Origin of the sequence: Exiguobacterium sp. LL15 (assembly GCF_024436095.1) — a bacterium.
GTDB lineage: Bacteria > Bacillota > Bacilli > Exiguobacteriales > Exiguobacteriaceae > Exiguobacterium_A > Exiguobacterium_A indicum.
This window is the reverse complement of sequence record NZ_JANFNX010000005.1, coordinates 1-54497: the sequence shown is the minus strand read 5'-3', so window position 1 is coordinate 54497 and position 54497 is coordinate 1. Positions and strand designations below refer to the sequence as shown.

General features: G+C 48.0%; 70 protein-coding genes and 2 other annotated features. Of the genes, 69 read left to right on the top strand and 1 reads right to left on the bottom strand.

Annotated elements, in window-relative coordinates; genetic code table 11:
• Window positions 1-207: 207 nt before the first annotated feature.
• The 66 genes from NOM72_RS15755 to rpsI all read left to right on the top strand — a co-directional run bounded on the left by NOM72_RS15755 (window position 208) and on the right by rpsI (window position 51187).
• Window positions 208-663 (top strand): CtsR family transcriptional regulator, encoded by a 456-nt coding sequence (locus NOM72_RS15755; protein ID WP_023466578.1) that lies wholly within the window; start codon window positions 208-210, stop codon window positions 661-663.
• A 25-nt stretch (window positions 664-688) separates the two neighbouring features.
• The gene (locus NOM72_RS15750; protein ID WP_023466580.1) at window positions 689-1117 is read left to right on the top strand and encodes a hypothetical protein; all 429 of its coding nucleotides are present in this window, start codon (window positions 689-691) and stop codon (window positions 1115-1117) included.
• Window positions 1110-2183: an ATP--guanido phosphotransferase gene (locus NOM72_RS15745; protein WP_023466586.1), complete on the top strand. Its 1074-nt coding sequence runs from the start codon at window positions 1110-1112 to the stop codon at window positions 2181-2183. Before NOM72_RS15750 ends, NOM72_RS15745 begins: the two co-directional genes overlap by 8 nt.
• Entirely contained in the window at window positions 2183-4630 is a 2448-nt protein-coding gene (gene clpC, locus NOM72_RS15740) for an ATP-dependent protease ATP-binding subunit ClpC (RefSeq protein ID WP_023466588.1), read from the top strand. The genes NOM72_RS15745 and clpC overlap by 1 nt, the downstream gene beginning before the upstream one ends.
• 76 nt (window positions 4631-4706) lie before the next feature.
• A complete protein-coding gene (gene radA / locus NOM72_RS15735; RefSeq protein WP_029343076.1) occupies window positions 4707-6083 on the top strand; it encodes a DNA repair protein RadA in 1377 nt (458 codons plus the stop codon).
• 127 nt (window positions 6084-6210) lie between these two features.
• Window positions 6211-7296: a PIN/TRAM domain-containing protein gene (locus NOM72_RS15730; RefSeq protein ID WP_023466590.1), complete on the top strand. Its 1086-nt coding sequence runs from the start codon at window positions 6211-6213 to the stop codon at window positions 7294-7296.
• Between the two features lie 132 nt (window positions 7297-7428).
• The gene (ispD, locus tag NOM72_RS15725) at window positions 7429-8112 is read left to right on the top strand and encodes a 2-C-methyl-D-erythritol 4-phosphate cytidylyltransferase (RefSeq protein ID WP_023466592.1); all 684 of its coding nucleotides are present in this window, start codon (window positions 7429-7431) and stop codon (window positions 8110-8112) included.
• Window positions 8113-8114: 2 nt separating this feature from the next.
• Window positions 8115-8597, top strand: coding sequence for a 2-C-methyl-D-erythritol 2,4-cyclodiphosphate synthase (gene ispF, locus NOM72_RS15720; protein ID WP_029343079.1), 483 nt, complete (start codon window positions 8115-8117; stop codon window positions 8595-8597).
• 43 nt (window positions 8598-8640) lie between these two features.
• Window positions 8641-10089 (top strand): glutamate--tRNA ligase, encoded by a 1449-nt coding sequence (gene gltX / locus NOM72_RS15715; protein WP_023466595.1) that lies wholly within the window; start codon window positions 8641-8643, stop codon window positions 10087-10089.
• Window positions 10089-10307, top strand: a binding site (T-box leader). (Overlaps the previous gene by 1 nt.)
• 9 nt (window positions 10308-10316) lie before the next feature.
• Window positions 10317-11036 carry a serine O-acetyltransferase EpsC gene (gene epsC / locus NOM72_RS15710; protein WP_255343794.1) on the top strand — a complete coding sequence of 240 codons (720 nt, stop codon included), beginning with the start codon at window positions 10317-10319 and terminating at the stop codon, window positions 11034-11036.
• Window positions 10990-12387 carry a cysteine--tRNA ligase gene (cysS, locus tag NOM72_RS15705; protein WP_055966755.1) on the top strand — a complete coding sequence of 466 codons (1398 nt, stop codon included), beginning with the start codon at window positions 10990-10992 and terminating at the stop codon, window positions 12385-12387. Before epsC ends, cysS begins: the two co-directional genes overlap by 47 nt.
• On the top strand, window positions 12384-12788 hold the full coding sequence (locus NOM72_RS15700) for a Mini-ribonuclease 3 (protein ID WP_023466600.1): 405 nt from the start codon (window positions 12384-12386) through the stop codon (window positions 12786-12788). Before cysS ends, NOM72_RS15700 begins: the two co-directional genes overlap by 4 nt.
• Window positions 12789-12873: 85 nt before the next feature.
• Complete coding sequence (gene rlmB, locus NOM72_RS15695; RefSeq protein ID WP_035399377.1) at window positions 12874-13638, top strand: 23S rRNA (guanosine(2251)-2'-O)-methyltransferase RlmB; 765 nt, start codon at window positions 12874-12876, stop codon at window positions 13636-13638.
• Window positions 13635-14165: an NYN domain-containing protein gene (locus tag NOM72_RS15690; RefSeq protein ID WP_035399363.1), complete on the top strand. Its 531-nt coding sequence runs from the start codon at window positions 13635-13637 to the stop codon at window positions 14163-14165. Before rlmB ends, NOM72_RS15690 begins: the two co-directional genes overlap by 4 nt.
• Window positions 14166-14352: 187 nt before the next feature.
• Window positions 14353-14994 (top strand): RNA polymerase sporulation sigma factor SigH, encoded by a 642-nt coding sequence (gene sigH, locus NOM72_RS15685; RefSeq protein WP_023469884.1) that lies wholly within the window; start codon window positions 14353-14355, stop codon window positions 14992-14994.
• A 156-nt stretch (window positions 14995-15150) separates the two neighbouring features.
• On the top strand, window positions 15151-15297 hold the full coding sequence (gene rpmG, locus NOM72_RS15680) for a 50S ribosomal protein L33 (protein ID WP_023466603.1): 147 nt from the start codon (window positions 15151-15153) through the stop codon (window positions 15295-15297).
• A 44-nt stretch (window positions 15298-15341) separates the two neighbouring features.
• Window positions 15342-15512 (top strand): preprotein translocase subunit SecE, encoded by a 171-nt coding sequence (gene secE / locus NOM72_RS15675; protein ID WP_023466605.1) that lies wholly within the window; start codon window positions 15342-15344, stop codon window positions 15510-15512.
• A gap of 19 nt (window positions 15513-15531) precedes the next feature.
• Window positions 15532-16083 (top strand): transcription termination/antitermination protein NusG, encoded by a 552-nt coding sequence (gene nusG / locus NOM72_RS15670; RefSeq protein WP_023466607.1) that lies wholly within the window; start codon window positions 15532-15534, stop codon window positions 16081-16083.
• 149 nt (window positions 16084-16232) lie between these two features.
• Window positions 16233-16658 (top strand): 50S ribosomal protein L11, encoded by a 426-nt coding sequence (gene rplK / locus NOM72_RS15665; RefSeq protein WP_023466609.1) that lies wholly within the window; start codon window positions 16233-16235, stop codon window positions 16656-16658.
• A 117-nt stretch (window positions 16659-16775) separates the two neighbouring features.
• Window positions 16776-17462, top strand: coding sequence for a 50S ribosomal protein L1 (gene rplA / locus NOM72_RS15660; protein ID WP_023466610.1), 687 nt, complete (start codon window positions 16776-16778; stop codon window positions 17460-17462).
• 55 nt (window positions 17463-17517) lie between these two features.
• Window positions 17518-17669: a sequence feature (ribosomal protein L10 leader region), on the top strand.
• Window positions 17670-17719: 50 nt separating this feature from the next.
• Window positions 17720-18226, top strand: coding sequence for a 50S ribosomal protein L10 (gene rplJ, locus NOM72_RS15655; protein ID WP_023466611.1), 507 nt, complete (start codon window positions 17720-17722; stop codon window positions 18224-18226).
• Window positions 18227-18302: 76 nt separating this feature from the next.
• The gene (rplL, locus tag NOM72_RS15650) at window positions 18303-18671 is read left to right on the top strand and encodes a 50S ribosomal protein L7/L12 (protein ID WP_023466613.1); all 369 of its coding nucleotides are present in this window, start codon (window positions 18303-18305) and stop codon (window positions 18669-18671) included.
• 82 nt (window positions 18672-18753) lie between these two features.
• Window positions 18754-19350 (top strand): class I SAM-dependent methyltransferase, encoded by a 597-nt coding sequence (locus tag NOM72_RS15645; RefSeq protein WP_255999449.1) that lies wholly within the window; start codon window positions 18754-18756, stop codon window positions 19348-19350.
• 231 nt (window positions 19351-19581) lie between these two features.
• Window positions 19582-23139 carry a DNA-directed RNA polymerase subunit beta gene (gene rpoB / locus NOM72_RS15640; protein ID WP_035399374.1) on the top strand — a complete coding sequence of 1186 codons (3558 nt, stop codon included), beginning with the start codon at window positions 19582-19584 and terminating at the stop codon, window positions 23137-23139.
• A gap of 20 nt (window positions 23140-23159) precedes the next feature.
• Window positions 23160-26759 carry a DNA-directed RNA polymerase subunit beta' gene (gene rpoC, locus NOM72_RS15635; protein ID WP_023466618.1) on the top strand — a complete coding sequence of 1200 codons (3600 nt, stop codon included), beginning with the start codon at window positions 23160-23162 and terminating at the stop codon, window positions 26757-26759.
• 80 nt (window positions 26760-26839) lie between these two features.
• The gene (locus tag NOM72_RS15630) at window positions 26840-27091 is read left to right on the top strand and encodes a ribosomal L7Ae/L30e/S12e/Gadd45 family protein (protein ID WP_023466620.1); all 252 of its coding nucleotides are present in this window, start codon (window positions 26840-26842) and stop codon (window positions 27089-27091) included.
• Between the two features lie 125 nt (window positions 27092-27216).
• Entirely contained in the window at window positions 27217-27636 is a 420-nt protein-coding gene (gene rpsL, locus NOM72_RS15625) for a 30S ribosomal protein S12 (protein ID WP_023466621.1), read from the top strand.
• A gap of 49 nt (window positions 27637-27685) precedes the next feature.
• Entirely contained in the window at window positions 27686-28156 is a 471-nt protein-coding gene (gene rpsG, locus NOM72_RS15620; protein WP_023466623.1) for a 30S ribosomal protein S7, read from the top strand.
• A 124-nt stretch (window positions 28157-28280) separates the two neighbouring features.
• A complete protein-coding gene (fusA, locus tag NOM72_RS15615; RefSeq protein ID WP_029343088.1) occupies window positions 28281-30359 on the top strand; it encodes an elongation factor G in 2079 nt (692 codons plus the stop codon).
• A 117-nt stretch (window positions 30360-30476) separates the two neighbouring features.
• The gene (gene tuf / locus NOM72_RS15610; protein ID WP_023466627.1) at window positions 30477-31664 is read left to right on the top strand and encodes an elongation factor Tu; all 1188 of its coding nucleotides are present in this window, start codon (window positions 30477-30479) and stop codon (window positions 31662-31664) included.
• 316 nt (window positions 31665-31980) lie between these two features.
• Complete coding sequence (rpsJ, locus tag NOM72_RS15605) at window positions 31981-32289, top strand: 30S ribosomal protein S10 (protein WP_029343090.1); 309 nt, start codon at window positions 31981-31983, stop codon at window positions 32287-32289.
• A 68-nt stretch (window positions 32290-32357) separates the two neighbouring features.
• Complete coding sequence (rplC, locus tag NOM72_RS15600) at window positions 32358-32984, top strand: 50S ribosomal protein L3 (protein ID WP_023466629.1); 627 nt, start codon at window positions 32358-32360, stop codon at window positions 32982-32984.
• Window positions 32985-33013: 29 nt separating this feature from the next.
• Entirely contained in the window at window positions 33014-33637 is a 624-nt protein-coding gene (rplD, locus tag NOM72_RS15595) for a 50S ribosomal protein L4 (RefSeq protein WP_023466630.1), read from the top strand.
• A complete protein-coding gene (rplW, locus tag NOM72_RS15590) occupies window positions 33637-33921 on the top strand; it encodes a 50S ribosomal protein L23 (RefSeq protein ID WP_023466631.1) in 285 nt (94 codons plus the stop codon). Before rplD ends, rplW begins: the two co-directional genes overlap by 1 nt.
• Window positions 33922-33953: 32 nt before the next feature.
• Window positions 33954-34784, top strand: coding sequence for a 50S ribosomal protein L2 (gene rplB / locus NOM72_RS15585; protein WP_023466632.1), 831 nt, complete (start codon window positions 33954-33956; stop codon window positions 34782-34784).
• A 63-nt stretch (window positions 34785-34847) separates the two neighbouring features.
• The gene (rpsS, locus tag NOM72_RS15580) at window positions 34848-35126 is read left to right on the top strand and encodes a 30S ribosomal protein S19 (RefSeq protein WP_012369013.1); all 279 of its coding nucleotides are present in this window, start codon (window positions 34848-34850) and stop codon (window positions 35124-35126) included.
• 20 nt (window positions 35127-35146) lie between these two features.
• On the top strand, window positions 35147-35479 hold the full coding sequence (rplV, locus tag NOM72_RS15575; protein ID WP_012369014.1) for a 50S ribosomal protein L22: 333 nt from the start codon (window positions 35147-35149) through the stop codon (window positions 35477-35479).
• A gap of 12 nt (window positions 35480-35491) precedes the next feature.
• On the top strand, window positions 35492-36148 hold the full coding sequence (rpsC, locus tag NOM72_RS15570; RefSeq protein WP_023466633.1) for a 30S ribosomal protein S3: 657 nt from the start codon (window positions 35492-35494) through the stop codon (window positions 36146-36148).
• 33 nt (window positions 36149-36181) lie between these two features.
• The gene (gene rplP / locus NOM72_RS15565) at window positions 36182-36619 is read left to right on the top strand and encodes a 50S ribosomal protein L16 (protein WP_012369016.1); all 438 of its coding nucleotides are present in this window, start codon (window positions 36182-36184) and stop codon (window positions 36617-36619) included.
• Entirely contained in the window at window positions 36606-36809 is a 204-nt protein-coding gene (gene rpmC / locus NOM72_RS15560) for a 50S ribosomal protein L29 (protein ID WP_012369017.1), read from the top strand. The genes rplP and rpmC overlap by 14 nt, the downstream gene beginning before the upstream one ends.
• 31 nt (window positions 36810-36840) lie before the next feature.
• On the top strand, window positions 36841-37104 hold the full coding sequence (gene rpsQ, locus NOM72_RS15555; protein ID WP_023466634.1) for a 30S ribosomal protein S17: 264 nt from the start codon (window positions 36841-36843) through the stop codon (window positions 37102-37104).
• A gap of 48 nt (window positions 37105-37152) precedes the next feature.
• A complete protein-coding gene (gene rplN / locus NOM72_RS15550; protein WP_012369019.1) occupies window positions 37153-37521 on the top strand; it encodes a 50S ribosomal protein L14 in 369 nt (122 codons plus the stop codon).
• A gap of 34 nt (window positions 37522-37555) precedes the next feature.
• Window positions 37556-37867 carry a 50S ribosomal protein L24 gene (gene rplX / locus NOM72_RS15545; RefSeq protein WP_012369020.1) on the top strand — a complete coding sequence of 104 codons (312 nt, stop codon included), beginning with the start codon at window positions 37556-37558 and terminating at the stop codon, window positions 37865-37867.
• Between the two features lie 31 nt (window positions 37868-37898).
• Window positions 37899-38438 carry a 50S ribosomal protein L5 gene (rplE, locus tag NOM72_RS15540; RefSeq protein WP_023466635.1) on the top strand — a complete coding sequence of 180 codons (540 nt, stop codon included), beginning with the start codon at window positions 37899-37901 and terminating at the stop codon, window positions 38436-38438.
• Between the two features lie 14 nt (window positions 38439-38452).
• Entirely contained in the window at window positions 38453-38722 is a 270-nt protein-coding gene (rpsN, locus tag NOM72_RS15535) for a 30S ribosomal protein S14 (protein WP_023466636.1), read from the top strand.
• A gap of 31 nt (window positions 38723-38753) precedes the next feature.
• Entirely contained in the window at window positions 38754-39152 is a 399-nt protein-coding gene (gene rpsH, locus NOM72_RS15530) for a 30S ribosomal protein S8 (protein WP_012369023.1), read from the top strand.
• Window positions 39153-39183: 31 nt separating this feature from the next.
• Window positions 39184-39720: a 50S ribosomal protein L6 gene (rplF, locus tag NOM72_RS15525; protein ID WP_023466637.1), complete on the top strand. Its 537-nt coding sequence runs from the start codon at window positions 39184-39186 to the stop codon at window positions 39718-39720.
• A gap of 37 nt (window positions 39721-39757) precedes the next feature.
• Window positions 39758-40108: a 50S ribosomal protein L18 gene (rplR, locus tag NOM72_RS15520; protein ID WP_023466638.1), complete on the top strand. Its 351-nt coding sequence runs from the start codon at window positions 39758-39760 to the stop codon at window positions 40106-40108.
• A 22-nt stretch (window positions 40109-40130) separates the two neighbouring features.
• Window positions 40131-40631 carry a 30S ribosomal protein S5 gene (gene rpsE, locus NOM72_RS15515; protein WP_023466639.1) on the top strand — a complete coding sequence of 167 codons (501 nt, stop codon included), beginning with the start codon at window positions 40131-40133 and terminating at the stop codon, window positions 40629-40631.
• Window positions 40632-40649: 18 nt separating this feature from the next.
• Window positions 40650-40835 carry a 50S ribosomal protein L30 gene (gene rpmD, locus NOM72_RS15510; RefSeq protein WP_023466640.1) on the top strand — a complete coding sequence of 62 codons (186 nt, stop codon included), beginning with the start codon at window positions 40650-40652 and terminating at the stop codon, window positions 40833-40835.
• Between the two features lie 35 nt (window positions 40836-40870).
• Window positions 40871-41311, top strand: coding sequence for a 50S ribosomal protein L15 (gene rplO, locus NOM72_RS15505; protein WP_047390602.1), 441 nt, complete (start codon window positions 40871-40873; stop codon window positions 41309-41311).
• Window positions 41311-42600 carry a preprotein translocase subunit SecY gene (gene secY / locus NOM72_RS15500; protein WP_023466642.1) on the top strand — a complete coding sequence of 430 codons (1290 nt, stop codon included), beginning with the start codon at window positions 41311-41313 and terminating at the stop codon, window positions 42598-42600. Before rplO ends, secY begins: the two co-directional genes overlap by 1 nt.
• A 71-nt stretch (window positions 42601-42671) precedes the next feature.
• On the top strand, window positions 42672-43319 hold the full coding sequence (locus NOM72_RS15495; protein ID WP_023466643.1) for an adenylate kinase: 648 nt from the start codon (window positions 42672-42674) through the stop codon (window positions 43317-43319).
• A complete protein-coding gene (gene map, locus NOM72_RS15490; protein ID WP_023466644.1) occupies window positions 43319-44071 on the top strand; it encodes a type I methionyl aminopeptidase in 753 nt (250 codons plus the stop codon). Before NOM72_RS15495 ends, map begins: the two co-directional genes overlap by 1 nt.
• Before the next feature lie 149 nt (window positions 44072-44220).
• A complete protein-coding gene (gene infA, locus NOM72_RS15485; RefSeq protein WP_012369032.1) occupies window positions 44221-44439 on the top strand; it encodes a translation initiation factor IF-1 in 219 nt (72 codons plus the stop codon).
• A 33-nt stretch (window positions 44440-44472) separates the two neighbouring features.
• The gene (gene rpmJ, locus NOM72_RS15480; RefSeq protein WP_003156543.1) at window positions 44473-44586 is read left to right on the top strand and encodes a 50S ribosomal protein L36; all 114 of its coding nucleotides are present in this window, start codon (window positions 44473-44475) and stop codon (window positions 44584-44586) included.
• A 20-nt stretch (window positions 44587-44606) separates the two neighbouring features.
• A complete protein-coding gene (rpsM, locus tag NOM72_RS15475) occupies window positions 44607-44972 on the top strand; it encodes a 30S ribosomal protein S13 (protein ID WP_023466646.1) in 366 nt (121 codons plus the stop codon).
• Window positions 44973-44988: 16 nt separating this feature from the next.
• Complete coding sequence (rpsK, locus tag NOM72_RS15470; protein ID WP_023466647.1) at window positions 44989-45384, top strand: 30S ribosomal protein S11; 396 nt, start codon at window positions 44989-44991, stop codon at window positions 45382-45384.
• Between the two features lie 137 nt (window positions 45385-45521).
• Entirely contained in the window at window positions 45522-46466 is a 945-nt protein-coding gene (locus NOM72_RS15465; protein ID WP_023466648.1) for a DNA-directed RNA polymerase subunit alpha, read from the top strand.
• A 33-nt stretch (window positions 46467-46499) separates the two neighbouring features.
• The gene (gene rplQ, locus NOM72_RS15460; RefSeq protein ID WP_023466649.1) at window positions 46500-46871 is read left to right on the top strand and encodes a 50S ribosomal protein L17; all 372 of its coding nucleotides are present in this window, start codon (window positions 46500-46502) and stop codon (window positions 46869-46871) included.
• A gap of 98 nt (window positions 46872-46969) precedes the next feature.
• Window positions 46970-47800, top strand: a complete 831-nt coding sequence (locus NOM72_RS15455; RefSeq protein ID WP_255999448.1) for an energy-coupling factor ABC transporter ATP-binding protein — start codon at window positions 46970-46972, stop codon at window positions 47798-47800.
• Window positions 47788-48642, top strand: coding sequence for an energy-coupling factor transporter ATPase (locus NOM72_RS15450; RefSeq protein WP_255999447.1), 855 nt, complete (start codon window positions 47788-47790; stop codon window positions 48640-48642). The genes NOM72_RS15455 and NOM72_RS15450 overlap by 13 nt, the downstream gene beginning before the upstream one ends.
• Window positions 48639-49430 (top strand): energy-coupling factor transporter transmembrane component T family protein, encoded by a 792-nt coding sequence (locus NOM72_RS15445; protein ID WP_149426607.1) that lies wholly within the window; start codon window positions 48639-48641, stop codon window positions 49428-49430. The genes NOM72_RS15450 and NOM72_RS15445 overlap by 4 nt, the downstream gene beginning before the upstream one ends.
• Window positions 49430-50164: a tRNA pseudouridine(38-40) synthase TruA gene (gene truA / locus NOM72_RS15440; RefSeq protein WP_035399345.1), complete on the top strand. Its 735-nt coding sequence runs from the start codon at window positions 49430-49432 to the stop codon at window positions 50162-50164. The genes NOM72_RS15445 and truA overlap by 1 nt, the downstream gene beginning before the upstream one ends.
• 168 nt (window positions 50165-50332) lie before the next feature.
• Window positions 50333-50770, top strand: a complete 438-nt coding sequence (rplM, locus tag NOM72_RS15435; RefSeq protein WP_023466654.1) for a 50S ribosomal protein L13 — start codon at window positions 50333-50335, stop codon at window positions 50768-50770.
• Between the two features lie 24 nt (window positions 50771-50794).
• Complete coding sequence (rpsI, locus tag NOM72_RS15430) at window positions 50795-51187, top strand: 30S ribosomal protein S9 (RefSeq protein WP_023466655.1); 393 nt, start codon at window positions 50795-50797, stop codon at window positions 51185-51187.
• A gap of 93 nt (window positions 51188-51280) precedes the next feature.
• Here the strand turns inward: rpsI and NOM72_RS15425 are convergent, their stop codons facing one another.
• Window positions 51281-51568, bottom strand: a complete 288-nt coding sequence (locus NOM72_RS15425; protein WP_058266100.1) for a hypothetical protein — start codon at window positions 51566-51568, stop codon at window positions 51281-51283.
• Between the two features lie 95 nt (window positions 51569-51663).
• On the opposite strand from NOM72_RS15425, the gene NOM72_RS15420 reads away from it, so the two are divergent.
• The 3 genes from NOM72_RS15420 (at window position 51664) to NOM72_RS15410 (ending at window position 54095) form a co-directional block, all read left to right on the top strand.
• Complete coding sequence (locus NOM72_RS15420) at window positions 51664-52314, top strand: M15 family metallopeptidase (RefSeq protein ID WP_023466656.1); 651 nt, start codon at window positions 51664-51666, stop codon at window positions 52312-52314.
• A gap of 144 nt (window positions 52315-52458) precedes the next feature.
• Complete coding sequence (locus NOM72_RS15415) at window positions 52459-53490, top strand: Mrp/NBP35 family ATP-binding protein (protein WP_023466657.1); 1032 nt, start codon at window positions 52459-52461, stop codon at window positions 53488-53490.
• A gap of 2 nt (window positions 53491-53492) precedes the next feature.
• Window positions 53493-54095 (top strand): KinB-signaling pathway activation protein, encoded by a 603-nt coding sequence (locus NOM72_RS15410; RefSeq protein ID WP_058266102.1) that lies wholly within the window; start codon window positions 53493-53495, stop codon window positions 54093-54095.
• Window positions 54096-54497: the final 402 nt, after the last annotated feature.

Below are 54497 nucleotides of genomic sequence, written 5' to 3'. Positions count from 1 at the left end.
CGAACACGGAAGTTAAGCACTTGAACGCCGAAAGTAGTTGGGGGCTTCCCCCTGTGAGGATAGGACGTTGCCAGGCACTTGACCGATCTGCAGATTGCAGATCGGTCTTTTTGTGTTTTCTAAAAAGTCTTATCAGTTGCATTTCTTTTTTTAGATGATTACTATTAAATCAAACAATAGTCAAAGATGGTCAGAGAGGTGGTGCCAATGCAAAACATCACAGATATCATCGAAGCCTATTTAAAGCAAATTTTACACGACGAAAAGACGATTGAAATCAAACGTCAAGAAATTGCACAACGTTTTGACTGTGTTCCATCACAAATCAACTACGTCATTAATACTCGTTTTACGGTCGAAAAGGGTTATTTCGTTGAAAGTAAACGGGGTGGCGGCGGATACATTCGGATTCAAAAAATCGTTGTGCTCGATAGTCACGATCTATTAGACGAAGTCAGTTCATGGATCGGTGATCATTTGACGGAACAAGCTGCAGAAGATTATTTGATTCGTTTGATGAACGAACAATTACTGACGCGGCGGGAAGCTATTTTGATTCAATCGCTGTTGCAAAAAGAGAGTTTGCCAATGGCGGTCGAAGATCAACACCGGATGCGTGCCCACTTGATGCGGACGCTTCTTCAAACCATGAAGCGACTCTAGTCGTCGGACATTGGAGGAATGCACGATGCGTTGTCAACGATGTGGCGAACGAGAAGCAATCGTCCGTGTCAAACTTCCACAAGAATCGGAAACCGATGAAAAATTCTTATGCTCGGTTTGTGTGCGGGAGTTAGCACGTGAATATCAAGGGACGGCGTGTCCGTCTTGCGGTATGACCCGTCAACAATTGCTTCATCTTCGTAAAGTCGGTTGCCCGACTTGTTATTCATTTTTTAAAGACGAAGTCGACGGTATGGTTCGTCAGTTCCAACACGGTCATACGCAACATTATGGCTCACGACCTGATGAGGAATCCGTTGAAAAACGATTGAACCAGCAGCTCAGTCGACTCAAAGAACAGCTCAACCGCAAAATCTTAGCAGAAGATTATGAAGAAGCAGAAGTCATAAAACAACAGATTGAGAGTGTCGAGGAGGATTTGCGTCATGTTTGAAGAGTTGCTCCAACACCCTTTAAGCGAATCGATGAATCAATCTTCTCCTTTTGACGACATCGTCGTTTCGACACGGATCCGATTGGCGCGTAATACGACACGTTACCCGTTCTCAACGATGTTGTCAGAAGCACAAGCCAATGCACTCATTGAAGAGACAGAACGCCAACTAAACGGGATGAAAGGGTTCCGGTTTGGTCGCGTCGATCAAGCAGATGTCCTGACGCGAACCGCTTTAGTAGAAAAGCATCTAATCAGTCCAGCATTAGCGAGTCATCCGCGGACAGGACTCTTCATTAGTGAGGATGAGCAGATCAGTGTCATGGTAAACGAAGAGGATCATTTCCGAATCCAGACGTTATTACCGGGACTTCAACTTGAAGAAGCGTTTCGGATCGCAAAACAAGTCGATCGCTTGATCAGTGAACGCTTTAAAATTGCTTTTGATGACACGCTCGGTTATTTAACGACGTGTCCGAGTAACGTCGGAACAGGTCTTCGTGCTTCCGTGATGTTGCACTTACCGGGACTGGTCCTGACGAATCAGATTCAAGGTTATATCAAACACTTACGACAGCTCGGATTCGCGATTCGTGGGCGTTACGGCGAGGGAAGCGATGCCTCTGGTCGCATGTTCCAACTTTCGAACCAACGGACGCTTGGGGCAAGTGAGGATATGCTGATCACGGACTATCAATTTGCCGTCGAAGCATTAATTGAAGCAGAACAGGCAGCACGAAAAGGATTATTGGAGATGTATCAAGAAGAACTAGAGGACAGACTATATCGTTCCTACGGTATCCTGACATCAGCTCGACTGATTACAGCGCGGGAAGCAACGGAACGACTATCGGATGTTCGCTTAGCAGACAGTCTGGGACTAGAGGTCAATCTTCCTCCAAATCTTTTTCATCAACTGCTCGTTTCATTACAAACAGGTTTTCTACAAAAGCATTTCGGGAAACAATTAACATCTAGAGAACGGGACATCGAACGGGCGAAACGAATCCGGACGATGTTAACCGAACAGACAAACAGGGATCACACACAAGGAGGTTTTGCATAATGATGTTTGGACGATTCACAGAACGTGCACAACGTGTATTGGCACTTGCTCAAGAAGAGGCAGTACGGTTGGGGCACCACAATATCGGAACAGAACACATTTTACTCGGACTTGTACGTGAAGGAGACGGAATCGCTGCGAAAGCCTTAACAGCACTCGGTCTCAGTTCAGATAAAATTCAGATGGAAGTCGAAGCATTAATCGGTCGCGGACAAGATGGTGCAACGACGATTCACTATACACCACGTGCGAAAAAAGTCATCGAGTTATCAATGGATGAGGCACGTAAACTAGGTCACTCTTACGTTGGAACAGAACACCTCTTGCTCGGATTGATTCGAGAAGGAGAGGGCGTTGCTGCTCGTGTCTTGAATAACTTGGGCATCAGTCTTTCAAAAGCCCGTCAGCAAGTACTCCAGTTGCTCGGGAACAGCGAAACGACAGCAAACGCGTCGCAAGCAGGTTCAGGTGTCGCAACACCAACACTTGATGGTCTTGCTCGTGATTTGACACAACAAGCGCGCGAAACACGTCTTGATCCAGTTATCGGTCGTGCGAAAGAAATTCAACGTGTCATCGAAGTCTTGAGCCGCCGGACGAAAAATAACCCGGTCTTGATCGGGGAACCAGGGGTCGGTAAAACGGCTGTCGTCGAAGGTCTCGCTCAACAAATCATCAACAATGAAGTACCGGAGACGTTACGCAATAAACGTGTTATGGTACTCGACATGGGGACACTTGTCGCTGGTACGAAATACCGTGGTGAATTCGAAGATCGTTTGAAAAAGGTCATGGATGAGATTCGTCAAGCGGGGAACATCATTCTCTTCATTGATGAGTTGCATACATTGATCGGAGCGGGTGGAGCAGAAGGTGCGATCGATGCATCGAACATCCTTAAACCATCGCTCGCACGAGGCGAACTCCAGTGTATCGGAGCAACGACTCTTGATGAGTACCGGAAATACATCGAAAAAGATGCGGCACTCGAACGTCGTTTCCAACCGATCCAAGTCGCAGAGCCAACAACGGATGAAGCAACACAAATCCTATTTGGTCTTCGCGATCGTTATGAAGCACACCACCGTGTGACGATCACAGACGAAGCGATTCAAGAAGCCGTCACATTGTCAGATCGATACATTTCGGATCGTTTCCTTCCGGATAAAGCGATCGATTTGATTGATGAAGCAGCATCGAAAGTTCGGTTGCGTTCATACACAGCACCACCGAACTTAAAAGAAGTCGAAGCAAAACTCGAAGGCATCCGCAAGGACAAGGACGAAGCGGTCCAAAGCCAAGAGTTCGAAAAAGCAGCAAGCCTCCGCGATACGGAACAAAAATTACGCGATGAGCTTGAGCGTTTGAAAGAGGAATGGCAGAATAAACAAGGCAACGAAAAACTTGAAGTCACAAAAGATGACATCGCACAAGTCGTTGCCAACTGGACAGGTGTACCGGTCACGAAGATCGCGGAAGAAGAGACGGATCGTCTCCTTCGCCTCGAAGAAATCCTTCACGATCGTGTCATCGGACAAAATGAAGCCGTTAAATCAATTTCAAAAGCCATCCGTCGGGCACGTGCTGGACTGAAAGATCCAAAACGTCCGATTGGTTCGTTCATCTTCCTCGGTCCTACTGGGGTTGGTAAAACAGAACTCGCCCGTGCGGTTGCCGAAGCGATGTTCGGAGATGAGGATGCGATCATCCGGATCGACATGTCAGAGTACATGGAGAAACATGCAACGAGCCGTCTCGTCGGTTCACCTCCAGGATATGTCGGTTACGAAGAAGGCGGTCAATTGACTGAAAAAGTTCGCCGGAAACCATACTCGGTCATCTTACTTGATGAAATCGAGAAGGCGCACCCGGAAGTCTTCAACATTCTCTTGCAAGTACTTGATGATGGACGCTTAACAGACTCGAAAGGTCGGACGGTTGATTTCCGTAACACGATCATCGTCATGACATCGAACGTCGGTGCAAGTGCCCTTAAACGTAATAAATATGTCGGATTTGCTGTTTCTGAAGATACGGATCGCGAATACAAAGACATGAAAGATAAAGTCATGGAAGAACTCAAACGGGCGTTCCGTCCAGAGTTCTTGAACCGGATTGATGAAACGATCGTCTTCCACTCACTCGAGAAACAACACATCGAAGAGATCGTGAAGTTGATGGCGAAAACCCTTGAAAAACGTTTGGCTGAACAGGAAATTCATTTCGAATTGACACCAGCTGCCCTCTCGAAGATTGCCGATATCGGATACGATCCAGAGTACGGCGCACGTCCAATCCGTCGTGCCCTTCAACGGGAAGCGGAAGACCGGTTGTCAGAAGCATTGCTCGCAGGCGATATCCAAAAAGGAGAACGTGTTGCGCTTGATGTCGAAGAGAACGAATTCATCGTTCGCCGGAATCACGTGAGTTCTGCCGCAACGGAATAAGCACTGAGCACAGGGCCAGCTTTCGCACTTTCTGAGCGAAGCTGGTTCTTTTTTTGAAATAGAAAGGATGAATCGATTGGCTAAGTTAAAAACAAAATTCGTTTGTCAAAGCTGTGGGACCGAATCCCCGAAATGGATGGGACGTTGTTCAGGATGCGGGGAATGGAACACGATGGTCGAAGAAGTCGTCGAAGAAAAAAAAGGACGGCGCGGTGCCGCTTTCGTTCATACGACGACAAAACAATTGAAGCCAGAGCGCCTCGCGAACATCGTCTCGCAAGAAGAGAGTCGCGTCTTTACCGGAAGTGGTGAATTCGACCGTGTCCTCGGAGGCGGTATCGTTCCAGGTTCGATGGTGCTTGTTGGAGGAGATCCGGGGATCGGGAAGTCGACGATCTTACTGCAGACGAGCGCACGTCTTGCACAACGTGGCGAAAAAGTGCTCTACATCTCAGGAGAAGAATCGCTCAAACAAACGAAATTACGCGCGGAACGGCTTGGCTTACCGACACAGGATTTGTTCGTCCTGAGTGAGACGGATATGAACATGATTGAACGTGTCGTCGATGAAGAACAGCCACGTTTTTTAATCATCGACTCGATTCAAACCGTCTACATCGATGAAATCCAGTCCGCACCCGGGAGCGTGACACAGGTACGTGAATGTACGGCGATGCTGATGAAAATTGCGAAGAGTCGCGGTATTGCGATCTTCATCGTCGGTCACGTCACGAAACAAGGTTCGATTGCTGGACCACGTTTACTGGAGCACATGGTGGATGCTGTCTTGTATTTCGAAGGCGAACGTCACCATACGTTCCGGATTCTGCGTGCCGTCAAAAACCGATTTGGTTCAACGAATGAGATCGGAATTTTTGAGATGCGGGAGTCTGGTCTTGAAGAGGTCTTGAATCCGTCAGAAATTTTCCTCGAGGAGCGGACGTCCGGTGTATCCGGTTCAACGATTGTTGCTTCGATGGAAGGGACACGGACGGTCCTCGTCGAACTGCAAGCACTGATTTCACCGACGTCATTCGGGAATCCTAGACGGATGGCGACCGGAATCGATCAGAACAAGGTTGCCTTATTGATGGCGGTCCTTGAGAAACGATCGGGTCTTCTCCTTCAGACACAAGATGCGTACCTTAAGGCAGCCGGGGGTGTGAAGCTGGATGAACCCGCGATTGACTTGGCGGTTTGCGTTGCGATTGCTTCCAGTTTCCGTGACAAGCCGACGCGTCCGACGGATGTCGTGATTGGTGAAGTCGGATTGACAGGTGAGGTTCGTCGTGTATCGCGGATTGAACAACGTGTAGCAGAAGCAGCCAAACTCGGTTTCACACGGGCAATCATTCCGAAAAACAACTTAGGGGGTTGGACGTATCCGGACGGGATTACGGTCGTCGGTGTCGAGAGTGTGGACGAAGCATTACGTGAAACCATTCCGTTTTAAGCTGGAATGACGCAAAAAATGGGGGAACTGTAATGGATATGTAAACAGTTTCCCCTCCTTCCGGCGTAGGTAGTTCAAATCAGTACATGTTACAATGAACTTAAAATAAGCAAAGGAGGTGAGAAGATTGAAAATCGTCATTCGGGTATTTTTTGCATTACTCGGACTTGCCCTCGGGATCTTGTTGCTTCCTCAGTTCTTCCAATTAATTGAGACGGCAACGAATACGACATTCCCTGCATGGTTGATGAGCGAATACGTAACTGGAACGATTGGTGCACTCATATTCTTATTAATTGGATTATTCATTACGGATTCGGTAATTCGACTTCTCCGATTTTTAGAAGAACGACTCGTCAAAGCCCCAGTAGCAGATCTCTTTTTTGGAACATTTGGTTTGTTGATTGGGTTGGTACTTGCCTTCCTCGTCAGTACATTGATTGATTTGGTAGGTATTCCTGTCCTCAGTAACGTCTTAACGATCTTCGTGACCGCGTTATTCGGATATCTTGGCTTTACGGTCGGGTATCGTAAACGTCATGAATTGACGAAAATCTTCTTACGTAGTAACCAAAGTGAGAAAAAGGCGACGCCAGAAGTCGTCGTCCCAGTTAAATCAAACAGCAAGGTACTCGATACGAGCGTCATCATCGACGGACGAATTACGGATATCACGAAGACCGGTTTCGTCGAAGGAAAACTGATCGTCCCGCAATTCGTCATCGGTGAGTTGCAGTACATCGCCGATTCTTCCGATACGTTGAAACGAAACCGTGGACGTCGTGGACTCGATGTCTTAAAAGAGTTACAAGAGATTCCTGGAGTCGAAGTCGAAATTTATGATGGCGATTTCGAGGATGTACCGGAAGTCGATATTAAGCTGATCAAACTCGCGGAACTCGTCAAAGGGATCGTCGTCACGAACGACTATAACTTGAATAAAGTCTGTGAAGTCCGACATGTTCCTGTTCTTAACATCAATGACCTGGCGAATGCCGTCAAACAAGTCGTCATTCCAGGAGAAGAGATGACCGTTCTTGTCATCAAGGAAGGAAAAGAACAAAAACAGGGCATTGCCTATCTCGAAGATGGGACGATGGTCGTCGTCGAAGGCGGAAAACATCTGATTTCGAAAACGATTGGCGTTGTCGTCACAAGTGTCTTGCAGACATCAGCTGGACGAATGATTTTTGCGAAACCACAAGAAAAATGAGACACTATGCCTAGAGAGACATCGAGAGGCATTCGGATAGACCCCGTAACGGATTCGATTTCATGATCGAGTCCGTTTTCGGTGTGATGGAATGGATCACGATGATCAGTGAGAGAGAAAAGAGGGAATGGGATGTCTACAGCCACATATCGCGTCGTCATCCCCGCTGCCGGTGCCGGTAAGCGGATGGGCGCAGATCGTAATAAATTGATGCTTGAACTAAGAGACCGTCCAATCATCGCTTGGACACTGGATGTCTTCGAGGCAGATCCGGCATGTACGGAAATTGTCCTTGCGATCAATCCACTAGAACAAGAATGGTTTACAAGTATTATCGCGTCTTATAAGACATCGATTAGACTTGTCGCGGGTGGTGCCGAACGTCAGGAAAGTGTTCTCCGTGGTCTTGAGGCGTTAGAAGGCGAAGGGATCGTTCTGATCCATGATGGTGCCCGACCGTTCATTTCACAAGCAGCGATTCATGCGGTCGTCCAAGCGGCAGTCCTAGACAAAGCGGCGATTCTTGCCGTGCCGATTAAAGACACGGTCAAACGGATTGAAGCGAACCACATCAGCGAGACCGTCCCGCGGGAACACCTGATGGCAGCCCAGACACCACAAGCGTTTGATCTTGCGACGATTCGTACGGTTCACGAAAAAGCGGCAACGAAATACCTAGGAACTGATGATGCAAGTTTGATAGAATGGGACGGAGGAAAAGTAACGATCGTCCACGGTCACTACGAAAATATCAAGATGACGACACCGGACGATCTGTGGTTCGGTGAAGCGATTCTAATGAAACGAGGGAAATGACGATGATTCGAATTGGACAAGGTTTTGATGTACATGCCTTTGCAGAGGATCGGAAATTGATTTTAGGCGGTATCGAGATTCCGCACACGAAAGGATTGCTCGGTCACTCGGATGCAGACGTCTTGTTACATACGATTGCCGACGCGGCACTTGGTGCAATCGCAGCAGGAGATATCGGAAAACATTTTCCGGATACGGATCCGGAATTCAAGGATGCCGATTCAGCAAAATTGCTGCAGCATGTCTACGCGCTCGTTAAACAACAAGGGTATGAGCTTGGCAACCTAGATGCGACAGTCATCGCACAGGCACCAAAGCTCCGTCCGTACATCGACACGATGCGTGCGCGGATCGCGGAATTGCTCGAAGCGGACATTGAACAGATCAATGTCAAGGCAACGACGACGGAATGGTTAGGTTTTACGGGACGAGAAGAGGGAATCGCTTGTCAAGCAGTGATTCTACTGAAACGAATCGAAGAATAAGGTATACTAGATAAGCGAATTTTAGTCGAAGGAGTGATTGGCAATGGCAGAAGTACGAGTACGTTATGCCCCAAGTCCAACAGGACACTTGCATATCGGGAATGCCCGGACTGCATTATTTAACTATCTGTTTGCGCGCCACTTAGGCGGTAAGATGGTATTACGAATCGAGGATACGGACCAAAAGCGGAACATCGCAGGCGGTGTCGAGAGTCAAATGAAGAACCTCGAGTGGCTCGGTGTCGATTGGGACGAAGGTCCAGGTCGCGGTGGTGAGTACGGTCCTTATTCACAAATGGAGCGTCTCGATATCTACCAAAAGTACACGGACGAGTTACTTGAAAAAGGACTTGCTTACCGTTGCTACATGACATCGGAAGAGCTCGAAGCAGAACGCGAAGCACAAATCGCACGCGGAGAAGCACCACGTTATTCAGGAGCGCACCGTAACCTGACAGCAGAACAAGAAGAAGCGTTCCGCGCAGAAGGTCGCACGCCGTCGATTCGGATTCGTGTACCGGAAGATGTCACGTATACATGGAATGATATCGTTAAAGACGACGTCTCATTCGAATCAAAAGACTTCGGTGACTGGGTCATCGTCAAAAAAGATGGCATTCCGACGTACAACTTTGCCGTCGTCATCGACGATCATTTAATGGCGATCAGCCATGTTCTTCGTGGGGATGATCATATTTCGAACACACCGAAACAGATGATGATCTATGATGCGTTCGGTTGGGAATACCCGACGTTCGGTCACATGACATTGATCGTCAACGAATCACACAAGAAACTTTCGAAGCGTGATCACTCGATCATTCAGTATATCGAGCAGTATAAAGAGCTCGGTTATCTCCCGGAAGCATTGCTCAACTTCATCACGCTTCTCGGTTGGTCACCAGTCGGTGAACAAGAAATCTTCACGAAAGAAGAGTTCATCGAAATCTTTGACGCGGATCGTCTGTCGAAGAGTCCAGCTGTCTTTGACCAAAACAAATTGGCTTGGATCAACAGCCAGTACATGAAACATCAATCGTTCGAAGAAGTATTCGAAGCCAGTCTTCCGTTCTTACAAGAAGCAGGTCGCGTCGAAGCGTCACCTTCAGAAGAAGAGCTCGCTTGGGCACGTGATCTCGTTGCGTTATACCGCGAACAGATGACGCATGGCGCGGAAATCGTCAAGCTTTCAGAGATGTTCTTTGAGGACGAAGTGGTGTATGATGAAGAGGCAAACACTGTCTTGAGTGGCGAGACGGTTCCGACTGTACTTGCAGAATTCGCGAACCAGTTACGCGCTCTCGAAGAATGGACACCAGAAGCAATTAAAGCATCGATCAAAGCGACGCAAAAAGCGACTGGTCAAAAAGGAAAGAATTTATTCATGCCAATTCGTGTCGCGACGACAGGACAGACGCATGGTCCAGAACTCCCGAACACGATTCAATTACTAGGAAAAGACCGTGTGCTTGCACGGCTTGAAGCAGAATAACGAAAGCGTAGACGAGGAAAGTAACGATGCGTCTTCTTCTCCAGAGACAAGCTCGAATGGTGCGAGGGCTTGAAGAAGCGAATCATGAAATGCCCCTCTGAGTGCTGCCCGAAATCCGTGAGAGTAGGCGCAGACGTATCTCCGGCGTTAACGGACGTCGAGAGGGATGAGTCAATCGTCCAAACAGAGTGGGACCGCGCTTCGTTAGCGTCTCTGTGCAGCAATGCATAGAGGCGCTTTTTCTTATGGAGAGGAGAACGTATATGACACGGATACGAGAAGATATCCGCAATGTGTTTGAGCAAGATCCAGCTGCCCGCAGCACGTTAGAAGTCATTTTGACATACCCGGGCTTACATGCGATTTGGATGCATCGCCTGGCCCATCGACTCTGGAACGCAAAGTTTCGCTTACTCGGTCGATTAATTTCGCAGTTCAGTCGCTTTTTGACAGGCATCGAGATTCATCCAGGAGCGACGATCGGACGCCGATTCTTTATTGACCACGGGATGGGTGTCGTCATTGGTGAGACGACGATCATTGGGGATGACGTCACGTTGTTTCAAGGCGTGACACTCGGCGGAACGGGGAAAGAAACAGGAAAGCGTCATCCGACGATTGAAGACGGCGTACTTGTTTCAGCGGGTGCCCGTGTCCTTGGTGATATCACGATTGGGGCATACTCAAAAATCGGTGCTAGTTCCGTCGTCTTAAAACACGTTCCTCCCAATGCGACTGTCGTCGGCATTCCGGGACGTGTCGTCATTCAAGACGGCATGAAGGTCGAAGCACCACTTGATCATCGTTTCCCGGATCCGGTCAGCGAATGCCAAGAGCGGATTGAAATGGAACTAGAAGTATTAAAACAAGAAATTGAACGGATTAAAGGAGGGCGACGTCATGATTCAACTGTACAACAGCATGACCGGAAAAAAGGAACCATTTAAACCATTAGAAGAAGGAAAGGTCAAGATGTATGTCTGTGGCCCGACGGTTTACAACTACATTCATATCGGGAACGCGCGTCCAGCCATCGTTTTCGATACGGTCCGTCGCTACTTCACATACCGCGGATACGAAGTTAAATATGTCTCGAACTTCACGGACGTCGATGATAAGATCATCCGGACAGCGAACGAACTCGGAGAAGACTATCATGCGTTGACGAAACGTTTCATCGAGGCGTATCACGCGGATACGGGCGCCTTGAATGTCCAAAAAGCGGATATCCATCCACTCGTCACGGAAACGATGGACGATATCATCGCCTTCATCGAAGTCCTCGTCGAAAAAGGCAATGCCTACGCATCAAGCGGGGATGTCTACTTCCGGACGCGTAGTTTCAAGGATTATGGTCAATTGAGCCAACAGTCGATCGATGAATTGCGCGCAGGCGCACGAATCGAAGTCGGAGAGAAAAAAGAAGATCCGCTTGATTTCGTGCTCTGGAAAGCAGCAAAACCAGGAGAGCCGGCATGGACAAGTCCATGGGGCGAAGGGCGACCAGGCTGGCACATCGAGTGCTCGGCGATGGCGAAGAAATATCTCGGGGAGACGATCGACATTCATGCTGGTGGACAAGACTTGAAATTCCCGCATCATGAGAATGAGATCGCCCAGTCTGAAGCATGCAACTCACAGAAATTCGCGAACTACTGGATGCATAACGGGTTCTTGAACATCGAAAACGAGAAGATGTCGAAGTCGCTCGGTAACTTCTTGACGGTCCATGAAGCGATCCAAGCGGTTGATCCGATGGTGTTACGTTTCTTCATGTTATCGGTTCAGTATCGTCACCCGATCAACTACAGTCGTGAACTGATCGATCAAGCAGCGAATGGTCTCGCACGGATTCGGGAATCGGTCGCAAACATCGAACACCGCCTTGACATGACGGCTGATCTCGGAACAGGTGACGAGAAGTGGTTGAATCGTCTAGCGGCGATCAAGGAACATTTCATCACATCGATGGATGATGATTTTAATACAGCGAACGCTGTGACGGATTTATTCGATCTCTCGAAAGAAGCCAACTTGTACCTTGGAGAAGCACATGTGTCGAAACAGGTGCTCGAACAGTTCCTCGCACTCTTCTCGGAATTATCAGATGTCCTCGGTGTCACGTTGACAGTCGACAAAGGCTTACTCGATGAAGAAGTCGAACAGTTGATCGAAGAGCGGAACACAGCCCGTCAAAATCGTGACTTCGCACGAGCGGACGCAATCCGCGATCAGCTGCGTGATCAAGGCATCTTGCTGGAAGACACAGCGCAAGGGATGCGGTGGAAGCGCGGATGAAGAACTACAAACAACTGAATGCACTCGCGTTAGCGTACATGGGCGATGTCGTCTATGAGATTCGTGTGCGGGAGCGATTGCTCGAACAAGGTTATGTGAAGCCGGGCGAGTTGCATAAAGCAGCTGTCCGGTACGTTCGGGCTCAAGCACAAGCGACGGTCGTGACGCACTGGTTGAACACGGATGCGCTGACGGAAGAAGAAGCAGCGGTCGTTCGGCGCGGAAAGAACGCGAAATCCGGTTCTGTCCCGAAGAGCACGGACGTCCACACGTATCGCTACGCGACAGCATTTGAAGCATTGCTCGGTTATATTTATCTTTCAGAAGGAGGGGATCGCCTTGAAGAACTCATCGGACAAGCGTTCGAACTACTCGAAGCCGAAAAAACAGACGAATCCTAAGGCTACCGGTGCGAAGCCGAAAACGAAGGCACAGCGCCCAGTACAAGAGAAACGAAAAGCCGCTCCAGTCAAGGAACAGCCCGTCGTGATCGAACCGCTTGAAGAAGGACAAGATTTCTTGTCAGGTCGTAATCCGGTCCTAGAGGCATTGCGGAGTGGACGAGAGATGAACAAGCTGTTCTTGCAGGAAGGACAACAAAAAGGACCGCTTGCCGTCATCCATGCGATGGCGCAGGAAGCGGGCATTCAAATCCAGCTCGTCCCGCGTTCGCGGTTAACCGGTTTAGCTGGAACGGAAAATCACCAAGGTGTCGTCGCAGCGGTTGCTGCGTATGAGTACGCCGAGATGGAAGACATCTTCGAGCTTGCACGTCAAAAGGATGAAACACCACTCTTGATCATGCTTGATGAGCTCGAAGATCCACATAACCTCGGATCAATCTTGCGGACAGCAGATGCTGTCGGAGCACACGGAATCATCATTCCGAAGCGTCGCTCAGTCGGGTTGACGCAAGTCGTTGCGAAAGCATCAACAGGCGCGATTGAACATATCCCGGTCGTTCGCGTGACGAACCTCGCTCGGACGATGGAGGATCTAAAGAAACAAGGCATCTGGTTCGTGGGAACGGATGCACGTGAAAGTGACGACTACCGGACACTCGATGGGACGATGCCGCTCGGAATCGTCATTGGAAGTGAAGGAAAAGGAATGAGCCGGCTCGTCCGTGAGAAATGTGACTTCCTCGTCCACCTCCCGATGGCAGGACATGTCACGTCGCTCAACGCATCGGTGGCGGCTTCGCTATTATTATATGAAGTCTACCGGACTAGAAAGCCGTATGCGCGATGAAATATGATCGTCTCATCGTAGATGGCTACAATATCATTGGCGCATGGCCAGAATTTAGGACGTTGCGGGAGCAAGACTTTGAATTAGCACGGGAACGGTTGATTCATGCGATGGCGGAGTACCAAGCCGTCACAGGGATCAGCGTTACGATCGTCTTTGATGCCTATCTGCAACCGGGTCGTGAGTCTCGGATGCAAAAAAGTGGAATCGAGATCGTCTATACACGGGAGAACGAAACGGCAGATGAATGGATTGAAAAGACAGCTGCTGATTGGTTACAGGATATTCGGGTCAAGCTAACAGTAGCGACGAATGATTACACGGAGCAGTGGGTCATCTTCACGCTTGGCGCACTCCGTATATCGGCGCAGGAACTCCGGCGTGAATGGAAAGCGGCAGTTGCCGTCATCAAACAACAGACGACGTCCGCGAAGACAGCGGCTCAACCGCGCTCGAAGATTGATTTACCGGAAGACGTCCTCGCACGTCTCGAAGCGATTCGTCGCCGAAAGAATTCAGATACATGATATGAACCATTCGCATGAGCGATCCACCGTTCTCCTTTATTCGGAAGAACGGTGGTTTTTTATAGAAAAGATACATTTTGGATACAACAAAAGAGGTCATGCCAATTTTCATTGTCGTGCGACAGGTAATTATTGTATAATTAAAAACAATTGAACTATTCGTCAATGATGCTTGGAGGGATACAGGATGAGTTTGGTTTCGTTCGACCAGTTTGAGTGCATGACCGATGAAGCGCTTGTAGAACAAGCGAAAGAGTTCGATAACAGCGATGCGCTCGAATTTTTGATCGAGCGGTATCGAAATTTCGTACGCGCCAAAGCCCGTTCTTATTTTTTGATTGGGGCAGACCGAGAAGATATCATTCAAGAAGGAATGATTGGTCTCTATAAAGCGGTACGAGATTACCGAACGGATAAGCTCGCCTCGTTTAAAGGATTTGCCGAATTATGCATCACGCGACAGATGATCACTGCGATTAAGACAGCAACACGTCAGAAACATATCCCATTAAACTCGTACATCTCGCTCGATAAACCGATCTATGACGATGAATCAGAGCGGACGTTACTGGATATCATCACGTCGACAGCACCTTCTGATCCACAAATCTTGATCGTCAACCGGGAAGAATACGCAGACATCGAATCAAAGATGGAGGAGATTCTGAGTGATCTCGAACGAAAAGTCCTCGCGCTCTATCTTGACGGACGGACGTATCAGGAAATCTCCGACGACCTCGATCGTCATGTCAAATCGATCGATAATGCCTTGCAACGCGTCAAGCGGAAGCTTGAACGTTACCTCGAAGCACGAAAGATGACGGTCTAACAGAGAGGTAGATTGACCGTAATCCCTTCCTATGCTACTGTATAACTAGCGCCTTACTAGCGAGACGCCGCTCATAGGCGTTTTTTTTTACGCTCTTTTTTGGGAAGGAAAGTAACACAACAGAAGAGAAGAGTGGCAAAGAAGGAGGGCTTTGAGATGGCGAAGAAAGTAGGCCTTGCTTGTGATAATTGCGGTGCCCGCGACTATACGACGATGAAAAAAGAGGACGTTACTGTCCGCTTGGAATTGAAGAAATTCTGCCGTCGTTGTAACGCGCATACGATTCATAAAGAAGCGAAATAAGGCTTCATCTGTCCCGATTTATTACATCCTGGAGGGAAAGTACGATGAAATTTTTGCGTGACGTATGGAATGAATTGAAAAAGACGAGCTGGCCAAAACGGAAAGAGCTGACGAAATACACATTGACGGTCATCGGTATGGTGATCTTCATGGGTGTCTTCATCTTCGGCGTCGATTCAGGGCTTAGCGCATTGATGAGCTGGTTGATTAAGTAAAAAGAAGAGGTGGCCTACCATGGAGAAACAATGGTTTGTCGTCCAAACGTATTCCGGATTCGAAAACAACGTCAAGGCGAACCTTGAACGTCGGATTGAATCCATGAACATGGACGAAAAAATCTTCCGTGTACTCGTTCCGATTGAAACAGTACAAGAAGAAGTAACGAACAAAAAGGGAGAAACGAAAATCAAGGAACGTGAAGTCAAGATCTTCCCGGGGTATGTCCTCGTAGAGATGGTCATGACGGATGATTCTTGGTATGTCGTCCGGAATACTCCGAACGTCACGGGCTTCCTCGGATCAGTCGGCGGCGGTTCAAAACCGACACCACTCCTTCCGGAAGAAGCAGAAAACATCCTTGGATCAATGGGTCTCGTCGATCTGAAGAGCCGTTACGACTTCTCACTCGGACAAATCGTCCGAATCAAAGAAGGAGCTTTCGAAAATCTCGAAGGTACGATCGAGGAGCTTGATACAGACGCTGAGAAAATGAAAGTCTCTGTTGATATGTTCGGTCGCGAAACGAAGGTCGAGCTTGATTTCGCACAGGTCGATAAAATCGATTAAGTTTCCTATTGCGAATGTTTTGTTTTAATGATACAATTTTTCGTGTTTGATGTTGTGCTTATTTCGATAAATAACTCGTCGAATAGAATGAGTGGGAGGACGCGCAACGTCCAATTAAACCACATTAAAGAATTAAGGAGGTGTGTCTCGTGGCGAAGAAGGTTATGAAACTCGTAAAACTTCAAATTCCTGCGGGCAAAGCAAACCCAGCTCCACCAGTTGGACCGGCACTCGGTCAAGCAGGTGTGAACATCATGGGCTTCTGTAAAGAGTTCAACGCTCGTACACAAGACCAAGCCGGCTTGATTATCCCTGTAGTCATCACGGTTTTTGAAGATCGTTCATTCACATTCATCACTAAAACTCCTCCAGCAGCAGTTCTCTTGAAGAAAGCAGCTGGAATCGAGAGTGGTTCAGGTGAACCGAACCGTAAGAAAGTAGCGACTGTCAAACGTGACAAAGTTCGTGAAATCGCTGAAACAAAAATGCCAGACCTTAACGCATCATCTGTTGAAACAGCAATGTTGATGGTTGAAGGTACTGCACGTTCTATGGGTATCGTAATCGAAGACTAATGTCTTTTTGATTACCATGAACAACGATGAGGGTCGCAGGCGGATAGTTTCTTGAAGCCTGCTACCCTTTCATTATGTGGGAGGATTTTCCGCACAACCACAAAGGAGGAACCTAAAATGGGTAAGAAGTACAAAGAAGCTGCTAAGCTTATCGATCGTACGGTTTCATACGAACTCGCAGAAGCTGTAGATTTGACTAAAAAATCTGCAACTGCGAAATTCGATGAGACTATCGAATTGGCTGTTCGTCTCGGAGTAGATCCGAAGAAAGCAGACCAACAAATCCGTGGAGCAGTCGTATTGCCACACGGTACTGGTAAAACACAAAAAGTTCTCGTCTTCGCGAAAGGTGAGAAATTAAAAGAAGCGGAAGCTGCTGGAGCAGATTACGCTGGTGATGCTGAGTACATCAACAAAATCCAACAAGGATGGTTCGACTTCGACGTTATCGTCGCGACACCAGACATGATGGGTGAAGTTGGTAAACTTGGTCGCGTTCTCGGACCAAAAGGCCTCATGCCAAACCCGAAAACAGGTACAGTTACATTTGACGTCACAAAAGCAATCAACGATATCAAAGCTGGTAAAGTTGAGTACCGTGTCGACAAATCAGGTAACATCCACGTTCCTGTCGGTAAAAAATCATTCGATAACGAGAAACTCGTTGAGAACATCAACACAGTTATCGAAACTCTCGTAAAAGTTAAGCCTGCTACTGCTAAAGGTGTATACCTTAAGAACATCGCGATCGCTTCTACAATGGGTCCTGGTGTAAAAGTATCTTCAGCTGACTTCGCGAAATAATTTCGTCTAAAACGAACTTGACAACGTTCTAAGAACGCTGTTACAGTATAAAACGTTGATATATTTCGACATACCGTAGACAGAAGGTGCTCACATGGGCATAAATCCTTCCGAGGTGTTCTTGCTCAGAGAGCCTGTTTGTTCAGGTATCCTTTTTGACGATTACGCCTCCTCTGCTCTGCAGACGGAGGCTTTTTATTTGAAATCGAGCAGCCCCTCGCACCGGTACATTTCATCTACCAGGAGGTGCAACAGAAATGGCAAACGAAAAAGTTATCGCTGTCAAAGCGGATCTCGTATCTGAGATCGCTGAGAAACTCCAAGCGAGCGCAGGAACAGTTGTCGTCGACTACCGTGGTCTCACAGTAGAAGAAGTCACTGAACTTCGTAAACAACTCCGCGAAGCGGGCGTTGAATTCAAAGTTTACAAAAACGGTCTCCTCCGCCGCGCGGCAGTTCAAAGCAACCTCGAAGGTCTTGATGAAGTCTTCACAGGTCCTAGTGCGATCGCCTTCAGCAATGAAGACGTTATCGCGCCAGCTAAGATCTTGAACGACTTCGCTAAAACGCACAAGGCTCTCGAACTTAAAGGTGGTATCATCGAAGGCAAAGTCACTTCAGTAGAAGATGTCAAAGCCCTTGCGGAACTTCCATCACGCGAAGGTCTCCTTTCGATGCTCCTCAGCGTGCTTCAAGCGCCAATCCGTGGACTCGCGGTGGCAACGAACGCAATCGCAGAGCAAAAAGAAGAACAATCTGCTTAATTTCTGCTTAGCGGGATAGGCAACCAACACAATTTTCACACCCCAACGTGGGCTAAATCAAAGGAGGAAAACCATAATGGCTTTCAACAAAGAGCAATTTATCGAAGACCTCAAGGGCATGACTGTTCTTGAACTTAACGAACTCGTAAAAACAATCGAAGAAGAATTCGGCGTATCAGCAGCAGCTCCAGTAGCAGTTGCAGGTGCTGGCGCAGGCGCAGCAGCTGAAGAGCAAACTGAATTCGACGTTATCCTTACTAACGCTGGATCTGGTAAAATCAACGTCATCAAAGCAGTTCGCGAATTGACTGGTCTCGGTCTTAAAGAAGCGAAAGCTCTCGTAGACGGAACTCCAGCACCAGTTAAAGAAGGCGTTTCGAAAGAAGACGCTGAAGCAATGAAAGCTAAGCTTGAAGAAGCTGGCGCTACTGTAGAAGTTAAGTAATTTTCTTCTTCCGTAGAAACAAAAGAAGCTCGCATTGCGAGCTTCTTTTGTTTTCATCTTTTACATGAGAGGGGAAGGAAACATGGCGGATCATTATTATACGAATGACCCTTCATCGAAACGAGATCCGAAGACGTGGGAATATGTTCTGCGCGGTCAGACGCTCCGCTTTACATCGGACCATGGTGTCTTTTCGAAGAACGGAATCGATTTTGGTTCCCGTCTGTTGATCGAGGCATTCACGGAACCGACTGTAGCGGGAGACATCTTGGATGTCGGTTGCGGATACGGACCGATGGGCATCGCGCTTTCGAAGTCGACGGGTCGTCCGGCACACTTGATCGATGTCAATGAACGGGCGCTCGAACTAGCGGCAGACAATGCGCGCGCGAACGGTGTTTCCGTGACGACCGGTGTGAGTGACGGGTATGATGGGGTAGGCGAATCGACATTCGCAGCGATCGTGACGAATCCACCGATTCGGGCGGGAAAAACGGTCGTTCATCGTATTCTCCGGGAAGCGTATGATCACCTTGTCGTCGGCGGCGAGCTTTGGGTCGTCATTCAAAAGAAACAAGGTGGACCATCAGCGAAGAAATTGATGGAAGACGTATTCGGTATGTGTGAGACAGTTACCCGCGATAAAGGGTACTCAATATTTAAATCAATTCGGTCTTGACAAATCGAAGGATTTGTCGTTGACCGCATGTTGTGTCTATGATAGTATTATAAAATGCCATTGGAGTGATTTTTGGATAAGATGTTTGAAAGCAGCTGGCGTTCTCGACTACAGATGATTGAGTAGACAAGACGTCGCTTTTTTGCGCTTATCAATCAAAAAATGGCTTCAATGTTCGATATTACACCCGTCCTTCTCTATAAGAAGAAGTGGGTCTGAGAGGTGAATCAGTTGACTGGTCAACTTGTTCAGTACGGTCGTCACCGTCAGAGAAGAAGCTATGCACGTATCAGCGAAGTATTGGAACTTCCAAACTTAATCGAGATTCAAACGAATTCGTATGAGTGGTTCCTGCGGGAAGGTCTTCGTGAGATGTTTCATGACATTTCGCCGATTTCCGATTTCACAGGGAATCTCGTATTAGAATTCATCGACTACTCGCTCGGAGAGCCGAAGTATTCGATCGATGAATCGAAAGAGCGCGACGTGACCTATTCGGCACCACTACGCGTTAAAGTCCGTCTTCAAAATAAAGAGACGGGTGAATTGAAAGAACAAGAAGTCTTCATGGGTGACTTCCCGCTTATGACGGAGTCGGGAACATTCATCATCAATGGAGCAGAGCGCGTAATCGTTTCGCAGCTTGTTCGTTCGCCAAGTGTTTATTACAACAATAAGTTAGATAAGAACGGTAAGCGTGGATTCTCCGCGACAGTCATCCCAAACCGTGGTGCATGGCTCGAGCTCGAGACAGACGCGAAAGACATCGTTTATGTTCGCATTGATCGCACGCGTAAGATTCCAGTAACGGTTCTTTTACGTGCTCTTGGTTTCGGTACGGATCAGGAAATCATCGATCTTCTCGGTGATGATGAGTACCTCCGGAATTCACTTGAAAAAGATAATACGGAATCAACGGAAAAAGCCCTCATCGAGATTTATGAGCGTCTACGTCCGGGAGAGCCGCCGACAGTCGAAAACGCAAAAGCGTTGCTCGTGTCGCGCTTCTTTGACCCGAAACGTTATGATTTGGCAAACGTTGGTCGTTATAAAATCAATAAAAAGCTTCATCTTAAGAACCGTCTCTTCGGTCAAAAACTTGCGGAAACGCTTGTTGATCCTGAGACAGGTGAAGTCATCGCGGAAGCAGGAACGGTCCTTGATCGTCGTATGCTCGATAAAGTCCTTCCATTCCTTGAAGGATCCGTTGGTTACATCGAAGCGACGCCTACAGGCGGCGTGACGCAGGGTGAGGCTTTCAACTTACAGTCAATCAAGGTGTTCGCACCGGACGATGCTGAAGGTGAACGCATCATCAATATCATCGGTAACGGTAACATCGATCGTGACATCAAGCACATCACGCCTGCTGACATGATTGCTGCCATCAACTACTTCTTCAACTTGTTGCATGAAGTCGGTACGACAGACGATATCGACCACCTTGGTAACCGTCGTCTTCGTTCAGTCGGTGAGCTGCTCCAGAACCAATTCCGGATCGGTCTCTCACGGATGGAACGTGTCGTTAAGGAACGGATGTCGATTCAGGATCAGAATGCGATCACGCCACAGGCATTGATCAACATTCGTCCAGTTATCGCATCGATTAAAGAGTTCTTCGGTAGCTCGCAGTTGTCTCAGTTCATGGATCAAACGAACCCGCTTGCGGAATTGACGCACAAACGTCGTCTTTCAGCACTCGGACCTGGTGGTTTGACACGTGAGCGCGCTGGTTTCGAAGTTCGTGACGTACACTACTCGCACTATTCCCGTATGTGTCCGATCGAAACGCCAGAGGGACCAAACATCGGTTTGATCAACTCGTTGTCTTCGTACGCGAAGGTCAATGAGTACGGCTTCATCGAAGCGCCATATCGTCGTGTCGATCCAGAAACGGGCGTCGTCACGGATGAAATCCACTACATGACTGCTGACGAAGAGGATCTCTACGTCGTCGCACAGGCAAACATGTTGTTGACGGAAGAGAAGACGTTCCAAGATTCACACGTCCTTTCACGTTTCCGTGGACAAAACTTGTCTGTCGAACCAGCACGTGTCGATTACATGGACGTTTCGCCGAAGCAGGTTGTATCTGCCGCAACGGCTTGTATCCCGTTCCTTGAGAACGATGACTCGAACCGTGCCCTCATGGGAGCGAACATGCAACGTCAGGCCGTTCCACTTCTGAACCCGGAATCTCCGATTGTCGGTACAGGAATGGAGTACGTGTCTGCGAAAGACTCAGGAGCCGCTGTCGTTGCGAAGCACGCAGGGATCGCTGAGCGTGTCACGGCGCGTGAAATCCTTGTCCGTCGTACGACGGAAGTCGATGGCAACATCGTTGAAGGTGAACTCGACCGTTACAAGATTCAAAAATTCATCCGTTCTAACCAAGGAACGTGTTATAACCAAAAACCAATCATCAAAGCAGGCGACCCAGTCGATAAAGGCGAGATCCTTGCAGATGGTCCATCGATGGACGGTGGGGAACTTGCGCTTGGTCGCAACGTACTCGTCGGTTTCATGACATGGGATGGTTACAACTATGAGGATGCTGTCATCATGAGTGAGCGTCTTGTCAAAGACGACGTCTACACATCGATCCACATCGAAGAATACGAATGTGAGTCGCGTGATACGAAACTCGGACCGGAAGAAATCACACGTGATATTCCGAACGTCGGTGATGATGCCTTGAAAAACCTCGACGATCGCGGAATCATCCGTGTCGGTGCGGAAGTCAAGGACGGCGATATCCTCGTCGGTAAAGTTACGCCGAAGGGTGTAACGGAATTGACAGCGGAAGAACGTCTTCTTCATGCAATCTTTGGTGAAAAAGCACGTGAAGTCCGTGATACATCTCTCCGTGTACCACACGGTGGTGATGGAATCATCCTCGACGTCAAAATCTTCGACCGCGATAATGGGGACGAGCTCTCACCTGGTGTCAACCAGTTGATCCGTGCTTACATCGTTCAGAAGCGTAAGATTCACGAGGGTGACAAAATGGCGGGTCGTCACGGTAACAAAGGTGTTATCTCGCGTATCCTTCCAGAAGAAGACATGCCGTACATGCCAGACGGTACGCCAATTGACATCATGTTGAACCCACTTGGGGTTCCATCACGGATGAACATCGGGCAGTTGCTCGAGCTTCACCTCGGGATGGCAGCACGTCAACTCGGCATCAAAGTCGCATCACCGGTATTCGATGGTGCGCGTGAGGAAGATGTTTGGGCAACGATTGAAGAAGCAGGTATGGATCGCGACGCGAAGACTGTCCTTTATGATGGTCGTTCGGGTGAAGCGTTCGATAACCGCATCTCTGTAGGTGTCATGTATATGATTAAACTTGCTCACATGGTCGATGATAAACTTCACGCACGTTCGACAGGACCATACTCACTCGTTACACAACAACCGCTCGGTGGTAAAGCCCAGTTCGGTGGTCAGCGTTTCGGTGAGATGGAAGTATGGGCACTTGAAGCATACGGCGCAGCCTACACGCTCCAAGAGATCCTTACAATCAAGTCGGATGACACGATCGGTCGTGTTAAAGCGTACGAAGCAATCGTTAAAGGTGAGAATGTACCACAACCGGGCGTACCGGAATCGTTCCGAGTCCTCATTAAAGAGCTTCAATCCCTCGGTATGGACGTCAAGATGATGTCTGCTGATGATGAAGAGATCGAAATGCGCGACGAAGACGAGGACAATATCCCGAACGCGACTCCAGCACTCGAAGAAGTTCAAGCGCCTGTCGCACCAGTTGTTACTGAAGAGGAATAAGCGAAAGGGAGGTCCACCCCTTGGTAGATGTTAATAGATTTGAATATATGCAAATCGGCCTCGCTTCCCCCGAAAAGATCCGTTCATGGTCTTTCGGGGAAGTGAAAAAGCCGGAGACGATCAACTATCGTACACTCAAACCGGAGAAAGACGGTTTGTTCTGTGAACGTATCTTTGGTCCAACAAAAGACTGGGAATGTTACTGTGGTAAATACAAACGGATCCGCTATAAAGGAATCATTTGTGACCGCTGTGGCGTTGAAGTCACGAAGTCGAAAGTCCGTCGTGAGCGCATGGGTCACATCGAGCTCGCAGCACCGGTTTCGCACATCTGGTACTTCAAAGGAATTCCTAGCCGTATGGGACTCGTCCTCGACATGTCACCGCGTGCGTTAGAAGAGATCATCTACTTCGCGTCGTACGTCGTCACAGATCCAGGCGAATCGACACTTGAGAAGAAACAACTCCTTTCAGAGAAAGAATACCGTGCATATCGTGAGAAGTTCGGTCGTTCGTTCACTGCTGAAATGGGTGCGGAAGCAGTTCGTAAATTGCTCCGTGACGTAGAACTCGATAAAGAAGTCGCTGCATTACGTGAAGAGCTTCGTATGATTCAAGGACAACGTCGTACGCGTGCGATCAAACGTCTTGAAGTCCTCGATGCGTTCCGTAACTCAGGCAACAATCCAGAATGGATGGTGCTTGAAGTACTTCCAGTCATCCCACCGGAACTTCGTCCGATGGTTCAACTCGATGGCGGACGTTTCGCGACGTCTGACTTGAACGACTTGTACCGCCGCGTCATCAACCGTAACAACCGTCTCAAGCGTCTTCTTGACCTTGGCGCTCCGAACATCATCGTTCAGAATGAAAAACGGATGCTTCAAGAAGCAGTTGATGCTTTGATCGATAACGGTCGTCGCGGTCGTCCAGTCACTGGACCAGGTAACCGTCCACTTAAATCACTTTCACACATGTTGAAAGGGAAACAAGGACGTTTCCGTCAAAACTTGCTCGGTAAACGTGTCGACTACTCTGGTCGTTCGGTTATCGTCGTTGGTCCAAACCTGAAGATGTATCAATGTGGTCTTCCAAAAGAAATGGCCCTTGAACTCTTCAAACCGTTCGTCATGAAAGAACTCGTCTCTCGTGGCATCGCACCGAACATCAAGAGTGCGAAACGGAAAATCGAGCGCGTTCAACCTGAAATCTGGGATGTCCTCGAAGAAGTCATCCGTGAGCATCCGGTTCTCTTAAACCGTGCACCGACACTTCACCGTCTCGGTATCCAGGCGTTCGAACCAACGCTCGTCGAAGGACGCGCGATTCGCCTTCACCCACTCGTATGTACGGCATACAACGCCGATTTCGATGGTGACCAAATGGCGGTTCACGTACCACTTTCGGCAGAAGCACAAGCAGAGGCACGTCTTCTCATGCTCGCTGCACAAAACATCTTGAACCCGAAAGACGGTAAACCTGTTGTTACACCATCGCAGGATATGGTCCTCGGTAACTACTACCTCACGCTCGAGCGCGAAAACGCGATCGGCGAAGGTAAAATCTTCTCGACAGTGAACGAAGCGCTCATCGCTTACCAAAACGGTTATGCGCACTTCCATACACGTGTTGCGATTCCAGCCGGCGTTCTCAAGAACCCGACATTCACGGAAGAGCAAAACGAGAAATTATTGATTACAACAGTCGGTAAGTTGATCTTCAACGAGATCCTCCCAACGACGTTCCCTTACTTGAACGAACCAACGATGACGAACCTTCAAGAAGCGACGCCAGACAAGTACTTCCTTGAAAAAGGAACAGATGTCGCGGCAGAACTGAAGAACCGTCCGATCATCGACCCGTTCAAAAAAGGATTCCTTGGAAATGTCATCGCGGAAGTCTTCAAACGGTTTGAGACGACAGAAACAAGCCGCATGCTCGACCGCATGAAAAACCTCGGATTCAAACACTCGACTCGTGCCGGTATCACGGTAGGGATCGCGGACATCATCGTTCTTCCGGATAAACAAGAGATTCTTGTTGAAGCGCAGGACAATGTCGACCGCGTCATGAAATCGTACCGTCGTGGTCTCATCACAGAAGACGAGCGCTATGAGCGCGTCGTTAAATCGTGGAATGATGCGAAGGATGAAATTCAGTCTCGTCTGATGAAATCCCTCAACCGTCTCAACCCGATCTTCATGATGAGTGACTCCGGTGCCCGTGGTAACGCGTCGAACTTCACGCAGCTCGCTGGTATGCGTGGACTCATGGCCGCTCCAAGTGGACGGATCATCGAGCTCCCGATCAAATCATCGTTCCGTGAGGGTCTAACGGTACAGGAATACTTCATCTCAACACACGGTGCACGTAAAGGTCTTGCCGATACAGCCTTGAAAACGGCTGACTCAGGTTACCTGACTCGTCGTCTCGTTGACGTTGCTCAAGACGTCATCATCCGTGAAGATGATTGTGGAACGGATCGTGGTATCCGCGTCACAGCACTCCGTGAAGGAACGGAAGAGATTGAAAGCCTCTACGACCGCCTCGTCGGCCGTACTGCATTCGAAAACGTCGTTCACCCTGAAACAGGAGAAGTCCTCGTTTCAACGAACGAACTCATCGATGAAGACCTCGCGCGTGCCATCACGGACGCTGGTGTCGACAACGTTGAGATCCGTACTGCCTTCACATGTAACACAAGCCATGGTGTCTGTAAGAAATGTTACGGACGTAACTTGGCTACAGGCAACGACGTCGAAGTCGGCGAAGCTGTCGGTATCATCGCGGCACAATCAATCGGTGAGCCAGGAACGCAGCTTACAATGCGTACCTTCCACACAGGTGGGGTTGCCGGGGACGATATCACACAAGGTCTTCCGCGTATCCAAGAGTTGTTCGAAGCGCGTAACCCGAAAGGTCAAGCGGTCATCTCGGAAATCGATGGTCAAGTCATCGACTTCACGGAATCGCGTGACAAACGTGAATTGACGGTCCAAGGACTCAGCGAAACACGCACATACACGATCCCATTCGGTTCGCGTCTACGTGTTCAGCTCGGGGACGAGGTCAAAGCTGGTCAAGTCTTCACGGAAGGTTCGATCGATCCGAAAGAACTCTTGAACGTTAAAGGTGTATCCGGCGTTCAGAACTACTTGCTCCAAGAAGTTCAAAAAGTATACCGGATGCAAGGGGTTGAGATCGGTGACAAACACGTCGAGGTCATGGTTCGCCAAATGATCCGTCGCGTACGTGTCATCGAGTCTGGTGAGACTTCACTCTTACCAGGTTCGCTCGTCGATATCAGCACGTTCAAGGAAGCTTGTAAAGAAGCGCTCCGTAACGGGAAAGCTCTCGCTTCGGCGAAACCAGTTCTTCTCGGTATCACGAAAGCGTCACTTGAAACAGATTCATTCCTATCGGCTGCGTCGTTCCAAGAAACGACTCGTGTCCTTACGGATGCAGCGATTAAAGGGAAGAGCGACTACCTTCGCGGCTTGAAAGAGAACGTCATCATCGGTAAGTTGGTTCCAGCTGGTACTGGGATGTCACGTTACCGTCAGATCGATCTCGAAGTAGCTGGCGAAGCACCTGTAGAAGCCGATTCTCCGGTAGAATAAAACGCCTTGACACGCCGGTATGGCGGTGCTACTATGATATAGTGTTGCCAACCGGCTGTGTTATTTTGGAGGATATCTTCATGTCTTACAAAAAAGTAGTCGGCGCAGATTTGAAGTTTGTCGGTCAAAAGCAAACGCTCAAAGCATTGCGATCTGGCAAGGCGTCGGAAGTGATCATTGCGGATGACGCAGATGAACACGTAAAACAAGCATTGCTCGATGCGGCGAAACAAGCTAACGTTCCAGTCGTGAATGTTCCTTCTAAGCAAGAGCTTGGAAAAGCTTGTGGAATCGATGTCGCAGCAACAGCTGTTGCCATTAAGAAAGTTTGATAATGCGTTTTGTGTGGCGATGGAATGCCTGAGCCACGCAAAACGTTTCATTATGACTTTCGATGAACCACCCGGCTCGGTGGTTTTGAAATTTGTCATGAATTCAGGAAGGGAGGATCTCAAAGATGCCTACTATCAACCAATTAGTCCGTAAAGGACGTCAATCAAAAGTTGTGAAATCAGATTCGCCAGCGCTGAACAAAGGGTACAACAGCTTCATTAAAGCTCGTACTGACATCAGCTCACCACAAAAACGTGGTGTTTGTACTCGTGTAGGTACAATGACTCCGAAGAAACCGAACTCGGCTCTTCGTAAATACGCACGTGTACGTTTGACGAACACAATGGAAGTAACAGCTTACATCCCAGGTATCGGCCACAACCTTCAAGAGCACAGTGTTGTTCTTATCCGCGGCGGCCGTGTAAAAGACTTACCAGGGGTACGTTACCACATCGTTCGTGGTGCGCTTGATACAGCTGGTGTTGACGGCCGTATGCAAGGTCGTTCGAAATACGGTACTAAACGTCCTAAAGTTAAAAAATAATCTAGATATCTTAAGATATCACCTCACTATATGAAAGGAGGGACTCGGAATGCCACGTAAAGGTCAAGCAGAACGTCGTGATGTAATGGCTGATCCGATCTACAACTCTAAACTCGTTACCCGCCTTATCAACCGTCTTATGTTAGATGGTAAAAAAGGTACTGCTCAACAAATCTTATACAAAGCTTTCGAAACTATCGCTGAACGTTCAGGTCGCGATGCAATGGAAGTCTTTGAAGAAGCGATGAACAACATCATGCCAGTTCTTGAAGTTAAAGCACGCCGTGTAGGTGGAGCTAACTATCAAGTTCCTGTCGAAGTTCGCCCAGAGCGTCGTACGACACTCGCACTTCGTTACCTCGTGAACTACTCACGTCTCCGTAACGAAAAAACTATGGATGCGCGCCTTGCTAACGAAATCATGGACGCTGCAAACAACACTGGTGCTTCTGTTAAGAAGCGCGAAGATATGCACAAAATGGCGGAAGCGAACAAAGCGTTTGCTCACTACCGCTGGTAATTCCGAAAATCACCACCTCATGCATGCCATTTTTTATGGAATTATGAGGTGGCTTTCGGGTATAGTCATGACGTGTGGCAACACACGACCACTAAACTAAAATGCGAAAGGAGAATGTTTAAAGATGGCAAGAGAATTCTCCCTTAAGAACACTCGTAACATCGGGATCATGGCTCACATCGATGCTGGTAAAACAACAACGACTGAGCGTATCCTGTATTACACGGGTCGTATCCACAAGATTGGTGAAACGCACGAAGGTGCTTCACAAATGGACTGGATGGAGCAAGAGCAAGAGCGTGGGATCACGATTACATCAGCAGCAACAACTGCTCAATGGAAAGGTAACCGCGTAAACATCATCGATACACCTGGACACGTAGACTTCACAGTTGAGGTTGAACGTTCACTTCGCGTACTTGATGGTGCGGTAGCAGTACTTGACGCTCAGTCTGGTGTTGAGCCACAAACTGAGACAGTATGGCGCCAAGCTACAACTTATGGCGTACCACGTATCGTTTTCGTTAACAAAATGGATAAAATCGGTGCAGACTTCTTGTACTCGGTTGGAACGCTTCGCGAACGCCTCCAAGCGAACGCACACGCGATCCAACTTCCAATCGGTGCGGAAGATGAATTCAAAGGAATCATCGACCTCGTCGAACAGAAAACATACATGTACGGCAACGATCTCGGAACTGACATCGAAGTGACTGACGGTTTCCCAGCTGATCTCGCTGATCAAGCTGAAGAACTCCGTGGATCATTGATCGAAGCAGTTGCGGATTACGAAGAAGAATTGATGATGAAATACCTCGAGGGTGAAGAAATCACAATCGACGAGTTGAAAGCGGCTATCCGTAAAGCAACTCTGACAGTTGACTTCTATCCTGTACTCGTAGGTTCGGCATTCAAGAACAAAGGTGTTCAGCTTATGCTTGACGCAGTTCTCGATTACCTCCCATCACCAATCGACGTTAAAGCGATCTCAGGTATCGACATGGATACGGATGAAGAAATCGTGCGTGAGTCTTCGGACGAAGCACCATTCTCTGCACTCGCGTTCAAAGTCATGACTGACCCTTACGTCGGTAAACTTACATTCTTCCGTGTGTACTCTGGTACAGCTTCGGCAGGATCGTACGTTAAAAACTCAACAAAAGGCAAACGTGAGCGTCTTGGACGTATCCTTCAAATGCACGCAAACAGCCGTGAAGAGATCCCGATGGTATACGCGGGTGACATCGCTGCAGCTGTAGGTTTGAAAGATACAACTACTGGAGATACGCTTTGTGCAGAGAAAGACAACGTCGTTCTCGAATCAATGACATTCCCAGAACCAGTTATCTCGGTCGCTATCGAACCAAAAACGAAAGCTGACCAAGATAAAATGGGTCAAGCCCTCGCTAAGCTTGCTGAAGAGGATCCAACGTTCCGCACTGAAACAAACCCAGAGACTGGTCAAACGATCATCTCAGGTATGGGTGAGCTTCACCTCGACATCATCGTTGACCGTATGCGTCGCGAGTTCAAAGTTGAAGCAAACGTTGGTGCTCCACAAGTAGCTTACCGTGAAACGATCCGCCAAGCGGCGAAGATCGATTCGAAGTTCGCTCGTCAATCTGGTGGTCGTGGTCAGTATGGTCACGTCGTCGTAGAATTCGAGCCGAACGAAGAAGGCGCTGGCTTCGAGTTCAACAACAAAATCGTCGGTGGTGTTGTTCCACGTGAATACATCCCAGCGGTTGAGCACGGAATCGAAGAAGCACTTCAAAACGGTATCCTTGCTGGTTACCCGGTCGTTGACGTAAAAGCTTCACTCGTCTTCGGATCGTACCACGATGTCGACTCAAACGAGATGGCATTTAAAGTTGCGGCTTCAATGGCAGTCAAACAACTCAAAGATAAGAGCGGCGCTGTTATCCTTGAGCCAATGATGAAAGTTGAAATCGTCATCCCAGACGAATACATGGGAGACATCATGGGTGATGTTACATCACGCCGTGGTCGCGTAGAAGGTATGGAAGCACGCGGTAACGCTCAAGTTGTCCGTTCAATGATTCCACTTTCTGAAATGTTCGGATACGCTACTGGTCTTCGTTCACGCACACAAGGTCGCGGAACGTACTCGATGCACTTCGATCACTACGAAGAAGTACCGAAATCAGTTGCGGAAGAAATCATCAAAAAAGCGAACGGCTAATCCTTCACAGGTTGTCACGCTTTTATGATTAGTGTAAGCTAAGGAAGGTGTACGTTATCTTACGACTCACCTTCCTAGTTATAAAAAATTATTAGACACATAGAGGAGGAATTCAGAATGGGTAAGGAAAAATTCGACCGTTCTAAACCGCACGTTAACGTTGGTACAATCGGCCACGTCGACCACGGTAAAACAACTTTAACAGCAGCTATCTCAGCTGTACTTGCAAAAGCACAAGGTAAAGCTGCAACTAAGTTTGACCAAATCGATGGTGCTCCAGAAGAGCGCGAGCGCGGTATCACAATCGCAACAGCTCACATCGAGTACGAAACAGAAAAACGCCACTATGCACACGTTGACTGCCCAGGTCACGCTGACTATGTTAAAAACATGATCACTGGTGCTGCACAAATGGACGGCGCGATCCTCGTTGTTTCTGCAACAGATGGTCCAATGCCACAAACACGTGAGCACATCTTGCTTTCACGTCAAGTAGGTGTTCCTTTCATCGTAGTATTCATGAACAAAGTTGACATGGTTGACGACGAAGAGCTTCTTGAGCTCGTCGAAATGGAAATCCGTGAGCTTCTTTCTGAGTACGACTTCCCAGGTGATGACCTCCCAGTTATCCAAGGTTCTGCTCTTGGCGCGCTTAACGGCGAAGCTAAATGGGAAGAAAAAATCATGGAACTCATGGCAGCTGTCGATGAGTACATCCCAGAACCAACTCGTGACACTGAAAAAGACTTCATGATGCCAGTTGAGGATGTCTTCTCAATCACTGGTCGTGGTACAGTTGCTACTGGCCGCGTTGAGCGTGGAGTTCTTAAAGTCAACGACGAGATCGAAATCGTTGGTCTTCACGAAGAAACTAAAAAATCAGTATGTACTGGTGTAGAGATGTTCCGTAAGCTTCTTGACTATGCTGAAGCTGGCGACAACATCGGTGCTCTTCTCCGTGGTGTATCACGTGACGACATCGAGCGTGGACAAGTTCTCGCGAAACCAAACACAATCACACCACACAAAAAGTTCAAAGCGCAAGTTTACGTTCTTTCTAAAGAAGAGGGTGGCCGTCACACGCCATTCTTCGCGAACTACCGCCCGCAGTTCTACTTCCGTACAACTGACGTAACTGGTATGGTTCAACTTCCAGAAGGTACTGAAATGGTTATGCCTGGGGACAACATCGAAATGACTGTTGAACTCATCGCACCAATCGCTCTTGAAAAAGAAACTCGTTTCTCAATCCGTGAAGGTGGCCGTACAGTAGGCGCTGGATCAGTTACAGAAATCGTTGAGTAATTTTTAAGACAAAGGTCTTCCGTCTCCCGTGGCGGAAGACCTTTTTTCATTTCTTTGAAAACAGTCTTGCAACATGGTCTGACATCTTATATACTGAGGAAAGTGTTTGTGCGAGTGGTGAGAGACTTGAATACATATTCTATTTTATTAGTGCTTGCATTCTTGCTGGTGATTCAGTATGATAGAATATGTTGGTCACAAACACAACGCGATGAAGCGGGAGGTTATGACACACCAGGCGGCATTGCCATGGCTAGTGTGGAAATTTCCGCGGAGAATGTCTATTTACAAAATAGGCGAAAAGGAGGGAAATAACATGGCAAATGAAAAAATTCGGATCCGTTTGAAAGCATACGATCACCGCGTGCTTGATCAATCGGCTGAGAAAATTGTCGACACAGCAAAACGTTCAGGTGCTACTGTATCTGGTCCGATCCCACTCCCAACGGAGAAAGCGGTCTACACAGTACTTCGTGCCGTTCACAAGTACAAAGATGCTCGTGAGCAGTTCGAAATGCGTACACACAAACGTTTGATCGACATCGTTAACCCAACACCGAAAACTGTTGATGCGCTTATGCGTCTCGAACTTCCATCGGGCGTTGACATCGAAATCAAACTTTAATTTTTCTTCTATAGATAGTTGATACTAGCCAGAAGATCAAAATCATTCAATATTAGGAGGTGTATCTCATGGCTAAAGGAATCTTAGGAACTAAACTCGGTATGACACAAATCTTCAACGAGTCAGGCGAAGTCGTCCCTGTTACTGTCGTTTCAGTCGAAGGTAACGTTGTTCTTCAATTGAAAACAACGGAAGTTGACGGTTACGAAGCAGTCCAACTCGGCTTTGGTGATATCAAAGAAGGTCGTCAAAACAAACCGCAAAAAGGTCACGCTGCGAAAGCAAACGCGACACCTAAGCGCTTCATTAAAGAAATCCGTACATCAGTAGCAGATTTCGAAATCGGTCAAGAGATTAAAGCAGATACTTTCGCTGCAGGCGAAATGGTTGATGTAACAGGTACGTCGAAAGGTAAAGGTTTCGCTGGTGCAATCAAGCGTCACAACCAATCACGTGGTCCAATGGCTCACGGTTCGCGTTACCACCGTCGCCCAGGTTCAATGGGTCCTGTTGCTCCTAACCGTGTATTCAAAGGGAAATTGCTCCCTGGACGCATGGGTGGAGAGCAAATCACTGTTCAAAACCTTGAAATCGTAAAAGTTGATGCAGAACGCGGCTTACTCCTCGTCAAGGGTGCTATCCCAGGCGCACGTAAGAGCCAAGTTGTCATCAAAACTGCGGTTAAAGGCAACTAATCCGTTTGCAAGGAAAGGAGGAATAACGAATGCCTAAAGTAGCTTTGCTTAACCAAACAGGTACACAAGTTGGAGACATCGAGCTCGCAGATGCCGTTTTCGGAATCGAGCCAAATGAAGCAGTCGTATACGATGCAATCGTCATGCAACAAGCTTCACGTCGCCAAGGTACACATGATACAAAAGGTCGCTCGGAAGTTCGCGGTGGCGGCCGTAAACCATGGAAACAAAAGGGTACTGGTCGTGCACGCCAAGGTTCGATCCGTTCGCCACAATGGGTTGGCGGTGGAACAGTCTTCGGTCCAACACCACGTTCGTACGCTTACAAACTTCCTAAAAAGGTTCGTCGTCTCGCACTTCGTTCAGCACTTTCTTCGAAAGTCGCTAACAACGAGTTCATCGTTCTTGAAGGATTGACAATCGATGCTCCTAAAACTAAGGACATGATCGCAGTATTCGCTGCTCTTTCAATTGAACGTAAAGTTCTCGTCGTTACTGCTGATTACAACGAGTCAGTCGTTCTTTCAACACGCAACATCCCAGGTGTCACAGTCGTTGACGCTGCAGGTGTAAACGTCCTTGATCTTGTCGCTCATGACAAAGTCATCATTACGAAGGACGCTGTTGCGAGAGTAGAGGAGGTGCTTGCATAATGGCACACACACACGACATTATCAAACGTCCTGTCATTACTGAACGTTCAGTAAACCAAATGGCTGAGAAAAAGTACACATTCGAAGTAGACGTGAAGGCATCTAAGACTCAAATCAAAGATGCAGTTGAAGCGATCTTCGGAGTGAAAGTTGACAAAGTCAACACATTGATCTCAAAACCAAAAGCAAAACGCGTAGGTCGTCACGCTGGTTACACAGCACGCCGCAAAAAAGCGGTCGTCACGCTTACTGCAGATAGCAAAGAACTCGATTACCTCGGTTAATCGGAACTCTGTAGAAAAGGAGGGAACTCTCGATGGGAATTAAAAAGTTTAAACCGACCACTAACGGTCGTCGTAATATGACTGCACTCGACTTTGCTGAGATTACGGCTTCACGTCCTGAAAAATCGTTAACTGAAAAGCTTTCGAAAAAGGGCGGACGTAACAACCAAGGTCGCTTGACAGTACGTCACCAAGGTGGCGGACACAAACGTAAATATCGTATCATCGACTTCAAACGGAACAAGGATGGCATCGCTGGTCGTGTCGCTACAATTGAGTACGATCCAAACCGCTCTGCTAACATCGCATTGATCCACTACATCGATGGTGAAAAACGCTACATCCTCGCACCGAAAGGCTTGAAAGTAGACATGCAAGTCATGGCTGGACCAGAAGCTGACATTAAAGTCGGTAATGCTCTTCCACTTTCAAACATCCCAGTCGGTACGTTGATCCACAACATCGAACTTAAGCCAGGTAAAGGTGGTCAGCTCGTTCGCGCAGCTGGTACTTCTGCTCAGCTTCTCGGTAAAGATGGTAAATACGCGATCGTTCGTCTTCAATCAGGCGAAACTCGTATGATCCTTGCTACTTGCCGTGCAACAGTCGGCGCTGTCGGTAATGAAGAGCACGAGCTCGTCAATATCGGTAAAGCTGGTCGTTCACGCTGGCTCGGAAAACGTCCTACAGTTCGTGGTTCTGTCATGAACCCAGTCGATCACCCACACGGTGGTGGTGAAGGACGTGCTCCAATCGGTCGTTCGGGCCCACTTACTCCTTGGGGTAAACCGGCACTCGGATACAAAACTCGTAAGAAAAACAAAGCGAGCGATAAATATATCGTCCGTCGTTCTAAAAAATAATTACATGATTTCTGGACGGTTCGTAGGAACCGTTCCTGAATCATGCCAAAGGGAGGTACAACTATGGGTCGCAGCTTGAAAAAAGGTCCATTCGCAGATCACCATCTGCTCGCTAAGGTTGATAAAGCCAACGAAGCTGGTGACAAACATGTCATCAAAACTTGGTCACGCCGCTCGACAATCTTCCCAGAGTTCATCGGTCACACGATCGCTGTCTACGATGGTCGTAAACACGTACCGGTTTACGTGACAGAAGATATGGTCGGTCACAAACTTGGTGAATTCGCTCCAACACGTTCTTACAAAGGACATGCTGGAAACGATAAGAAAACGAAACGTTAATCTGAGGGGAGGTACTCATTATGCAATCAAAAGCATCGGCTAATATGGTTCGCATTGCTCCTCGTAAGGCACGTCTCGTAGTAGACTTAATCCGCGGGAAGCAAATCGGCGAAGCACTTTCGATTCTTGCTTACACGAACAAGGCAGCAACGCCAATCGTTGAGAAAGTATTGAAATCGGCAATCGCGAACGCTGAGCACAACTTCGACATGAACATCGAAAACCTCGTAGTCACTGAGGCTTACGTAAACGAAGGTCCAACGCTCAAACGTTTCCGCCCACGTGCAATGGGTCGCGCAAGCCGCATCAACAAACGTACGAGCCACGTTCACATCGTGGTATCTGAAAAATAAGGAGGGATTACCGTGGGTCAGAAGATTAACCCAACTGGTCTTCGCGTAGGTATCATCAAAGACTGGGAATCACGTTGGTTCGCAGATAAAGACTATGCTGATCTCCTTCATGAAGACTACGTAGTTCGTGAATATATCGAAAAACGTCTTAAAGACGCTAGTGTCTCTAAAGTAGAAATCGAGCGCGCAGCTAACCGCTTGAACATCTCACTTCACACTGCTAAGCCTGGTATGGTTATCGGTAAAGGCGGTTCTGAAATCGAAACACTTCGTAAAGACATCACTAACCTTGCAAAAGGCAAACGCGTTCACGTTAACGTCGTTGAAGTGAAAAACCCGGATGCAGTTGCTAAGCTCGTCGCTGAGAACATCGCTCGCCAACTTGAAGGTCGCGTATCGTTCCGTCGTGCTATGAAGCAATCAATCCAACGCTCAATGCGTTCTGGTATCAAAGGAATCAAGACTGAAGTTTCTGGTCGTCTTGGTGGCGCTGATATCGCTCGTTCTGAGAAGTATTCGGAAGGAACAGTTCCACTTCATACACTCCGTGCAGACATCGATTACGGTACTGCAGAAGCTGATACAACTTACGGCAAAATTGGCGTAAAAGTATGGCTCCACCACGGTGAAGTGCTTCCTACGAAAAAAGCAGCAGCAAACGAAGAATAATCCACATCCGTCTAGGGAAGGAGGCAACACAACATGTTGTTACCAAAACGTGTAAAATATCGTCGTGTTCACCGCGGCAACATGCGTGGTAAAGCGAAACGTGGTACTACAGTACACTTCGGCGAGTTCGGTATCCAAGCTCAAGAAGCTAGCTGGATCACTAGCCGTCAAATCGAATCAGCGCGTATCGCGATGACTCGTTATATGAAACGTGGTGGTAAAGTGTGGATCAAGATCTTCCCACACAAGCCATACACTAAAAAACCTCTTGAAGTCCGAATGGGTTCAGGTAAAGGTGCTCCGGAGGGCTGGGTAGCAGTCGTCAAACCGGGTAAAGTAATGTTCGAAATCGCAGGAGTATCGGAAGAGATCGCACGCGAAGCTCTCCGTCTTGCATCACACAAACTTCCAGTAAAATGTAAGTTCGTAAAACGTGAAGAAAATGGTGGTGATACGAATGAAAGCAACTGATCTCCGTCAGCAAACAACTGAAGAGCTTAACGGTAAAGTCGGTTCGTGGAAAGAAGAGTTGTTCAACCTTCGTTTCCAACTCGCGACTGGTCAGCTTGAGAACCCTGCTCGTATCCGTGAAGTGCGCAAGTCGATTGCACGCGCGAAAACCGTTCTTCGTGAACGCGAACTCGGCATCAACAACGCATAATTCACTCGGATTCTGAGAGGAGGAACACTCAATGGAACGCACTAACAACCGCAAAGTGTTAACTGGACGCGTCGTTTCTGACAAAATGGACAAAACGATCGTAGTTACAGTTGAAACAAAAGTAAAGCACAAGCTTTACGGCAAACGCGTAAACTACTCTAAAAAGTACAAAGCGCATGATGAAAACAACACAGCTAAAATCGGTGATGTTGTACGCATTCAAGAAACACGTCCATTATCTAAGGACAAACGTTTCCGTCTCGTAGAAGTCATTGAAGAAGCAGTAATCATCTAAACTCTAATTAGTTCGGGTGAATAAACATCCGGAGGGAGGTACAATCGTATGATTCAACAAGAATCTCGCTTAAAAGTAGCAGACAACTCAGGAGCTCGTGAAGTCTTGACGATCAAAGTCCTCGGTGGTTCTGGTCGTAAAACTGCTAACATCGGTGACGTTATTGTTTGTACAGTAAAACAAGCAACACCAGGTGGCGTTGTCAAAAAAGGTGAAGTTGTACGCGCAGTAGTCGTTCGTACTAAACGTGGCGTTCGTCGTAAAGACGGTTCGTACATCCGTTTTGACGAAAACGCAGCAGTCATCATCAAAGATGACAAAAGCCCACGTGGCACACGTATCTTCGGACCAGTCGCACGCGAACTTCGTGAAAAAGACTTCATGAAGATCGTCTCGTTGGCACCGGAAGTACTTTAATTCCAAAGAATTCCTACAAGGAGGTGCTCTAACGATGCATGTCAAAAAAGGTGATAAAGTTCAGGTTATGACTGGTAAAGACAAAGGCAAACAAGGCGTTGTCCTTACAGCTATGCCTAAAAAAGATCGCGTAATCGTCGAAGGCGTTAACATGATCAAAAAACACTCAAAACCTTCTCAACTCAACCCGCAAGGCGGAATTGTCGAGAAAGAAGCACCGATTCACGTATCGAACGTTATGCTCATCGACCCTAAGACAGGTAACCCAACACGCGTTGGTTTCACTGTGGTTGACGGCAAGAAAGTACGTATCGCTAAAAAATCGGGCGAAGCTTTAGATAAATAAGAAGATTTAAAGAAAGGAGGTCCACTTTCTGATGAACCGTTTAAAAGCTAAATACCAAGACGAAATCGTCAAAGTAATGATGGAGAAATTCAATTACAGTTCTGTAATGCAAGCGCCGAAAGTCGATAAAATCGTAATCAACATGGGTGTTGGTGACGCTGTTACGAACTCTAAGGCACTTGACATGGCAGTCGAAGAGCTTCAGCTCCTCACTGGTCAGAAACCACTCATCACGAAAGCTAAGAAATCAATCGCTGGTTTCAAACTTCGTGAAGGTATGCCAATCGGTGCGAAGGTTACACTTCGTGGCGAGCGCATGTACGAATTCCTCGACAAGTTGATCAACGTGTCACTTCCACGTGTACGTGACTTCCGTGGCGTATCGAAAAAATCTTTCGATGGCCGTGGTAACTACACGCTAGGCGTGAAGGAACAATTGATTTTCCCAGAGATCGACTACGATCGCGTATCGAAAGTCCGTGGTATGGACATCGTTATCGTAACTACTGCTAACACGGATGAAGAGTCACGTGAGCTTCTCACTGCACTCGGCATGCCATTCCAAAAATAAGGGAGGTCGACAACATGGCTAAGAAATCAATGATCGCACGTGAAGTAAAACGTCAAGCACTCGTTGAGCGCTACGCTGAAAAACGCGCAGAATTGAAAGCACAAGGCGACTACATCGGCTTGAGCAAACTCCCACGTAACTCTTCAGCGGTTCGTTTACACAACCGTTGTAGTATCACTGGCCGTCCACACGGTTACATTGGTAAATTCGGTATCAGCCGTATTAAGTTCCGTGATCTTGCTCATAAAGGTCAAATCCCTGGTGTTAAAAAAGCAAGCTGGTAATTCATTAAAGTTGTGAAAGGAGGTACATCGCATGGTTATGACAGATCCGATTGCAGATATGCTTACACGCATTCGTAATGCAAACATGGTTCGCCATGAGAAGTTGGAAATGCCAGCTTCTACAATCAAACGTGAAGTCGCTGAAATCCTCAAACGTGAAGGTTTCATCCGCGATGTTGAATATCTCGAGGACAGCAAACAAGGTACGCTCCGCGTATTCCTTAAATACGGCGCAAGCAACGAGCGCGTTATCACTGGACTCAAACGTATCTCGAAACCAGGTCTTCGCGTTTACGCGAAAGCTGATGAAATCCCGAAAGTACTCGGTGGTCTCGGAATCGCTATCGTTTCAACATCTAAAGGTGTAATGACTGACAAAGAAGCTCGCCAACAAAAAGTCGGCGGCGAAGTGATCGCATACATCTGGTAATACACGCATAAAAAGAACGGAGGTGTCTTAAATGTCACGTATTGGTAAAAAGCCAGTCGTCATCCCAGCAGGCGTTACAGTAACAGTTGAAAACAACACGGTTACGGTAAAAGGTCCTAAAGGGGAACTCTCACGCGAGTTCAGCCCAGCTATGGCGATCAACGTAGAAGGTAATGAATTGACTGTCACTCGTCCGAACGACGAGAAAGCAAGCCGTACGATCCACGGAACGACTCGTGCGCTTATCGCGAACATGGTCGAAGGTGTTAGCAACGGTTTCGCTAAGACACTTGATATCCAAGGTGTTGGTTACCGTGCACAAAAGCAAGGTAACAAAATCGTACTCAACCTCGGTTACTCACACCCAATCGAGTACACTCCGGAACAAGGCATCGAAGTCGAAGTTCCTACGAATACGCAACTCATCGTTCGCGGAATCAGCAAAGAACGTGTTGGTCACGTCGCTGCATTGATCCGTTCGTACCGTCAACCTGAGCCGTACAAAGGTAAAGGTATTCGTTACAGTGATGAAGTCGTTCGTCGTAAAGAAGGTAAAACAGGTAAGTAATTCGCGAATGCGAATTGACCGGAAAGGAGTGGCATAAATGATCTCAAAGGCAGATAAAAACGCTACGCGTAAAAAACGTCATGGTCGTGTCCGTCGTACAATCATCGGGACTGCAACACGTCCACGTATGAACGTATTCCGTTCGAACAAGAACATTTACGTACAAGTCATTGACGATGCAACACATGCAACACTCGCATCTGCATCATCACTCGACCTTGAAAAAGGCAACACGACTGACGCTGCGGCAGCAGTTGGTAAGCTCGCAGCTGAGCGCGCTCTTGAAAAAGGTATCGAAACAGTCGTTTTCGACCGTGGAGGATATCTCTATCATGGACGTATCAAAGCTGTAGCTGAAGCAGCTCGTGAAGCTGGTCTCAAATTCTAATAGAAAAGGAGGGAACCTCTACATGCGCCAGTTAGAAATTAACATGGATCAACTCGAAGAACGCGTTGTTACCGTAAACCGCGTCGCGAAAGTAGTAAAAGGTGGCCGTCGCTTCCGTTTTGCTGCACTCGTCGTCGTTGGTGACAAGAATGGTCACGTAGGTTTCGGTACGGGTAAAGCTCAGGAAGTGCCTGAAGCGATCCGTAAAGCAATCGAAGATGCTAAGAAAAACATGGTTAACGTCCCAATCGTTAACACAACAATTCCACACGAAGTCAACGGTGTATTCGGTGCAGGTCACGTCTTCTTGAAGCCTGCTTCTGAAGGTACTGGAGTCATCGCTGGTGGTCCAGTTCGTGCGGTTCTCGAATTAGCGGGAATCAACGACATTCTTTCAAAATCACTTGGATCAAGCACTCCAATCAACATGGTTCGTGCGACTGTCGAAGGTCTCACATCACTCAAACGTGCTGAAGAAGTTGCGAAACTCCGCGGTAAAACCGTCGAAGAACTTCGCGGTTAAGAAAGGGAGGGAAAACAGATGGCGAAACTCGCAGTTACCCTCACACGCAGCATGATCGGTCGTCCGGAGAACCAACGCGTTACTACTCGTACGCTTGGTCTCCGTAAGATGCACCAGACTGTTGTCGTACCTGACAACGCTGCTATGCGTGGGATGATTAACCACGTGTCACACTTAGTGACAGTTAAAGAAATTCAAGAGTAATAGTTCGATATAATTTTATGAGGAGGTGCCCCACTATGAAACTCCATGAATTGAAACCAGCTGCTGGTTCACGTTCAGAACGCAACCGTGTAGGTCGCGGTATGTCTTCTGGTAACGGTAAGACTTCTGGCCGTGGTCACAAAGGTCAAAAAGCTCGTTCAGGCGGTGGTGTTCGTCCAGGTTTCGAAGGTGGACAAAACCCACTTTACCGTCGTTTACCAAAACGCGGCTTCAACAACCCAACTCGTAAAGAGTTCGCGGTCATTAACCTTGACACACTCAACCGTTTTGAAGAAGGAACTGAAATCACTCCAGAACTTCTTGTCGAGACTCGTACAGTCAAAGGCATGAAAGACGGCGTTAAGATCCTTTCTAACGGTAAGATCGAAAAGAAACTAACAGTTAAAGCTCATAAGTTCTCCGAAGCTGCGAAGCAAGCGATCGAAGCTGCCGGCGGTACGGTTGAGGTGATCTAATGTTTCAAGCGATCTCCAATATGTGGCGCGTAGCTGACATTCGTCGGCGCATTCTCTTTACCTTGGCATTGGTCATCGTGTTCCGGATCGGAGCACATATCCCAGTGCCGATGGTAAATACGGAAGTGTTCAAGATCGACCAGAATGGTATTCTTGGTTTCTTGAACTCGTTCGGTGGGAATGCTTTGCAGAATTTCTCACTCTTTGCGATGGGAATCATGCCGTATATCACGGCCTCGATCGTTGTCCAACTCTTACAGATGGACGTTGTTCCAAAGTTTGCCGAATGGGCAAAACAAGGAGAGGCGGGCCGTAAGAAGTTAGCAACGGTAACGCGCTATGGAACGATCGTACTCGGCTTAGTCCAAGCGTTTGGAATCGCGCTTGGATTTAACCGTATCTACCCAGGTCTTGTCGACGAACAGTTCGGCACCTGGACATACGTTATGATTGCACTCGTATTGACAGCGGGAACAGCATTCTTGATGTTCATCGGTGAACTCATCACGGAGAAGGGCATTGGTAACGGGATATCAATGATCATCTTCGCTGGGATCGTCGCGGGCTTCCCGAATGCATTCCGCCAGATTTACGAAACGAAGCTCCAAAATGCAGGGGATGCTTTGTTTGTAAACGTGCTTTATATCGTACTCTTGCTTTTAATCATCATCGCGGTCATCGTCGGAGTCATCTATGTACAGCAAGCTGCACGTAAGATTCCGATTCAGTACGCTAAGCGTACGGTGAACCGGACACCAGTTGGCGGTCAATCGGCACACTTACCGATCAAATTGAACGCTGCCGGTGTTATTCCAGTCATCTTCGCGGTGTCGTTCATGGTGACGCCACCAACGATTGCGAGTTTCTTTGCAAGTCCGGAAACGGCAACGAAGATCCGTGACATCTTCGACTACACGAGTCCAATCGGTATGTCGATCTATGTGGCACTGATCATCGCGTTCTCGTACTTCTACACATTCGTTCAGGTTAACCCGGAACAAATGGCAGAGAACCTTCAAAAACAAGGCGGATACATTCCTGGTATTCGTCCTGGTAAGCAAACGGAGCAGTACATCACGAAGATTCTATACCGTCTGACATTCTTCGGTTCACTATTCCTCGCTGTCATCGCGGTGACGCCGACATTCTTCATTAAGTTTGCTGGCTTACCGAACTCGGTGCAGATTGGTGGAACGAGCTTGTTGATCGTCATCGGTGTAGGACTAGAGACGATGAAACAGATTGAAAGCCAATTGGTTAAACGACACTACAAAGGCTTTATCCGATAAGGCGGGAGGAAGGGGACCATCCCTTTCCTTTCTGTTGTGTCTATAGAGCTATAGAAGTGGAGGCTACCGACATGAATCTAGTATTGATGGGTTTGCCGGGTGCTGGTAAAGGAACGCAGGCTGCGAAAATCATCGAAGACTATGCGATCCCCCACATCTCGACAGGCGACATGTTCCGCGCGGCGATCAAAGATTCAACGCCACTCGGACAAGAAGCGAAATCATACATGGATAAAGGGGAACTCGTTCCGGACGAAGTCACAATCGGCATCGTACGTGAGCGTCTCGCCAAAGAAGACTGTGCAAATGGTTTTCTCCTTGACGGTTTCCCACGCACAGTGAAACAAGCAGATGCTCTTGAAGCATTACTTGAAGATCTGGGCAAACAAATTGATCACGTCATCCACATCGGTGTAGACCCGGAGAAACTTGTCCCTCGTTTGACAGGTCGCCGGATTTGCCCAACTTGCGGAGCAACGTATCATGTTCTCTACAACCCACCAAAAGTGGAGGGGATCTGTGATATCGACGGATCAGCACTTGTACAACGTGAAGATGACCAAGAGGAGACAGTACGTCGTCGCTTGGAAGTCAACGTCGCTCAAGCGCAACCTTTGATTGACTTTTACGCAGAAAAAGGGTATCTTCGTAATTTGGACGGTGATCGTCCAATCAACGATGTATATTCCGATGTTCAGGCACTCCTTGGTGATCAGTAATGATCATCACGAAAGCGCCGCGTGAAATCGACATCATGCGTAAAGCAGGACAAATCGTCGCCCGGACGCATAAGGAGCTTCAAGCTCACATTCGCCCAGGTATCACGACGGGGCAACTCGACGCGATCGCTGAACGCTATATTCGAAGTCAAGGGGCAACACCATCGTTTAAAGGGTATAATGGTTTCACGGGTAGCATCTGTGCTTCCGTGAACGAAGAGCTTGTCCATGGTATTCCGGGAGATCGTGTACTTCAGGACGGTGACATCATCTCGATTGACATCGGAGCAGAGTACAATGGGTATCACGGAGATTCAGCCTGGACATATCCGGTAGGTACAATCTCTGAAGAGACGAAGCGGTTACTTGACGTAACTGAAGAATCTCTGTATAAAGGATTGGAGCGCGCCAAAGCTGGCGTGCACCTGACAGATATTTCGCATGCGATTCAGTCACATGTTGAAGCTGCGAATTTTTCTGTAGTCCGCGAATATGTGGGCCACGGCGTGGGACAAAATTTGCATGAAGATCCGCAAATTCCACATTATGGACCACCGGGGAAAGGGCCGCGCCTGAAAACCGGCATGACACTGGCAATTGAGCCAATGGTCAATGTCGGGAAACGCTATGTTCGCACACTATCCGACAATTGGACGGTAGTGACGGTGGACGGTAGCATGTGCGCCCACTTTGAGCACACCATCGCCATCACAGACGACGGCTACGAGATCTTAACGGTCGATGCAGAGTGAGCTGTGTGCGTTATTGGTGTCACCTTTCTATAAGCCAGTATCCACTCGTGTTTGTGACCGATGATCTCTCAATGGCTCTTGTAGAAAGCCCCTAGCGCTACAAATCGTCTGGGCTCCCAATCAACTTTATAGAGAAAGGGGTATAATTGATGGCGAAACAAGATGTAATCGAAGTGGAAGGTACGGTTATCGAGCCGCTTCCAAACGCGATGTTTAAGGTGGAGTTAGAAAACGGCCACACGGTCCTCGCGCACGTCTCAGGAAAAATTCGGATGCACTTCATTCGGATCTTGCCAGGAGATAAAGTAACGGTTGAGTTGTCACCATACGACTTGACTCGCGGACGGATCACATACCGTTTCAAATAAAAACTCCGATTTTTTCAGGAGGAGGTATTCACAATGAAAGTAAGACCTTCGGTTAAACCGATCTGTGAAAAATGTAAAGTTATCCGCCGTAAAGGCAAAGTAATGGTTATTTGCGAAAACCCTAAGCATAAACAAAAACAAGGGTAATTAAACAAGGAGGTGCACACATGGCACGTATTGCTGGTGTAGATATTCCACGTGAGAAACGCATCGTCATCTCACTCACTTACATCTATGGTGTTGGTAAAACGACTGCTCAAAAAGTCTTGAAAGAAACTGGTATCTCTGAAGATACTCGTACTCGCGACTTGACTGAGGAACAATTGAACCAACTTCGTGATGGTTTAGACAAAATCAAAGTTGAGGGTGACCTTCGTCGTGAAATCTCACTCAACATCAAACGTTTGATCGAAATCGGTTGCTACCGTGGTGTTCGTCACCGTCGTGGTCTTCCAGTTCGTGGTCAAAACACTAAAAACAACTCGCGTACTCGTAAAGGCCCACGCCGTACAGTAGCGAACAAGAAGAAGTAAGGGAGGGTAAACTAAGATGGCAAAACGCAAACAGAACGTTCGTAGTAAACGTAAAGTCAAAAAGAATATTGAATCTGGTATCGTGCATATCCGTTCAACATTCAACAACACGATCGTTACGATCACTGATATGCAAGGGAATGCAATCTCTTGGGCAACTGCAGGTAACATGGGCTTCAAAGGCTCACGTAAATCGACTCCTTTCGCTGCACAAATGGCATCTGAAACAGCTGCTAAAACAGCAATGGATAACGGTATGCGTACTGTAGAAGTTAACGTTAAAGGTCCTGGTGCAGGTCGTGAAGCAGCTATCCGTGCTCTTCAAGCGATCGGTCTCGAAGTTACTGCAATCCGTGACGTTACTCCAGTACCACACAACGGTTGCCGCCCTCCAAAACGTCGTCGCGTGTAACCCGTCTTGTACTGCAGAGCGGGGATTCGAGTAGACTTTTGTTGATCGTTTGACCAAGCAAGGCAGTAGAAACGTACACAAGACGGTTGGCGATTGAACGCGATGGCCAACATGACGATATTCAAGGAGGGGTTCAGATGATCGAAATCGAAAAACCGAAGATTGAAACGATCGAGTTAAGCGAGAACGCTACGTTTGGTAAATTCGTAGTTGAGCCGCTTGAGCGTGGATTCGGTACAACGCTTGGTAACTCATTGCGTCGTATCCTATTGTCTTCACTTCCGGGTGCTGCAGTCACTGCAGTCCAAATCGATGGCGTTCTTCATGAGTTCTCGACGATTGATGGCGTTGTAGAAGACGTTACCCAAATCATCTTGAACCTTAAGAAACTCGCCCTCAAAGTGTACTCGGAAGAAGAGAAAACGCTTGAGATCGATATTCAAGGCGCTGGTGTTGTCACTGCTGCGAACATTACGCATGACAGCGACGTCGAAATCCTCAACCCAGAACTTCACATCGCAACGCTTGCAGAAGGTGCATCACTTCATATGCGTCTGACAGCACGCCGTGGTCGTGGGTATGTTCAGGCTGAAGATAACAAACGGGACGATATGCCAATCGGTGTAATCCCAATCGACTCGATTTACACGCCAATTCAACGTGTAAATTATCAAGTTGAAAAAACACGTGTCGGTCAAGATGCGAGCTTCGATAAGTTGACGCTTGATGTTTGGACGGACGGTTCAATCCGCCCTGAAGAAGCAGTGTCACTCGGTGCGAAAATCATGACAGAACACTTAAACATCTTTGTTGGTCTTACGGACGAAGCGCTCCATGCTGAAATCATGGTCGAAAAGGAAGAAGATCAAAAAGAAAAAGTACTCGAAATGACGATCGAAGAACTCGATCTCTCAGTTCGTTCGTACAACTGTTTGAAACGCGCTGGTATCAACACGGTTCAAGAACTCGCGAACAAGAGCGAAGACGAGATGATGAAAGTCCGTAACCTCGGACGTAAATCACTCGAGGAAGTTCAAGCGAAACTCGACGAACTCGGACTAGGCTTGCGTAAAGAAGACTAATACTATTAATTGCACGAAGGAGGGAATCCATCCATGGCATACTCGAAATTAGGCCGTACAAGCTCACAACGTAAGGCACTTTTGCGTGACCTTGCGACTGATCTCATCATCAATGAGCGTATCCAAACTACAGAACAAAAAGCGAAGGAACTTCGTCCAGTCGTAGAGAAACTCATCACTTTAGGTAAACGCGGTGATCTCCACGCTCGTCGTCAAGTTGCATCGTTCGTTCGCCGTGAAGCTGCTGGTCAAAACGCAGAGGGCAAAGCACAAGACGCGATCCAAAAATTATTCGCTGATGTGGCTCCACGTTTTGCTGAGCGTCAAGGTGGTTACACACGCATCATGAAAATGGGACCACGTCGTGGTGACGGCGCAGAAATGGTCATCATCGAACTCGTTTAATCCTCATTAAATGATTCGCCATAAAAGGGCAGTGCGTATCCCGCTTCTGCCCTTTTGCTACAAAATGAAAGTATTGATTTGATGAAGGAGGAGAGATCATGGACAAGCTGATTGAACTGGAACAGGTCACCTATCGGTATCCGGAACAGGAGCAAGCAGCCCTACAAGAAGTCTCTCTGACGATTCGTTCAGGTGAATGGGTCGCCATCGTTGGTCACAACGGCTCTGGAAAATCAACGCTGACGAAATTGTTTAATGGACTGTTGTTACCGGAGACAGGGACCGTTACGGTTGCTGAGCGCTTTTCAAGTGCGAATCCGGAACAACTGTGGGAGATGCGTCGAGCAATCGGCATCGTCTTCCAAAATCCAGACAATCAATTCGTTGGCACGACCGTGCGCGACGACGTGGCATTTGCTCTAGAAAACTGGGGTGTGCCACGCGAGGAAATGGTTCGTCGTATCGACGACAGTCTAGCGCGCGTTGGCCTTACGGATTTTGTTGATCGGGAACCCCATCAACTATCCGGCGGACAGAAGCAGCGTGTCGCAATCGCTTCGGCGCTTGCGATGCGCCCTGATGTTCTCGTGCTCGATGAAGCTACATCGATGCTTGATCCATTAGCACGACAAGAGGTCATGTCGACCGTTCAGGAACTCCATGCGACCCACCCAATGGCGGTCATCGCGATTACACACGAATTAGACGAAGTATTACGGGCTAGTCGTGTCATCGTCATGGATGCCGGGAAAATCGTATTAGAAGGATCCCCTCAGGAAGTCTTTCGTCATGCATCGTTCTTAGAAGACATCGGACTCGATGTTCCATTCGTTGTTCGGGTACAAGAACGTTTACAGGCGCAAGGTCTCTCACTCGAGGAGACGATACTAGATGAAAGAGAATTGGTGAACCGTTTATGCCAATCTTAATCCAGGAATTAAATTATACGTATCAACTCAATAGTCCGTTCGAACGAGTCGCGCTGCGTGATGTGAATCTTGAGATTCCGTCAGGGGCGCTTGTTGCGTTTGTAGGGCACACCGGATCCGGGAAATCGACGCTCGTGCAGCACATCAATGGGTTGCTCAAGCCGACAGCGGGGAAGGTACAAGTCGATGACATCATCGTCGAACCGAAGAAAAAACAGGACCTCAAGCCATTAAGACGTCGCGTCGGGCTTGTTTTTCAATATCCGGAATATCAATTGTTCGAAGAGACGGTCTTAAAGGATGTCATGTTCGGTCCGATGAACTTCGGTCATGATGCCGCGACCGCTGAGCAATTAGCGAAAGAGGCATTACGGACTGTCGGACTCGATGAAGTCTTTTGGAGTCGTTCGCCGTTTGACCTGTCTGGTGGGCAAATGAGGCGTGTTGCAATTGCCGGCGTACTCGCTAGTCAACCAGACGTGTTGATCGTCGATGAGCCGACGGCAGGACTCGATCCGCAAGGGCGCAAGCATATGCTGAGTCTATTTGCCCGGCTTCATGCAGAGACCGGTATGACGTTGCTCCTGATCACGCACGACATGGATCAGGTGCTTGAGTATGCTGAGCGTGTGATCGTCATGGAAGACGCCCAGGTGGCGTTTGACGGGCTACCGCTTGATCTGTTTAAAGGAGAGACATTGCTCGAGCAATTCCACCTCGATCTCCCGCACGTCCTATCGCTTGCTTGGCAAGTCGCTGATCGGCGTGGATTGCAACGACCGGATATCCGGACGGAGACCGAGTTGATCGAGTGGTTGATGACGAAAGGGGTGAGCGAATGATCGTCGGACAACATATTCCCGGTCAGTCGTACTTGCACCGGTCGTCGGCACTTGCGAAGATCATCTTTGCCTTTTGTTTCATTCCGCTCGTCTTTCTTGCGAACAATGCAGCAACGAACATCTTTTTACTCATCTTTACGTTTTTAGCGCTCATGAGTAGTCGCTTACCGCTTCGTTATGTTCTAAAAGGACTGCGACCGATTCTATTCCTGATCGTCTTTACGTTCGTCATCCAGCTGTTCTTCACGCGCGAAGGGGCTGTCCTTTTTGAGTTCGGCTGGCTTCGGATCTATGAAGAAGGACTGCGACTCGCGATCATCGTCTCATTACGTTTCTTCTATCTCGTCTCGATTACGACGCTCGTCACGCTGACGACCTCACCGATCGAATTGACGGATGCGATTGAATTATTGTTGAAGCCGTTCAAGGTCGTCCGTGTCCCGACGCATGAGATTGCTTTAATGTTATCGATCTCGCTTCGGTTCTTACCAACCTTAGCGGAGGAGACGGAGAAAATCATGAAGGCACAGCAAGCACGTGGGGTTGATTTATCGGCAGGACCGATCAAGGAACGTTTACGGGCGATCATTCCGTTATTGATTCCGTTGTTCATCTCCGCCTTTAAGCGGGCAGAGGATCTTGCGACAGCGATGGAAGCACGGGGGTACCGTGGAGGAGAGGGACGGACACGTCTACGGGAATCCAAGTGGACGATGCGGGATACAGGTCTGATCATCCTACTCGTCCTCCTGACGATCAGTTTAGTAGGATTGCGAGGGATCGGGTAATGCGTCGTTTAAAATGTACGATTCAATATGACGGAACCGGCTACGCCGGGTATCAGGTGCAACCAAACGGATTGACGATTCAAGAAGTGATTGAAACGACACTTGCGCGGATGCACAAACATCCCGTCAAGATCATCGGGTCGGGACGGACGGATGCGAGGGTGCATGCCTACGGGCAAGTCATTCATTTTGATACGGAACTAGCGATTCCACCGGAGAACGTCGTCAAGGCACTGAATACGCTCTTACCAGCGGATATTCGTGTCCGAAGCTGCGAGGAGGTCGAACCGACCTTTGAAGCGCGTTACGATGTCGTAGGGAAGGAATACCGCTATTTCGTCCGCCGCGAAGAAAATGCGTTTCGTCGGAATCTATCGGTTCATATTCCGTATCCGCTCGATCTCGAGCGCATCCGTCAAGGGATGGCACATCTCGTCGGCACGCACGATTTCAGTTCGTTCTGTGTCGCGAAGACGGAAACGGATAACCGGGTCCGGACGATTTACGAGGCAGAGTTGATGACGGTCGGTGACGAACTCGTCTTTCGGTTCCAGGGCAGTGGGTTTCTCTATAATCAAATCCGGATTATGGTCGGGACGTTACTTGACGTCGGACGCGGTCGTTTTGCACCAGAGGACATTAAAAAAATGTTGCTGGCAAAGGACCGGAACGTCGCAGGCGTGACGGCGCCTCCTCATGGACTCTATCTATGGGAAGTTTTCTATCCGGAGTGAAAAAAGGCAATTGACATTGGCTATTAAAAAACATACAATGTTTATTGGCATTTCATTTATTATGAAACCACAATCTTAGCCCCGTACACCTAAGATTATGATAGATTCACCTAGTGAATAAATGAAAAATCAAAAACAGAACTTTTAATTCCTTAGGAGGTATTTTACATGCGCACAACTTTCATGGCGAAAGCTACTGATGTAGAACGCAAATGGCTCCTTATCGACGCTGAAGGTAAAACACTCGGTCGCCTTGCGAGCGAAGTTTCATCACTTCTCCGTGGTAAGCACAAGCCTACGTTCACACCACACGTTGACTGTGGGGATAACGTTATCCTCATCAACGTTGAGAAAATCGTTTTAACTGGTAACAAACTCGACAAAAAAGTCTACTACCGTCACTCTGGTCATCCAGGCGGCTTAAAGCAGACTGTTGCACGCGATATGCTTGCTAACAAACCTGAGCGCATGCTTGAACTCGCGATCAAAGGGATGCTTCCAAAAGGTAGCCTCGGTCGTCAAATGTTCAACAAACTCCACGTCTACGCTGGAGCTGCACACAAGCACGAAGCACAACAACCAGAAGTTTACGAACTTCGCGGTTAATACGAATTTAGGAGGAACTACACGATGGCAGATGTACGTTACTACGGCACTGGTCGCCGGAAACACGCGGCAGCGCGCGTTTTCCTCGTTGCTGGAGACGGTAAAGTCACAGTTAACGGTCGCGATATCAGCGAATACTTCGGTTATGAGACATTGATCATGACTGCAAAAGAACCACTCGTAATCACAGAAACAGAAGGCAAGTACGATGTAATCGTAACGGTCAAAGGCGGCGGCTTCACTGGTCAAGCAGGCGCTATCCGTCACGGTATCTCACGTGCTCTTCTTCAAGCGGATCCAGAATTCCGCGGCGCACTCAAAGCGAAAGGCTTCTTGACTCGTGATGCTCGTATGAAAGAGCGTAAAAAATACGGTCTTAAAGCAGCTCGTCGTGCACCACAATTCTCGAAACGTTAATTCTTTTCGAATCCCTCTCACCCTTGTGGTGGGAGGTTTTTTTGTGCATTGAAAAACCGCTCTCCTGACGAAGTGTCAGAACAGCGATTCAAGTCAAGACGACGGAGTGGAGCGTAATCGGTGCAATATCGTCAGAAGAAGATAGAGGATGACGATCGTCAGCGGGATGCTCCAAATAAAGAGAGATTGTATGAATTGGGTAGGTGTATGTGTCGTCGCTTGACCGACATGTCCCGTAAAAGAGGTTTCTTCACTCAAGACGGTTGCATTGTCCGGTAACTCCGTCTTGGTAGCTACGGTCGGTTGCAGCGTCAGATACAGGATGAAGCCAAGGTGTAAGAGACAGGTGACGCCAAGCGTCCAAATAAAGCGTTTTTTCATAGGATGCTCCTTTTGATATAAGTTAAAATCATTCTGCATTCCATAAGTATAGCGGATTTTGTTTTCGGGAACAGGAGACAAAGGGGTGAGTATAGATGGCATTATCGATCAGCTGGTTACTCGAGCGAGCGAATCGGAAGTTGAATGCTTCGGGACTTTCACGAGAAGTCGCCAAACGGACGCAAGAAGTCATCCGGGAGATGCATGCGCAAGGGATTTATGTCGGTGTCGCACAAGGGTACCGATCGATCGTAGAACAGAATCGGTTGTACGCACAGGGAAGGACACTACCAGGACCAATCGTAACGAATGCACGCGGCGGACAATCGAGTCATAACCGCGGCATTGCCGTCGACCTCTTTCAATATTCCAAAGACGGTACACAAGCGCTGTTTCGAAACGATCAAAGCTTTCAAAAGATTGTTGCTGCGATGAAACGACGTGGCTTTTCTTGGGGTGGGGACTGGACGAGCTTTAAGGACTATCCACACTTTGAATTACTAGGAGTGTCTGAAGAAACGCCGAATCGCTCTCGTGATATCGTTCCGTATCCAGGTCGTCCGTTGTATCAAGGTGCAGCCAATATGAATCCGCGGGATATCGAACGGATCCAACGTGCAGTCAAAGCAACCGTGACTCGGCGCTTTGATGCAGAGACGGCTCAGAAGGTGCGCGCCTATCAAACACGTCAAGGACTTGATGTCGATGGTGTCGTGGGTCCTCGTACATGGAACCGAATGTTCTAAAACGAGTGAATGATCGAGAGAAATGATGAAAACCGACACTGGACATGGAAAAGTCATCCTTTCCGGTGTCGAAATGTGCAAGCGCTCTCTTATTTTTGTTATACTAATAAGGATTAAATCGAACGTTTTCAGGGGGAAGGCACTATGTTGAATGAACAAGAAATTCGCGAGGTAGTCGGAACGCTCGTCGATCCGACGATTGACCGCCCGCTTGCAGATACGAACGGCATTCGTGACGTCCGGATTAAAGGTGATTATGTCAGTCTGAAAATCGCTTTAGCTCAATCTGGTTCTGGGGAGCAACTCGTGCTCCAACAGCAAATCGTCAAGGAACTAAAAGAAAAAGGATTCAAGACGGTGGGACTTCGTTTTGAAGCACTTGGTGATCACGGGATTCAAGCAGCTACGACACCATCAATTCTCAAACCAGAATCTGGTACGACGTTCATCGCGATCGCTTCTGGTAAAGGGGGCGTCGGGAAATCAACGGTTTCCGTTAACTTAGCAGTCGCCCTCGCGCGAGCAGGGAAGAAAGTCGGGTTGATTGATGCCGATATCTACGGCTTTAGTGTTCCAGACATGATGGGAATCGAAACACGTCCGACTGTCGTGAACGACCGAATCGTTCCACCAGAACGCTTTGGCGTTAAGGTGATCTCAATGGGCTTCTTCGTCGAAGATAATGCACCAGTCATCTGGCGGGGACCAATGCTCGGGAAGATGCTCAACAACTTCTTCGCAGACGTCGAATGGGGCGATCTCGATTACTTGTTGCTTGATCTTCCGCCGGGGACAGGGGATGTCGCACTCGACATTCATTCGATGCTCCCAAGTTGTCAGGAAGTCATCGTCACGACACCTCACGCAACAGCCGCTTTCGTTGCAGCACGAGCAGGAGCAATGGCAATCAAGACGAACCATCGTCTCCTCGGAATCGTCGAGAACATGGCGTACTTTGAAAGCAAAGTGACAGGCGAAAAAGAATATGTCTTCGGTAGTGGTGGCGGAGAGAGGTTGTCAGAAGCGTTAAAAACCGATATTCTAGCTAAGATTCCACTTGGACAACCATATGCGAACGATGCGGACTTCGCCCCATCGATCTATCGCGATGAACATCCATTTGAGACGTACTATAATGAACTCGCCACGCGTGTCATCGAAAAAGTAGAGGGATAAGAATGAAGATTAAAGGATTTTTGAAGCTGTTTTGGATGACGCTCCTAATCGGAACGCTCGCCGGCTTCGTGTTTAACTTGGTAGCGGAACCTGGATATATCCGAAATCAATCGATTAGCGGATATGTGACGGCTCTCTCCTACAGTAGTACGTGGACAGCCATCAGTTTGATGGGATTCTTCTCGTACTTGATCTTACATCGCGTCGGACTCGATTTATTCCGCGGCGCAAAGCTTTGGAATCGTGTCCAGGTCGTCTTGATCGCATTTGCACTATTTGATGGTGTTTATCTACGCGGATTAGCATATGGCTTTGATAAGACGAGCCTTTATATTGGTGAAATGGTCGTCTTGCTGTTAATAGCGTTCTTAGTCGCGCGGACGAAAGCACGGGAAACGAACTTTACAGCGTTCATTCCGACATTGTTCCTCATGACAGTCATCACGTTGATCGAATGGGTACCTGCTTTGCAGGCAACACAAGATAAGCGGATGTTATGGGCGGCGCTTGCGACACTTTTAATCTGTAATGCGTATCAGATTCTAATGCTGCATCGCTTGCAAGAAAAGCCCGCTTCTCAAGGACAATCTCAAAAACAGGCGTAACGAAAAAGACCCGCGAACGGGTAGTGTTTTACCGGTTCAAGCGGGTCTATCTTTTTTCTAAAGTTTTTTTAGAAAAACAGTTGACGAAAAAAACAAGAGTTGATATATTAATACATGTCGCTGAGGCACACGCCAAACGCGAGCGTCACAGACGAAAAAAACTTCAAAAAAGTAATTGACATCACATATTACTTTACTGTAAGATTTAAAAGTCGTCAAATGACATATTGGACTTTGAAAACTGAACGATGAGGCAAAAATCGTATTCTACGGAATACAAAAAACGAATGAAGCGCAAGCTTCGTCAATCGTGACTTCGGTCACAACAACGAGCAAGTCAAACACTTCATGGAGAGTTTGATCCTGGCTCAGGACGAACGCTGGCGGCGTGCCTAATACATG

Excerpts from the sequence above, each read along its gene's own strand:
- NOM72_RS15755 (WP_023466578.1), top strand. The coding sequence starts at position 208 with ATGCAAAACATCACAGATATCATCGAAGCCTATTTAAAGCAAATTTTA.
- NOM72_RS15750 (WP_023466580.1), top strand. The coding sequence starts at position 689 with ATGCGTTGTCAACGATGTGGCGAACGAGAAGCAATCGTCCGTGTCAAA.
- NOM72_RS15745 (WP_023466586.1), top strand. The coding sequence starts at position 1,110 with ATGTTTGAAGAGTTGCTCCAACACCCTTTAAGCGAATCGATGAATCAA.
- clpC (WP_023466588.1), top strand. The coding sequence starts at position 2,183 with ATGATGTTTGGACGATTCACAGAACGTGCACAACGTGTATTGGCACTT.
- ispD (WP_023466592.1), top strand. The coding sequence starts at position 7,429 with ATGTCTACAGCCACATATCGCGTCGTCATCCCCGCTGCCGGTGCCGGT.
- ispF (WP_029343079.1), top strand. The coding sequence starts at position 8,115 with ATGATTCGAATTGGACAAGGTTTTGATGTACATGCCTTTGCAGAGGAT.
- gltX (WP_023466595.1), top strand. The coding sequence starts at position 8,641 with ATGGCAGAAGTACGAGTACGTTATGCCCCAAGTCCAACAGGACACTTG.
- cysS (WP_055966755.1), top strand. The coding sequence starts at position 10,990 with ATGATTCAACTGTACAACAGCATGACCGGAAAAAAGGAACCATTTAAA.
- NOM72_RS15700 (WP_023466600.1), top strand. The coding sequence starts at position 12,384 with ATGAAGAACTACAAACAACTGAATGCACTCGCGTTAGCGTACATGGGC.
- NOM72_RS15690 (WP_035399363.1), top strand. The coding sequence starts at position 13,635 with ATGAAATATGATCGTCTCATCGTAGATGGCTACAATATCATTGGCGCA.
- sigH (WP_023469884.1), top strand. The coding sequence starts at position 14,353 with ATGAGTTTGGTTTCGTTCGACCAGTTTGAGTGCATGACCGATGAAGCG.
- rpmG (WP_023466603.1), top strand. The coding sequence starts at position 15,151 with ATGGCGAAGAAAGTAGGCCTTGCTTGTGATAATTGCGGTGCCCGCGAC.
- secE (WP_023466605.1), top strand. The coding sequence starts at position 15,342 with ATGAAATTTTTGCGTGACGTATGGAATGAATTGAAAAAGACGAGCTGG.
- nusG (WP_023466607.1), top strand. The coding sequence starts at position 15,532 with ATGGAGAAACAATGGTTTGTCGTCCAAACGTATTCCGGATTCGAAAAC.
- rplA (WP_023466610.1), top strand. The coding sequence starts at position 16,776 with ATGGGTAAGAAGTACAAAGAAGCTGCTAAGCTTATCGATCGTACGGTT.
- rplJ (WP_023466611.1), top strand. The coding sequence starts at position 17,720 with ATGGCAAACGAAAAAGTTATCGCTGTCAAAGCGGATCTCGTATCTGAG.
- rplL (WP_023466613.1), top strand. The coding sequence starts at position 18,303 with ATGGCTTTCAACAAAGAGCAATTTATCGAAGACCTCAAGGGCATGACT.
- NOM72_RS15645 (WP_255999449.1), top strand. The coding sequence starts at position 18,754 with ATGGCGGATCATTATTATACGAATGACCCTTCATCGAAACGAGATCCG.
- NOM72_RS15630 (WP_023466620.1), top strand. The coding sequence starts at position 26,840 with ATGTCTTACAAAAAAGTAGTCGGCGCAGATTTGAAGTTTGTCGGTCAA.
- rpsL (WP_023466621.1), top strand. The coding sequence starts at position 27,217 with ATGCCTACTATCAACCAATTAGTCCGTAAAGGACGTCAATCAAAAGTT.
- rpsG (WP_023466623.1), top strand. The coding sequence starts at position 27,686 with ATGCCACGTAAAGGTCAAGCAGAACGTCGTGATGTAATGGCTGATCCG.
- fusA (WP_029343088.1), top strand. The coding sequence starts at position 28,281 with ATGGCAAGAGAATTCTCCCTTAAGAACACTCGTAACATCGGGATCATG.
- tuf (WP_023466627.1), top strand. The coding sequence starts at position 30,477 with ATGGGTAAGGAAAAATTCGACCGTTCTAAACCGCACGTTAACGTTGGT.
- rpsJ (WP_029343090.1), top strand. The coding sequence starts at position 31,981 with ATGGCAAATGAAAAAATTCGGATCCGTTTGAAAGCATACGATCACCGC.
- rplC (WP_023466629.1), top strand. The coding sequence starts at position 32,358 with ATGGCTAAAGGAATCTTAGGAACTAAACTCGGTATGACACAAATCTTC.
- rplD (WP_023466630.1), top strand. The coding sequence starts at position 33,014 with ATGCCTAAAGTAGCTTTGCTTAACCAAACAGGTACACAAGTTGGAGAC.
- rplW (WP_023466631.1), top strand. The coding sequence starts at position 33,637 with ATGGCACACACACACGACATTATCAAACGTCCTGTCATTACTGAACGT.
- rplB (WP_023466632.1), top strand. The coding sequence starts at position 33,954 with ATGGGAATTAAAAAGTTTAAACCGACCACTAACGGTCGTCGTAATATG.
- rpsS (WP_012369013.1), top strand. The coding sequence starts at position 34,848 with ATGGGTCGCAGCTTGAAAAAAGGTCCATTCGCAGATCACCATCTGCTC.
- rplV (WP_012369014.1), top strand. The coding sequence starts at position 35,147 with ATGCAATCAAAAGCATCGGCTAATATGGTTCGCATTGCTCCTCGTAAG.
- rplP (WP_012369016.1), top strand. The coding sequence starts at position 36,182 with ATGTTGTTACCAAAACGTGTAAAATATCGTCGTGTTCACCGCGGCAAC.
- rpmC (WP_012369017.1), top strand. The coding sequence starts at position 36,606 with ATGAAAGCAACTGATCTCCGTCAGCAAACAACTGAAGAGCTTAACGGT.
- rpsQ (WP_023466634.1), top strand. The coding sequence starts at position 36,841 with ATGGAACGCACTAACAACCGCAAAGTGTTAACTGGACGCGTCGTTTCT.
- rplN (WP_012369019.1), top strand. The coding sequence starts at position 37,153 with ATGATTCAACAAGAATCTCGCTTAAAAGTAGCAGACAACTCAGGAGCT.
- rplX (WP_012369020.1), top strand. The coding sequence starts at position 37,556 with ATGCATGTCAAAAAAGGTGATAAAGTTCAGGTTATGACTGGTAAAGAC.
- rplE (WP_023466635.1), top strand. The coding sequence starts at position 37,899 with ATGAACCGTTTAAAAGCTAAATACCAAGACGAAATCGTCAAAGTAATG.
- rpsN (WP_023466636.1), top strand. The coding sequence starts at position 38,453 with ATGGCTAAGAAATCAATGATCGCACGTGAAGTAAAACGTCAAGCACTC.
- rpsH (WP_012369023.1), top strand. The coding sequence starts at position 38,754 with ATGGTTATGACAGATCCGATTGCAGATATGCTTACACGCATTCGTAAT.
- rplF (WP_023466637.1), top strand. The coding sequence starts at position 39,184 with ATGTCACGTATTGGTAAAAAGCCAGTCGTCATCCCAGCAGGCGTTACA.
- rplR (WP_023466638.1), top strand. The coding sequence starts at position 39,758 with ATGATCTCAAAGGCAGATAAAAACGCTACGCGTAAAAAACGTCATGGT.
- rpsE (WP_023466639.1), top strand. The coding sequence starts at position 40,131 with ATGCGCCAGTTAGAAATTAACATGGATCAACTCGAAGAACGCGTTGTT.
- rpmD (WP_023466640.1), top strand. The coding sequence starts at position 40,650 with ATGGCGAAACTCGCAGTTACCCTCACACGCAGCATGATCGGTCGTCCG.
- rplO (WP_047390602.1), top strand. The coding sequence starts at position 40,871 with ATGAAACTCCATGAATTGAAACCAGCTGCTGGTTCACGTTCAGAACGC.
- secY (WP_023466642.1), top strand. The coding sequence starts at position 41,311 with ATGTTTCAAGCGATCTCCAATATGTGGCGCGTAGCTGACATTCGTCGG.
- NOM72_RS15495 (WP_023466643.1), top strand. The coding sequence starts at position 42,672 with ATGAATCTAGTATTGATGGGTTTGCCGGGTGCTGGTAAAGGAACGCAG.
- map (WP_023466644.1), top strand. The coding sequence starts at position 43,319 with ATGATCATCACGAAAGCGCCGCGTGAAATCGACATCATGCGTAAAGCA.
- infA (WP_012369032.1), top strand. The coding sequence starts at position 44,221 with ATGGCGAAACAAGATGTAATCGAAGTGGAAGGTACGGTTATCGAGCCG.
- rpmJ (WP_003156543.1), top strand. The coding sequence starts at position 44,473 with ATGAAAGTAAGACCTTCGGTTAAACCGATCTGTGAAAAATGTAAAGTT.
- rpsM (WP_023466646.1), top strand. The coding sequence starts at position 44,607 with ATGGCACGTATTGCTGGTGTAGATATTCCACGTGAGAAACGCATCGTC.
- rpsK (WP_023466647.1), top strand. The coding sequence starts at position 44,989 with ATGGCAAAACGCAAACAGAACGTTCGTAGTAAACGTAAAGTCAAAAAG.
- NOM72_RS15465 (WP_023466648.1), top strand. The coding sequence starts at position 45,522 with ATGATCGAAATCGAAAAACCGAAGATTGAAACGATCGAGTTAAGCGAG.
- rplQ (WP_023466649.1), top strand. The coding sequence starts at position 46,500 with ATGGCATACTCGAAATTAGGCCGTACAAGCTCACAACGTAAGGCACTT.
- NOM72_RS15455 (WP_255999448.1), top strand. The coding sequence starts at position 46,970 with ATGGACAAGCTGATTGAACTGGAACAGGTCACCTATCGGTATCCGGAA.
- NOM72_RS15450 (WP_255999447.1), top strand. The coding sequence starts at position 47,788 with ATGCCAATCTTAATCCAGGAATTAAATTATACGTATCAACTCAATAGT.
- NOM72_RS15445 (WP_149426607.1), top strand. The coding sequence starts at position 48,639 with ATGATCGTCGGACAACATATTCCCGGTCAGTCGTACTTGCACCGGTCG.
- truA (WP_035399345.1), top strand. The coding sequence starts at position 49,430 with ATGCGTCGTTTAAAATGTACGATTCAATATGACGGAACCGGCTACGCC.
- rplM (WP_023466654.1), top strand. The coding sequence starts at position 50,333 with ATGCGCACAACTTTCATGGCGAAAGCTACTGATGTAGAACGCAAATGG.
- rpsI (WP_023466655.1), top strand. The coding sequence starts at position 50,795 with ATGGCAGATGTACGTTACTACGGCACTGGTCGCCGGAAACACGCGGCA.
- NOM72_RS15425 (WP_058266100.1), bottom strand. The coding sequence starts at position 51,568 with ATGAAAAAACGCTTTATTTGGACGCTTGGCGTCACCTGTCTCTTACAC.
- NOM72_RS15420 (WP_023466656.1), top strand. The coding sequence starts at position 51,664 with ATGGCATTATCGATCAGCTGGTTACTCGAGCGAGCGAATCGGAAGTTG.
- NOM72_RS15415 (WP_023466657.1), top strand. The coding sequence starts at position 52,459 with ATGTTGAATGAACAAGAAATTCGCGAGGTAGTCGGAACGCTCGTCGAT.
- NOM72_RS15410 (WP_058266102.1), top strand. The coding sequence starts at position 53,493 with ATGAAGATTAAAGGATTTTTGAAGCTGTTTTGGATGACGCTCCTAATC.